The organism is Bacillus sp. JJ634 (genome assembly GCF_036962285.1).
GTDB classification, from domain to species: Bacteria; Bacillota; Bacilli; order Bacillales; family DSM-1321; genus Peribacillus; species Peribacillus asahii_A.
This window is the reverse complement of the sequence record NZ_JBALMU010000035.1, coordinates 65,510-106,940: the sequence shown is the minus strand read 5'-3', so window position 1 is coordinate 106,940 and position 41,431 is coordinate 65,510. Positions and strand designations below refer to the sequence as shown.

Below are 41,431 nucleotides of genomic sequence, written 5' to 3'. Positions count from 1 at the left end.
TTTTGCATGAAAAAGAAAAAGCTAGCGGGAATATTTATGTCCCTATCACTAGCGGCAGGGGTACTAGCTGGTTGTTCCGGCTCGGATGAAAAGGCAAGTAATTCTTCTACAGGTAAAGAAGAAACGATTAAAGTTGGAGCTAATCTTGAGCTATCTGGCGGTGTTGCTTCATATGGGCAATCGATTTTAGAAGGGCTTGAGCTGGCACTGGAGGAAATTAATAAGGAAGGCATTGATGGCAAGAAAATTGAGCTTACGACCGTTGATAATAAATCGGAAGCTGCTGAATCAACAAGCGCAGCATTAAAGCTTACCTCACAAGATAAGGTAGCGGTCATTATTGGAGCGGCGACAAGTGGGAATACGATTGCACAGGTGCAAATTGCACAAGATAGTCAAACACCGGTTATCTCACCAAGCGGGACAAGCCCAGATATTACATTTAAAGATGGAAAATTAAATGATTTCATTTTTAGAACAAGCTTTATTGATCCGTTCCAAGGAACAGTAGCCGCAAACTTTGCAACGAAAGAAGTAAAGGCGAAGAATGCAGCAGTTTACATTGATAGTGCAAGCGATTACTCGAAAGGCTTAGCAAAAGCGTTTATTGAGCAATTTAAAGCAAACGGTGGCAAAATTGTAGCTGAAGAAGCGTATGTTGCAAAAGATACAGATTTCCGTGCAACATTAACGCGAATTAAATCAGCGAAACCAGACTTTGTTTTCCTTCCTGGTTATTATGAAGAGGCTGGGCTAATTGTAAAACAAGCCCGTGAAGCGGGATTAGACGTACCGTTTATGGGTGGAGACGGCTGGGATTCTCCAAAGCTTGTTGAAATTGCCGGTGCAGACGCTTTAAATAACACCTTTATTACAAATCATTATTCTTCAGGTGATCCTGATGAGAAAATTCAGAATTTTGTAAAATCATTTAAAGCAAAGTATAAAGATAAATCACCGGATGCGTTCAACGCTCTAGGCTATGACACGGGTTATTTCTTAGCGGATGCGATTAAGCGCGCTGGCTCAGCGGATTCTGTAAAAATTAAAGAAGCACTTGAAGCTACAAAAGATCTTGAACTAGTATCAGGTACATTTACATTAGACGATAAACATAATCCAATTAAATCCGCTTCTATTCTTGAATTTGTAAACGGAGAACAACAATTCAAGACAAAAATCGATCCTGAATAAGAGATTGACGGAATAGGGGGGCGAAATGGCCTCCTATTTCGGGTTTAAAAAAAACATCATCATAATAAAGGAGGTTCAAAATCATGGAACTGATTCAACAGCTTGTAAACGGACTTTCACTGGGCAGCATATACGCCCTCATTGCCCTCGGCTATACGATGGTATATGGGATTGTTAAGTTGATTAACTTTGCCCATGGGGATGTATTTATGGTTGGGGCATTTGTCGGTTTTTATTCTATTACTATTTTAGAGTTACCTTTTTTACCAGCTTTATTGATCTCTATGATTGTCTGTGCCATCTTTGGAGTACTCATTGAGAGAATTGCGTACAAACCTTTGCGGAATGCGACGAGAATTGCTGCATTGATTACAGCAATTGGCGTGTCCTTGCTTATCGAATACGGGATGATTTATATTCGCGGTGCGCAACCAGAAGCCTATCCAAAAGACGTTATGCCAACGAGCAAGATTGATATTTTAGGCGTTTCGATTAGCAGCCAGTCTTTATTAATTTTCTTTGTTGCGATTGTATTAATGATTATTTTGCAATTCGTTGTACATAAAACAAAAATTGGAAAAGCGATGCGTGCTGTTTCTTTTGATGCCGATGCGGCAAGGTTGATGGGCATTAATGTCAACAACACGATTTCGGCGACATTTGCGATTGGCTCTGCCTTAGCGGGTGCAGCCGGTGTTATCTTTGGTATTTATTATATTAAAATAGAGCCTTTAATGGGAATCATTCCTGGACTAAAAGCGTTTGTTGCGGCTGTCCTTGGTGGGATCGGGATTATACCTGGCGCCATGGTCGGGGGATTACTTTTAGGGGTGATTGAAGCGTTAGTAAGTGCAGCTGGATTTTCCTTATGGCGTGATGGTGTAGCATTTGTTGTCCTTATCTTAATCCTCATCTTTAGACCACAAGGCTTATTCGGAAAAAATAAAAAAGAAAAAGTATAGGAGGGACAAGGCGATGACGATTTTGAAGCGAGCAAAAGGCTTTTGGCTCTCTATTTTGCTATCATGTATCTTCTTTACCATTATTCAAACGATGATTAGCGGTGGACTATTAAATCCCTTTTATCAAAATACAATTATGTTAATTGGTATTAATATTATCTTAGCGGCAAGTCTTCATTTAATTATTGGGATTACAGGTCAATTTTCAATTGGTCATGCTGGATTTTTGGCGGTAGGTGCTTATGCATCCGCTATTATGACTATGAAGCTTGAAATGCCGTTTTTTGTATCCTTACTAGTTGGAGGGCTAATGGCCGCTCTTGCGGGATTAATTATCGGAATCCCGAGTTTACGCCTAAAAGGAGATTATTTAGCGATTGCAACACTTGGATTCGGAGAGATTGTTCGAATTGTTCTGCTGAATATTGATTATGTTGGTGGAGCGAGCGGCATGCAAGTTTCCCATTTGACGACGTGGCCATGGGTATTTGCCTCCGTTCTTTTGACCATTTTAATTATTCGTAACTTTACGAGCTCTACGCATGGCCGCGCCTGTATTTCGATTCGTGAAGATGAAACAGCAGCGGATTCTATGGGGATTAATACAACGTACTATAAAGTAGTTGCTTTTGCGATTGGTGCTTTTTTAGCCGGGGTTGCTGGAGGCTTGTATGCGCATAATTTTTATATTATTTTGCCTTCGAACTTTGGTTTCTTGAAATCGTTTGATATTTTAATTTTTGTTGTACTAGGTGGTCTAGGCAGCTTATCTGGTGCTGTATTAGCGGCTATTTTGTTAACGGTTGTGACGACTTTCCTACAAGATTACCCGGAAACACGAATGATTATTTATAGTCTTGTCTTAATTATTATGATGATTTATCGTCCACAGGGATTATTAGGTACGAAAGAGTTTACAAGCTTCTTTAAGCGTAAAGGAGGTCACAAGCATGACAATGAACAAACCATTGCTTAAAGTTGATGCTGTCGGGATTCAGTTTGGCGGGTTAAAGGCTGTGTCCAATGTGAATGTTGAACTCTACCCAGGCGAATTAATTGGATTAATTGGACCCAATGGAGCGGGAAAAACGACGTTTTTCAACTTATTGACAGGAGTGTATGTACCAACAGAAGGAAGTATTTCATTAGAGGGACAGAACTTAAGAAAACTGCCGCCATATAAAATTAACCAAAAAGGAATCAGTCGTACGTTCCAAAATATTCGTTTATTCGGCGACTTGTCTGTTATCGATAATGTAAAAGTAGCCTATCATTCGCTAGCGAAACACAGTATGATAAGCTCTATTTTGCGCCTTCCAACTCATTTTAAAGGTGAGCAAGAAATGGATGAAAGAGCGCTTGAATTTTTAAAAATCTTTAATTTAGATCATTATCAACATGAATTAGCCAAAAACTTGCCTTATGGTCAACAACGGCGCTTAGAGATTGCCCGTGCGTTAGCAGCTAATCCTAAATTGCTTCTTCTTGATGAACCGGCGGCTGGAATGAACCCGCAGGAAACACATGAATTGATGAACTTAATTGCCTTTATCCGAGAAAAATTTAATTTGACCGTCCTTTTAATCGAACATGATATGTCACTTGTGATGGGGGTATGTGAACGAATTTATGTATTGGATCACGGCCAGCTTATTGCTGAAGGAAAGCCCGAAGAGATTCGTAACAACCCAAAAGTGATTGAAGCGTATTTGGGTGAGGAGGTTGTGTCATAATGTTGAAAATTGAAGATATCAATGTGTATTATGGGAACATTCAAGCACTACGCGGAGTTTCAATGGATATTAACAAAGGAGAAATTGTTACCTTAATTGGTGCTAATGGAGCAGGGAAAAGTACGTTATTAAAGACGATTTCGGGCTTATTGAAGCCGAAACAAGGGAAGATTTTATTTGAGGGAGAATCGATTGGTGGAAAAGCGGCGCAATCGATTGTAAAATTAGGCATCTCGCATGTTCCGGAAGGTCGAAGAGTATTTGCGAATATGACTGTAGAAGAAAATCTGGAATTAGGTGCTTTTTTACGAAAAGATAAAGCGGGGATTAAGCAAGATTTAGAGAAAGTGTATATGCTTTTTCCAAGATTGTTAGAGCGAGTTAAACAGCAGTCGGGAACATTATCGGGCGGCGAACAGCAAATGCTTGCGATGGGGCGGGCATTAATGGCTAGGCCCAGACTATTACTTCTTGATGAGCCTTCAATGGGTTTAGCTCCCCTATTAGTAAAACAAATTTTTAATATTGTAGAAGAAATTAATAAGGGAGGAACAACGATTTTACTCGTTGAACAAAATGCTAATCTAGCTTTATCAATTGCAGACCGAGCATACGTTGTAGAAACAGGAAGCATTGTGTTATCGGGAGAAGCGGAAGAGTTAACAGCTAGTGAGGAAATTAAAAAAGCTTATCTCGGTGGGCACTAATGAGAAACCGCTATTGCGGTTTTTTTTGTTGAATGTGAAAGAATAGGTTGTTTCGTCCTTTTTAACTAAAGCCAAGATGAGGAAATAGAGCGTATAATAGATTCATATATTTCTAGGAGTGAGCATAATGTACAAATTTGTGAATCGTCTATTATTCTTCATCTTAGTTGTCAGTTTTCTATCCATTCTTCAGAGTGGGTCCAAGGTGTATGCTGAAGAAACGGACATTGACCAAGTTATTGTAAAACATAAATCTGACGAAGAAATGGTCACGCTAGATGTTCCAGTTAAAAAGTCAACCGCGAACTTTATAGCTGAATTAGAAGAACAACCGAATGTGGAGGCAGTAGAACCGGACTATGTAATCACCCGTTCTGCTACGGCTAGTGATCCGTATTATACAAGGCAGTGGTACCATCAAGTGATTGGAATAGAAGATGCTTGGGACGTTACGACAGGATCTAGTGAGGTTGTCGTTGCTATTATTGATGATGGTCTCGATATCAATCATCAAGAATTTAAGAATCGAATTATCGATCCTTATGACGTTGTATTAGATAGCAAATTAGAAATTACAGCAGGGGCGCACGGCACTCATATTGCAGGAATTATTGCGAGTTCTATAAACAATGACTATGGTGGGGCAGGGATTGCGCCTAATGTCAAAATTATGCCAATTAATGTTTTTGATGGAGAAAATGCGAGGCATTCCGATGTAATAACAGCGATTGATTACGCAATTAAGCAAGGAGCAGATATTATTAATTTAAGCTTGGGCGGGACAGACTCTTCTGCTTTATTTAATGAGGCTATTCAAAGGGCTCATAAGGCGGGTTTACTTATTATTGCTGCATCAGGAAATGATGGAAAAAACATATATGATTACCCAGCTTCTTATGACCATGTGATTGGGGTAAGTGCAACAGATAGGAGCGATAAAATTGCACGTTATTCCAATTATGGGTCTACGATTGATCTTGCTGCTCCAGGTACTAGTATTTATTCCACGTTACCTTATAATACATATGGTTATATGACAGGTACTTCTATGGCAACACCTATCGTTGCCGGTGTTGCAGCTCTTGTCTGGTCGATTAATCCGAGCTTAACGAATGAACAAATTGAACAACAATTATATAGAACGTCTTTCGATTTAGGGGGGGAAGGAAAAGATCGATATTACGGATATGGGCGCATTGATGCGAAGAAAGCGGTAGCAGTTATTCCAGCTGTAGAGCAGAAACAAGTGATTTTAACGGTTGATGAAATTGTCGATTCCGCTGCCATTGTAAAAGGAAGAGTATCGACGAGTATTGTAGATGGAAAGGTGACGATTTATACGGATCAAGAGGTTCTAGCGACTGCTAATCTAGTCAATCAGAATACTTTTGCTGTTAAGATTCCAAAGCAACGAGCTGGCACCGTTCTCCATATTGAAATAGATAAACCGAATGTAGAACCGGTTACTTTAACAGTCATTGATCAAACATCACCGGCTCGTCCTGCAGTAAAGAGTGTAGGGGATCATACAACCAAGCTCACAGGTACAGCAGAAGCAGGATCGACCGTTCGTGTTAAATCTGGTATAAAACAACTCGGTGCAGCAAAGGCAAATAGTACAGGGAAGTTTACCATCACTATGAAGACAAAACAAAAAGCAGGAACGTTACTCAAAATAACAGCTACAGATAAAGCGGGAAATGTGAGCGCTGCTACAACAATTAAAGTTATCGATCAAACACCGCCAGCTAAGCCAACTGTCTCGATTAAAGCAACAAGCAAAACAATAACGGTGACCGGAAAATCTGAAGCGTATTCAACGGTCTACTTTCGAGGAAAGGGAAAAATAATCGGTACGCAACAAACCAATGCTAAAGGAAACTACACGATTAAAATTAGCAGACAAAAAATTGCTAAAATCTTACGTATTTATGCTCAGGATCGAGCTACTAACCAAAGTGAGCGTGTCACAGTGACTTTTTAAATTGTGGATAATTTGTGGATAAATTCCTTTGATTTCCAAATAAAAAAGGGAAGCGAATGTATGGAGAATTCGCTTCCCTTTTTGTTATGTTTGCTTATTTCGTATCAATAGCCAAATGTAGATGACAATAGAGAGGAGTACGGATAAAGCAGCTGTTATGTAGATGCTTCGATAGTCCAAAAAGTATCCAATTTGTCCAAATAGAATAGCGCCGAATCCAATCCCAAGATCGAAAAAGGAAAAGTACGTTGCATTGGCCATTCCTTTGCGATTGGCGGCCGCTTTTTCGACAGACCAAGCTTGGAGTGCAGGCTGCAAGGCACCGAATCCTAGTCCATAACAGATCGCAGCGATATACAATACGGTGTTGTTTGGCATCCAAGCTAAAAGCAGCATAGCGATGCTAATGAGAATCGTAGATGGAATATAAATTGCTTTATGTCCGTGTTTATCATAAAGTTGTCCGGCAAAAATTCTTGTCGTCATGAGAGCTGCGGCAAAGATAAAGAAATACCATTGAATCCCTGTCACACCGCGCTGGTCTGCGTAAAGGGGTAAAAATGTTGAGATTCCTCCAAACGTGACAGAGATGAAAAAGATGAGAATAGACGGTTGAAGGGCGCTTTTTTCGTATAAGTTCCATTTCGTTGTTTTCGCTGCTATAGCAATAGGCTCGGCTTTTTTATAGCGAATGGTCGAAGCGGAAATCCAGGCGATGGCACCTAAAAGCCCACAAATTAAAAAAAGTTCTTTAAACGAGATCATATTGACCAAAATTAATCCAAGCGATGGACCGATAGCAAGTGCGACATTTCCTGATAATCCGTAATACCCCATTCCTTCGCCGCGTCTTTTGGCTGGAATAAGGTCTGTTGCGATGGTGCCAGATGCTGTTGTCGAATATCCCCAGCCTATACCTTGAATGACACGTATAGCAAAAAGCAGAATCAAACTTGTGGTAAAGCCAAAAACACCAATAGTGAGGATGAAAATCGTTAATCCAGCTAGAAAAACAAAGCGTCGACCCTTTGTTTCCAATAATTGTCCAGCAAACGGTCGAATCAGCAGGGCGGAAAAAGTGAAAATGCCGACAACTACGCCAATGAGGCGATCATTTCCACCAAGACTTTCAACGAAAAGCGGAATAGTCGGTAAGGTCATTTGAAAGCCGAGAAATACAAAAAAGTTAGCTAAGCAAATTAAAATAAAATCTCGTGTCCAGATTTTTTCCTTGCTACTTACGTGTTCTTTCACCAAAGATTCAGCCATGCACATTCACCTTCAATCTATAGATGCCGTTATTTTACTAAAAATGCATGAAATTTACCAATGATTGAGAATTGAAGTGTTGAGTTTTTTATTCGAATCGATGCACCTCCATGATTGATTTTTTAGTGGGCTAACAAACGAATTCCGCTAAAATGGGTTAATAGCAGATAGCGGAATTGATTCAAGGCGCATATACATGCATTATAAATATCCCTAAAGTATAAATAACTATTTGGAGGCAAGGTAAATATGGCAGATAAAGTAGGTTTATCATACCTTGAGAAGTTAGTCGGTAAAACTGTGACCGTTTTTAAAGGAGGACCACATTCAAGAACAGGTGAGCTTTTGGCGGTGCAAAGTGATTATTTGGTGTTGAAAACGGAAGATCAACAAGTTGTGTATTATCCATTAACACAATTAAAAAGCGTGATTGATAATACGAAGAATAGCACAGTATCAATCGAGAATCTGTACACAAGACTAGCAGCACAGGAAACAATTATTTATCCTGATACGTTTCAAGAATTAGTGCAGTCTCTGCAATTGGGCTATGTTCAAGTAAATGGAGGAGGACCATCTTCTAGTAAAGGCTACTTACTTGATGCTAAGTCGGAATACGTTGCTTTGACAACAGAAGAAAAGGGACTTGTTTTCTATCGACTTGATCAAATCAAGAGTCTTTCTACAACCGAATCTGATTTTTCAGAGGTATTACCAACAATTGCATTTGGCGGTAGTGGCTTATTTACAGATTTGCTAAGGTCTCTTCTGTTACAATGGACGACTGTTAATCATGGACCAGATAAAGTAGAAGGTATATTGATTGAAGTAAATGATGAATATTCTGTACTTGTGAAACATAAAGAAGTTATCTATGTACCAAATGATTCAATCAACTTTGTTGCTCAAAAAGTAGAAGTTGAAGAGGAAGAAAACAATGAAAATGAAAATATGGATAGTACTACTCAAAACATCGTAGAGCCTACAATGACTCAAAGCAATACACAGCCTGTAAATACAACCTCTGCAAGAAACTCTACAATTAGACGTATGTTAATTGAGAATATTATGAGAAATTCAACGGTTGGACAGTGATAAATAAGTAATAAAAGTACAACAACATGCTCGTTGTTGTACTTTCTTTTTGGCCTTGTTAAGCAATATTGTTGATCATACGGTTTTAGAATCATTTGTGTCAGACCAAAGTCTTGCATAAATGATTCCAAAATGAATAGTACTCTGTACCAGAGCTTTCTTTTTAAATTAAGTCCTATGAGGCGATCGAAATCAGTCAAACCTCAATAGTGACATAACTTTTAGCTTGGACATTATGGCAAATGAAGCGTTTTGAGGTGCTGGCAATTCCAATAGACGATTTCCTCTTCCGCAGTTACGAGTGTCAATTGTTGATCTTGTACTTTTTGAAGTAGACCAATTTTTTCAGGATGATCACCGCCATCTAAGATGACAATATTATTTTTAAGTTTTTTACACTGTTCACTAAAAGATCTAGCTAATGTAATTGAAGTAGGGTTAACAGGGAGAAATTCATTATTTAATGAATAAGGGGCAGAATTTTTGCTATATGGAATTAACCACTTTAAGTGATTCATGGAGATAAACATGACTTTATAGGCAGGAGAGTAGAAGACGAAGTAATCATTCATAATGCTTGTTAAATAACCATGAATCGTTTTATTTCCTTCAATATAGATTTGGACAAAAGTTCCTTTCGCATTAGTGAGAATCTTTCGAAAGGAGATGGATTCCGAGTTTGTTGTAATGGGCTGTTCTGGCTGAAAGTCAGTTGCTAATTCTAATATATTTTGAGTGTCTAGCTTGACTCGTTGAACATGAACAATGGGGATATAGAAATATTGTCCATTATAAAGAACGAGAATATCTAATCCAGCATCGACAAGTTGCCCAAATATCTCTATTTTCCCTGATATCTCTACATTTATCGTTTTACCGATTAGGTGATGAAAATGATTCATAATTCATTGTAGCTCCTATTCTTTTATAAAATGTTGTTGTTAAAATAGCCAAGATACCCAGTAGTATAAGAGAACTAAAGTTAAAAGTGTGGCAGGGGGAATGACGATAAAGGTTACCTTCATATACTGTCTCCACGTAATCTTGATTCCGTTGCTTTTGACAATGTGCATCCACATAATGGTCGCTAATGTTCCCATAGGGAGAAGCAGTGATCCCATATCGCTACCGATTACGTTTGCCAGATAAGAGACTTTTAATGTGAGTGGATCGAGGTTCATATTCATTAATGTTAACGTACCGACCATCAATGCCGGATGATTATTAAAAATATTTGAGAGAACGGATAATAATCCACCCATCATGACACTTGCATGCAGTAAGCTTCCAGAAACGATTGGGTCCATGATTTTAATCAACAACGTTGTTAAGCCAATATTATGCAGCCCGTAGATTACGACATACATACTAAAGGCAAAGACAAGAATATACCAAGGTGTTCTTTTTAGCACATCAATTGGCGATACTTTTAAATAAAACCAACGCCATCCGAGTAGGACAACAGAGCCGAGTACCGCCATAACGGAGACAGGAATGCCGTAGTAAGAGGCTAGAAATAAGCTGATACGAACGATTAATACAAATAGAAGAATTTTAAGCATAAAACGAGTATTTTGCTTCGTTAATAAGGAGGTTGAATTTTTAAGAGGATGATATGGACCAGTTACCATGCCTGTCACTTTCGTAGGAATCACTTTTGGTAGTTTATTGTGAAAAATTAGAAATAGAAGCAGAACCAGGAATAATAAACCGACTGTCGCAGGTACAAACATCATGGCGGTCTGCATGTACAAATCCATGTCAACAATCTTGAGCGCGATTAAATTGACGATATTACTGACACCAATTGGGGCACTTGAGGCAGTTGCAATCAGGGCACCAGATAACAAGTACGGAATTTTCTGATGATGCTTCACACCTAAATTATTGAGTAGGAGAATGAGAATCGGGGTTGTAATGAGAATACTACCATCATTATTCACGAATAGCGTCATGAGAAAGCATAAGAGGTTTACATACCAGAATAAGCGAATCCCAGAACCTTTTGCTTGATGGGCTAATAATTCAGCTGTCCATTTAAAAAAACCAAAACTCTCTAAAACTAGCGCCATTACAATTGTTGCTATAATAGTGATGGCTGCACCGCCAATGGTTTCAGTAATTTGCCATAGGTCTGAAATAGAAACACTGCCTGTCATCAAAATGAAAACAGCGCCAATCGTCGCTGGAATAGCTTCATTTACCCCTTTTGGCCGCCACATTACAAACACGATTGTAAATAAAAAGGCTAAAACGGTTAATAAGCTTGTAAAGTCAAGCACGTTTTCCTCTCCCTTAGTGGTTGTTCATAGAACCTAGTTATAAATAATTCGGCGAATGTCACTATCTTACAAACCTCCTTTATATCCATTTTCCCTATAATATATGCATTGTTGATAAGACAAGCTTCCGTCATTATCCTAATCTTTTAAAATTCCGCTCATAAATCTATTAAACATTTGCATGCAAGGGACGATATTTTAGAAGAAAGGCAAACTTGCTGAAAAGTAATGACGCAAAACTAGAGGGACTTCTACCTATGGTGAAGTCAGCCAGTTATCATCAAACGTAAGGAGAGTTATTATTGATGTCAAAACAACGTTGGATTACAGCTGAAGAAGCTTACGAAAGAAAATTGCGAAATAAAAAAATTTTTATTGCCTCTTATCTATTGTTTACAGTAATCCTGATTTCATCATTAACTATTTTATTGGGGTCATTGTAATTAGATTGATAGTTGTTGCTATTATGCTTTATTGTGCAATATAGCTTATTAGAAAAAGGGGAAAAAAGAGGCTGCTTTATTTTTTAGCAGCCTCTTTTATTTAAAAGGTAAGTATAAAAACTTCGATACGTTTTGATGTCTAGCTTCAAGCGCCTTACACTTTTCTTATCTTTTTGAACTTTTTTCAATTTTTTCGTAAACAGAGGCGAGAGCTTGTTCGAATTTACCGCTTTTTTTAGGCGTATAGTACTTTTTATCGAGTAATTTATTCGGTAAATATTGCTGTTTGACCCATCCGCTTTCGTAATTATGCGGATATAAATAATCAATGCCTCGTCCAAGCTCTGTGGCACCTAGATAATGCGCATCTTTTAAGTGATTTGGTACATCACCGCTATGTCCTGAACGGATATCTGTAAGAGCATGGTCAATAGCTAAAATAGCTGAATTCGATTTTGGTGATAAGCATAGTTCAATAACAGAATTAGCAAGTGGAATACGAGCTTCAGGAAATCCGAGTCTTTCGGCTGCTTCTACTGCAGCCAATGCGCGTGGACCAGCTTGAGGATTAGCAAGACCGATATCTTCATACGCGATGACAATTAAGCGACGGGCAATGCTTGTCAGATCACCTGCTTCTACTAAACGACCAAGATAATGGAGCGCGGCATGAACATCACTGCCGCGAATCGATTTCTGGAATGCAGAAATGACATCATAATGAGCATCGCCATCTTTGTCATGAGAGAAGCTTTTTTTCTGCATGCATTCCTCAGCAATCTCTACATCGATTGTTACAATATTAGCCGTGTCTGGTTCAGTTGAGATTACAGCGAGCTCTAAGGCATTTAAAGCGCTGCGAACATCGCCGTTTGAAGCGGTGGCAAAATGAGCAAGTGCCTCGGTTGTGACGTTTGTTTGATAGGTTCCCAGACCGCGTTGGTCATCTGCCAAGGCGCGCTGCAGGGCTTGAACAATTTCTGCTACTTCGAGTGCATGTAATTCGAATATTTGGCAACGACTGCGAATGGCGGGATTAATCGCATGATATGGATTACTTGTTGTTGCTCCGATTAATGTAATCATGCCATTTTCAAGATAAGGAAGCAAAAAATCTTGTTTCGCTTTATCAAGACGATGTACCTCATCAAGAAGTAAAATGACTTTGCCCGACATTTTCGCTTCAGCGACTACAATTTCTATGTCTTTCTTATTATTTGTGACGGCATTTAATGTACGGAAAGCAAATTTTGTACTTCCTGCAATGGCACTTGCGATGGATGTTTTACCAATCCCTGGCGGACCGTATAAAATCATCGAAGACAGCTGCCTCGCTTTAACCATACGTTGAATGATTTTTCCTTCTCCCACAAGATGCTGTTGGCCGATAATTTCATCGATTGTGCGCGGACGCATACGAAAGGCTAGTGGTTGAATCGGCATCTGCTTCACTCCTTCCTATATACAGTAACACAACTTGAGAATCATGCGTAATGATTGAAGGGATTCTGTTGATTTTCCAACTTATTTGATGTGAATAATTGACAACATGAGGAGTCAAAGTATGCATTTCCAATGCGAATATGCTATAATTTCATCAGCTTAAAGTTACGGAAAAAATTTGAGGTGTATGAAAATGAAAATTTCAACTAAAGGCCGTTACGGTTTAACCATTATGATTGAATTAGCGAAACATTACGGTGAAGGTCCAAAATCTTTAAAATCGATTGCGCAGTCACATGATTTATCGGAGCATTATTTGGAGCAGTTAATTGCGCCGCTTCGTAATGCGGGACTAGTGAAGAGTATTCGTGGTGCATATGGAGGATACATTTTATCACGAGAACCACAGGAAATTACTTCTGGAGACATTATTCGTGTTTTAGAAGGTCCGATTTCTCCGGTGGAAGGAATTGAAGATGAAGAGCCGGTAAAACGCCAACTTTGGATTCGCATTCGCGATGCCGTGAAAGATGTGTTAGACAATACGACATTATTGGACTTGGCGAACTATAAAGATACAGGTGAGCAAGGCTCTTATATGTACTATATTTAAAATGAAAACAAGAGGTAGTTTTTAAAGCACTGTTGTGATAACGGTGCTTTATATCATTGTTGAGACGAATTAAAATATGCCACCGTTAATGGTGCGTTTAGATTTTTTGGAGGCGACAAAGTGAACAGAATATATTTAGATCATGCTGCGACTTCGCCCATGCATCCAAATGTAATAGATAAGATGATGACGGTGATGAAAAGTGAGTTTGGTAACCCGTCGAGTATTCATGCGTTTGGGCGTCAAGCACGCCATGTTTTAGATGAAGCAAGAATGAGTATTGCTGCAAGCATTGGAGCTGAACGGAACGAGATTATTTTTACAAGCGGCGGGACGGAAGCGGACAATACAGCGCTTATTGGTATTGCTGAGGCAAACAAGGCGAGAGGCAAGCATATTATTACGACTGAAATTGAACACCATGCAATCTTGCATACGAGTCAGTATTTAGAGAAAGAAGGCTTTGAGGTTACTTATTTGCCTGTTAACAGTGAAGGACTTATTTCGATGGCTGATTTAAAAGCAGCTCTTCGAGAGGATACAATCTTAGTTTCTATCATGTATGGGAATAATGAAGTCGGTACGATTCAGCCGATTGCTGACATTGGTGCTTTTTTAAAAGAACATCAAGCTTATTTTCATACCGATGCTGTACAAGCGTATGGTTTAGTTCCCATTGATGTAAATGCGCTTCATATTGATTTATTAAGTGTATCAGCTCATAAAATTAACGGACCAAAAGGAATTGGGTTTTTATATGTTCGTGAAGGTGTGAAGCTACAACCGCATGCTCATGGCGGGGAACAGGAGCGGAAGCGCCGTGCTGGAACGGAAAGTGTTCCAGCAATTGCTGGATTTGCCGAAGCAGTGAAGATTACGCAACAGACGATGGTAGAAAAAGTGGAGAAGTATCGTACATTTAAAGAAATCTTGCTTGCTCGTTTTGAAGAAGCTGGTATACAATATCAACTTAACGGCTCATTAGAAGCATCGCTGCCACATGTATTGAATGTTAGTTTTCCTGGGACGAATGTGGAATCAATGCTCGTAAATTTAGATTTAGCGGGAATTGCTGTCTCCAGCGGTTCGGCATGTACGGCAGGTTCTATTGATCCGTCGCATGTGCTTGTTGCGATGTTTGGTAAAAATTCAGAGCGGACGAAAAATTCCATTCGCTTTAGCTTTGGTTTAAACAATACGAACGAAGAAATAAAACAAGCTGCAGATGAAACGGTGAAAATCGTGAGCAGATTGGTTGATAAATAAAGAGGTGACAAGAATGAAGAAAGCACCAAAAGATACGCGTGTCGTTGTCGGTATGTCAGGTGGTGTGGATTCTTCTGTTGCAGCCCTGCTTCTGAAACAACAAGGCTATGATGTGGTCGGGATTTTCATGAAAAACTGGGATGATACAGACGAAAATGGAGTTTGTACGGCAACGGAAGATTACAACGATGTTATTGCGGTATGCAATCAAATTGGCATACCTTACTATGCGGTCAATTTTGAAAAGCAATACTGGGAGAAAGTATTTACGTATTTTTTAGAAGAATATAAAGCAGGACGAACACCAAATCCGGATGTAATGTGTAATAAAGAAATTAAGTTTAAAGCATTTTTAGAGCATGCAGTTAGTCTTGGCGCGGATTACTTAGCAACAGGTCATTATGCTCAAGTAGCCTTTAGAGATGGCGATTACAAAATGCTTCGCGGTATCGATGATAATAAAGACCAGACGTACTTCTTAAATCAATTAACTCAAGAACAATTGGAAAAAGTAATGTTCCCATTAGGGCATATTGAGAAAAAAGAAGTGCGTGAAATTGCGAAACAAGCTGGACTTGCTACAGCAGCGAAAAAAGACTCCACTGGTATTTGTTTTATTGGAGAGCGCAATTTTAAAGAGTTTTTGAGTCAGTACTTGCCGGCGCAGCCTGGTGAAATGATGACGATGGATGGAAGAGTGATGGGCAAACATGATGGGCTGATGTATTATACAATCGGCCAACGTCATGGTCTTGGAATCGGCGGAAGCGGCGAACCTTGGTTTGCTGCTGGAAAAGACTTGAAACGCAATATTCTATATGTGTGCCAAGGTTTTGATAATGATTTGTTGTACTCGACTTCTTTGAAGGCAGTGAAAATGAGCTGGGTTGCCAATCAAGCACCAGCGAAAGAATTCACATGTACGGCTAAATTCCGTTATCGTCAAACAGACAGCCCTGTGTCTGTAAAAGTGCTGGAAACGGGCGATGTTGAAGTTGTTTTCGCTGAACCTGTTCGTGCGATTACCCCTGGACAAGCGGTCGTGTTTTATGACGGGGATGTTTGCCTCGGCGGCGGCACGATTGATGAAGTGTTTAAACATGGTGAAAAATTAACATATGTAGGGTAATATAAAGAAGGTCCCCAACTGTTTACGGTTGGGGACTTTATTTGGTAAAGCCTTATGGTATACTTTCTATAGAAAATTAGGAGCGTGAAATAAATGGATAAAAATCAACAAGGAATTCAATATATGCAAGAAGGAAAATATGAGGAAGCAGCGAAGATTTTTAATGAAGCGATTGAGGAAAATCCGAAAGATCCAGTTGCGTATATTAACTTTGGAAATGTGTTGACGGCAGTTGGTGATTATGAAAAGGCAATTCGTTTTTATAAAAGAGCACTTGAAATAGATGAACAGGCAGCAGCGGCCTATTATTCGCTTGGAAATTTATATTATGAAAGTGATAAATTAATAGAAGCGAAAGATATGTTTGAAAAAGCACTTCGTCATGGTTTGGAAAATGCGGATGCGTATTTCATGCTCGGCTTGACTTTAATGGCGCTTGATCAAGCAAAACTGGCGATGCCTTATTTACAACGTACAGTCGAGTTAAATGAGGATGACGTAGATGCGCGTTTTCAGTATGCTCTTTGCCTCGCTAATGCGGAGTTGTATGAGGAATTGATTCATCAATTGAATATCGTGATTGAACAAGATCCGAATCACGCCGATGCTTACTATAATTTAGGTGTTGCTTTTGCGGGGTACCGTGATGATGTAGATGCGGCCATTGCTTATTTTGATAAAGCGCTTGAGGTGCAGGCTGATCATATGCTTGCCGCTCATGGGAAAAAACTAATGGAACAAATGAAAGCAGAAAACTAAACACAGTTATTTTAAGTCATGAAAGGTGGGAGAGGCTTTGAGTCAACAAGGGGCTTTAGATTTGTTTTCGGAAGAGAAGCAGTTTATGAAGGGGCGGCACTTAGTGACGATTTTTCATAATGAGGAAAATATGTATTCTGTTGTTCGGATTCGCTTGGATGAAACAAATTTGAATTATGATGAGCAGGAAGCTGTCGTGACTGGTTATTTCCCACGTATTCATGAGCATGAAACTTATATCTTTTACGGAGTATTGAAGGAGCATCCTCGCTTTGGTCTACAGTTTCAAGTTAATCATTTTCGCAAAGATTTGCCACAGTCGAAGGAAGGTATTGTGGCTTATTTATCCGGCGATATGTTTAAGGGAATTGGGAAGAAGACGGCAGAAAGCATTGTGGAAACACTTGGTGAAAATGCAATTTCAAAAATTTTAGCGCAGCCTTCCGTACTGGATAATATTCCGCGTTTGTCCGGTGAGAAAGCAAAAGCTTTATATGATACATTGCTTGAAAATGAAGGTCTTGAGCAAGTGATGATTGCGCTGAATCAATATGGTTTTGGACCGCAGCTCTCGATGAAAATTTATCAAATGTATAAACAGGATACGGTTTCTATTATTCAAAGTAACCCATATAAGCTTGTAGAGGATATTGAGGGAATTGGTTTTGGACGGGCGGATGAACTTGGATTTCAGCTAGGCATTTCCGGAGGGCATACAGACCGTATTAAAGCAGCTTGCCTATATTGCCTTGACACGCAATGCATGCAGGATGGACATGTCTATATGGAAGCGGAGGAATTATTAGAGTCCGTTAAACGTTTATTGGAAGAAAATAAGCGTGATGTCATTGAATTTACGAATATTTCCTCAGAAATAATCAAACTAGAAGCGGAAAGAAAGATTGTTGTCGAGGAAACACGTATTTACTTGCCTGCTTTGTACTTCTCGGAAAAAGGAATTGTTACGAATATTCAACGGCTCCTCCAACAAACAGAGTATGAAGACCAGTTTCCAGAATCGGAGTTTTTATTAGCGCTTGGTGAATTGGAGGAGCGTCTTGGTGTGACGTATGCTCCCGCACAAAAAGAAGCGATTCAGACAGCTTTGCAATCGCCTATGCTTATTTTAACAGGCGGCCCGGGAACAGGGAAAACGACGGTCATTAAGGGCATTGTGGAGCTATATAGTGAGCTTCATGGCGTGTCGATGAACATAAAAGATTATAAAAAGGATGGGGAGCCGTTTCCCTTTGTGCTTGCTGCGCCGACTGGCCGTGCAGCTAAGCGAATGGCAGAATCTACCGGTCTGCCGGCTGTGACGATTCATCGGCTGCTCGGTTGGAATGGCAGTGAAGGGTTTGCTCATGATGCAGACAATCCTATTGAGGGGCGAATTGTGATTATTGATGAGATGTCGATGGTCGACACATGGCTGGCTCATCAATTGTTGAAAGCATTGCCAGAGCATAGTCAGCTCATTCTCGTTGGGGATGAAGACCAGTTGCCGTCTGTTGGTCCTGGTCAAGTGCTGAAGGATTTACTAGCTTCAAAAGCTATTCCAACGATTGCTCTCCAACATATTTATCGTCAAGCAGACGGTTCTTCGATTATTGAACTTGCTCATGAAATGAAAAAAGGCCATGTGCCGCATGATGTGGCAAAGCAACAAGTTGATCGTTCTTTTATTCGATGTCAACAGAGCCAAATGTCTGATGTCATTAAGCAGGTCGTTCAAAATGCACGTAAAAAAGGGTATAGTTCACGTGACATTCAAGTACTTGCCCCGATGTATAAGGGTCCAGCTGGGATTGATGTACTGAACAAGATGCTCCAAGAAGTATTAAATGGAGATAGCGAGAAAAAACGTCGTGAGTTGCAATTTGGTGATGTCGTCTATCGAACAGGTGATAAAGTGTTACAGCTTGTGAATCAGCCTGAAGAAGGTGTTTTCAATGGAGACATGGGCGAAATTGTAACCATTATATTTGCTAAAGAAAATACCGATCATGTAGATAAAGTTGTCATTTCCTTTGAAGGCATTGAAGTGACGTATACGAAGCAGGATTTAAACCAAATCACACATGCGTATTGCTGTTCCATACATAAATCACAAGGAAGCGAGTTTCCAATTGTTATTTTACCTGTTGTGCGAAGCTACTATAGAATGTTACGCCGAAATTTATTATATACGGCGATTACACGCAGCAAGGATTTTCTGATTATATGTGGAGAAGAAGAAGCATTTCGACTTGGAGTGGAACGTAATGATGAAACACAGCGCCGGACAACATTACGGGAAAAATTACAGGAAATACATGCAGGAAGCGATACTAAAGTTATTGAAGAAGGTGAATCATACCACGATCGCTTAATGAATGAGGACCCGATGATTGGCATGAGTGATGTAACTCCGTATCATTTTATGTAAAGGTTTTGTTATGGGCCGCTGTTGTACTCGTTTTATCAACCATATTGTTTAACATATAGCCTATGTAAAAGTAAGCGAGAGACCCTTTATGGTTTCTAGCTTATTTTTGTTTTAATGTAAGATGGAAAACGTTTCAGCTTATCATTCTCAACAAGAAGATGAATACTATACTTGTTCGAGAAGGTGGGATGACTTTGCGGACGTTTTCCTTATTAAAAGGTTTGCCGGTTGTTGATAAAAATGGAGAAAAAATCGGTATGGTTAACGATTTATGTATATCTGAAGCGGGGATTATTACAGGACTTGTTGTGCAGAAGCAAAGATTGTTCAAAAAAAATGTCTATGTAGCGTTAGATAACGTATCTTCTTTTGGTCCTGATGGAGTCATTGTAAGCGGTGAGTTTGAAGAACAAATTCCAGAAGTGGACATGCTGCTGAATAAGGATGCAATGTTAGGAAGAATGATGCTTTCAGAAATGGGCGAGGAATTAGGATTGCTGCAAGATGTATGTTTTCTGGAAAAAATGGGCACGATTGTAGCATATGAAACAACGGATGGTTTTTTTTCAAAAAACAAGCTAATCCACTCAGAAGAGCCGCCTATATGTGGAAAAGATGCCATCATTGTTTCAGTATCAAAACAGTGAGGTGTCCATTTTGGAAATTATATGTCCGAATTGCCGCAGTAAAGATGTCGGGAAAATCGGTGTGAACCAGTACTATTGCTGGGGTTGCTTTATTGAAATGTCGCTCTCTGATGGACTTATTTCAACGCATCAGGTCGAAGAGGATGGGAGTCTTAGCTCTCTAGATGATTTATTTGAGGAACAGGATCGCCGCTTCACCATGTAGAGAAAAGAGGTGCGAGACATGGCTAAACGAAATGTCACTAAAACAATTAATAGAAGCATTAAAAAAATGAGAAAAAAATTAAAAGCAATGTTGTAATAGAAAGCAGCCTCCGCAAATATGGAGGCTGTATTTTGTATGAATACTTGCTAATCATGAAGATTATCTTACCAAATTCAACACAAAACCTGCTAATTTCCATCATAAACGCATGAAACGTCAGCTTGATTCAAAAACTAAGCTGGGAGGCATCATTTGTGGATATTCGCTTAAAATGGTTTTATCGACTGGGATTTATGCTGCTTTTATTTATTGTTTTTTATATTTTTATGAAATTGAAGCCGATGTGGGGCCCCGTTTTGTCCGTTATGCTGGTTGTATTACTCCCCTTCATAATCGGTGCATTTATTAGCTATCTATTACACCCTGTTGTTGAAGCGCTTCATCAAAAAGGCGTAAGGCGAGGGCTGTCTGTTATTATTATTTATTTACTTTTCTTTGGAGGTTTAGGGTTTGGGATTTATAAAGGCATTCCAACCATGATGAATCAAGTAGAAGAGCTTTCTGACAATGTTCCTGTTGTAATGGAACAATATAAAATGTGGATGAAGAATCTGGAATATCAAACGTCTAATTGGCCCATTGATGTACATGAACGAATTGAAAGAGGAATGGATGTACTTGCAATACGTATGAATACCTTTTTAAATCATTTAATGAATTATGCAATGAAAGCATTTGATTTTTTGGTGCTTATTGCCCTAATTCCTTTCATTGCTTTTTATATGTTAAAAGATTTTGAGTCATTAAAGAAAATGATTTGGTATATTACGCCGAAAAAATGGCGTCAGCAAGGTCGTGCATTTTTACGCGATGTCGATACATCGCTTGGTGGCTATATTCGTGGACAACTATTTGTGTGCGTGGCGATTGGAGTTGCTGCCGCGTTATTGTTTTGGTTATTTGATATGAAGTATCCGTTGCTGCTGGGTGCCATTATCGGGATTACGAATGTGATTCCATACTTTGGGCCAATCTTTGGAGCGGTTCCGGCCATCATTATTGCAGCGACATTATCAATCAAAATGGTGATTACGGTTGCGATTATTGTGCTCGTTTTGCAATTTTTAGAAGGGAATGTACTATCTCCGTTAATTGTGGGGAAAAGCCTGCATATGCACCCGTTATTCATTATGCTTGCCTTGCTAGCAGGCGGTGAAATAGGGGGAATTATCGGTATGATTGTATCGATTCCAATCCTTGCTATTTTAAAAGTTTTTGTTCTTCATGCACGTGTTCACTTCGGAAAGAAGGAGCCGCTTGTTGACAAATAAAATAGTAGTGAATAAAATACAATACATAAGATAATTCGTTGAAGGATCAAGTATGCTGAACACTGTCTATTAGAGAGAAATCCCCTGGGCTGAAAGGATTTTAGATAAAGAGCAGCAGAAAGCTAGTCCAGAGAGCAGCTAATACCTGCCGTTACGCCGCGTTAAGGCTAGATGAAGGTGATGGACAGGCAAGATGTCCATAATCAGGGTGGTACCGCGAGCTAACTCTCGTCCCTGTTTTTTAGGGATGGGAGTTTTTTGTATGCCCAAAATTAAAAGGAGGAAAAAATAGATGAAATATTTAACTGGTGCACAGATACGCCAAATGTATCTTGATTTTTTCAAAGAAAAAGGACATAACATTGAACCGAGTGCGTCACTTGTTCCGCATGAAGATCCATCTTTATTATGGATTAACTCTGGGGTAGCGACGTTGAAAAAATATTTTGATGGACGAGTGATTCCAGAAAATCCAAGAATCACAAATGCGCAAAAAGCAATTCGTACAAATGATATTGAAAATGTAGGGAAAACAGCGCGCCATCATACATTCTTCGAAATGTTAGGAAACTTCTCAATCGGCGATTATTTTAAAGAAGAAGCAATTACATGGGCTTGGGAATTCCTTACAGATGAAAAGTGGATTGGTTTTGATAAAGATAAACTAGCTGTAACCATTCACCCTGAAGACGATGAAGCATTTGAGTTATGGAATAAGAAAATTGGGGTTCCGGCTGAGAAAATTATTCGTTTAAAAGAAAACTTCTGGGATATTGGAGAAGGCCCAAGTGGTCCAAATACAGAAATTTTCTATGATCGCGGACCAGAATATGGTGACGATCCGAACGATCCAGAATTATATCCAGGTGGAGAAAATGAACGTCATTTAGAAGTATGGAACTTAGTTTTCTCTCAATTTAATCATAATCCAGATGGTACATATACACCGCTTCCAAAGAAAAATATTGATACAGGTATGGGCCTTGAGCGTATGGCTTCTGTCGTTCAAAACGTACCAACGAATTTTGATACAGATTTATTTATCCCAATTATTCGTGCCGTTGAACAATTTACAGATGTGAAATATGGAGCAAATAAAGAAACAGACGTAGCGTTTAAAGTCATTGCCGACCACATTCGTACGGTAACATTTGCAGTAGGCGATGGTGCGCTCCCATCTAATGAAGGCCGCGGCTATGTATTACGTCGTTTACTTCGTCGTGCCGTTCGTTATGCAAAACAAATCAACATTAACGAACCATTTATGTTAGAATTAGTGCCCGTTGTTGGGGAAATCATGAAAGACTTCTATCCAGAAGTGCTAGAGAAAAAAGACTTTATTGCTAAAGTTGTGAAAAACGAAGAAGAGCGATTCCATGAAACACTGCATGATGGATTAAGCATTTTATCTGAAGTGATTAAGAAACAAAAAGAGCAAGGGCAAAGTATCATTCCAGGTGCGGATGCGTTCCGTTTATATGACACATATGGTTTCCCAATTGAATTAACAGAAGAGTATGCAGAAGAAGAAAACATGACCGTTGACCATGACGGCTTTGAGAAAGAAATGGAAGCACAACGTGAACGTGCACGTGCTGCGCGTCAAGATGTAGATTCTATGCAAATTCAAGGCGGCGTTTTAGGTGATGTGAAGGTTGCAAGTGAGTTTGTTGGGTATGAGAAACTTCAAGTAGAAGCACAAGTTGTGGCAATCGTTAAAGACGGTGAGCTTATTACAGAAGCACACGAAGGCGAAGAAGTTCAAATTATTTTAGATCAAACACCGTTTTATGCAGAAAGCGGCGGTCAAATTGCTGATACAGGAATGATTACTAGTGAAGCTGTACAATTAACTGTACATGATGTTCAAAAAGCACCGAATGGACAAAATCTTCACCGCGTAACAGTCGTTGCTGGAACATTATCGGCTGAAGCACAAGTTGTGGCAACTGTTGATTATGCAAACCGCAGCGAAATTGTGAAGAATCATACAGCGACACATCTTTTACATCAAGCGTTAAAAGATACACTTGGCACACATGTTAACCAAGCTGGTTCCCTTGTTCAAGCAGAACGCTTACGTTTTGACTTCTCGCACTTTGGTCAAATTACGCCAGAGGAATTAGAGAAAATTGAGGCGATTGTAAACGAGAAAATTTGGCAAAGCTTAGAAGTAACAATTGATTTGAAAGATATTGACGAAGCAAAAGCAATGGGAGCAATGGCTCTATTCGGTGAAAAATACGGTAAAATTGTCCGTGTTGTTCAAATTGGAGACTATAGCTTAGAGCTTTGCGGTGGTTGTCATGTACCAAATACAGCGGTAATCGGTCTATTCAAAATTGTTTCGGAAAGCGGAATTGGTGCTGGAACTCGTCGTATTGAGGCCGTAACAGGAGCTGGAGCTTACAAATTAATGGCGGACCAAATTACGCTTTTAAAAGAAGCGGCTTCTAAACTAAAAACGAATTTGAAAGACGTACCAGCACGTATTGATGCCGTGTTAGCTGAAACGAAAGAATTGCAGCGCGAAAATGAAAGTTTATCTGCGAAGTTAAGTAACATTGAAGCTGGAAACCTTGTTTCAAATGTAAAAGAAGTGAATGGCGTTAACGTATTAGTTGCGAAAGTGCAAGATACAGACATGAATAATTTACGCGTAATGGCAGATGATTTAAAACAGAAACTGGATTCTGTCGTTCTTGTACTTGGTTCTGCACAAGGTGACAAAGTAAATTTAATTGCTGGTGTAACGAAAGATCTTATTGATCGAGGCTACCATGCAGGAAAATTAATTAAAGAGGTAGCTACTCGCTGCGGCGGTGGCGGTGGTGGTCGTCCAGATATGGCACAAGCTGGCGGGAAAGACCCAGCAAAATTGGATGCAGCACTTGATTTTGTCGAAGAATGGGTACGTTCACTTTCATAATCGGTAAGAAGTGTTGTACAATGTATATTATGGAAGTCTCTACGTAGAGGAGAGGTGCATGACCATATGAGTTCCTTTGATAACACGATGAAATTTAGTTTTCCTGAAGAACCATTTGAAAGAGATGTACAGGAAGTATTATTTCAAGTGTATTCTGCTCTTCAAGAAAAAGGGTATAACCCAATCAATCAGATTGTTGGCTATCTATTGTCAGGTGACCCCGCTTACATTCCACGTCATCAGGATGCGAGAAATCTAATTCGTAAGCTTGAACGGGATGAAATTATTGAAGAGCTGGTCAAATCGTATTTAAAGAATCAGCGAGAGGAATACTAATGCGTACAATGGGACTTGATTTAGGTTCAAAAACGCTTGGCGTTGCAATTAGCGACGCCATGGGTTGGACCGCACAAGGATTGGAAACAATTAAAATTAATGAAGCAGTAAAAGACTTTGGCATAAAACGGCTTGGAGAAATTATTCAAGAGCATGAAGTGTCAAAAATCGTACTCGGTCTTCCAAAAAATATGAACGGGACGATTGGACCGCGCGGAGAAGCAAGTCAAAATTTCGCAGCGTATTTAGAAAAGAAATTCAGACTGCCTGTCGTGTTATGGGATGAACGATTAACTACAATGGCTGCTGAACGGGTGCTGCTTGAAGCCGATGTGAGTCGGAGTAAACGCAAGAAGGTCATTGATAAAATGGCGGCTGTCATGATTCTGCAAGGTTTCTTAGACAATCAAACAAATTCTCTTTGAGGTGAAAAAGAATGGAACATGGTGAAAATAATATTACAGTAGTAGACGAAAACGGAAATGAGCAACTTTGTGAAATTTTGTTCACATTCGATTCCGATAAATTTAACAAATCATATGTGCTATACTACCCAATTTCTGATAACGAAGATGAAGAAATCGAAATTCATGCTTCTTCTTTCACACCAAGTGAAAATAACGAAGATGGTGAACTTGCTCCAATCGAAACAGATGAAGAGTGGGATATGATTGAAGAAATGCTGAACACGTTTTTAGATGAAGAAGGCGAAGAGTAAGATGCGGGCTGATCCTCCTAATGGGGATCAGCTTTTTTCGTATGAAACTATTTAATTATATTATTGATAAAGTGAAACTTCTGTCAGTGGGGGGGCTTCATCCCAGTTAAGTGTGAGATAAAATGATTTTTTCCCTCTTTTCCCCTTAAGATAGGGGCTTATTGCCTGTTAATCTGCGATAAATATGTAGGAGAAATTGTATAATTTCGTAAAAGTTATGTATTTGTTGTTTTGTTTTAGTATAATATTCGAAGTGATTATTTCTATAAATAAATAATCAATTTGTGTTGTGGTTGTGCAAGGGGGAATGAAGATGGACTCAAAGCAATCTAAAAAGGAAAATGTTAGAGAGAAATTATTAGAGCAGCAAGAGGATGCTCAATTAGTTCGAAAGATTGTTGTTCGAATTATGATAGCGATGATTGTGATAATAGGAATAACAGGAATAGGCGGTTATTTATATGTCAATTCAGCGCTAAAGCCGCTGGACCCGGATGATAAGAAAAAGAGAACGGTAGAAATTCCAATTGGTTCTTCTGTTAGTTCTATCTCTAACTTACTAGAAGAAGAAGGAATTATTAAGAATGCACGAGTGTTTAAATATTATATTAAATTTCGCAATGAATCTGGTTTTCAGGCGGGGAAGTATTCATTATCTCCATCGATGACGCATCAAGAAATTATTAACAGCATTAAGACTGGAAAGATGATGAAAGAGGTAGCTCTGAAGATTACGATTCCTGAAGGGAAGCAGCTTGTCCAAATCGCAGAGATTGTAGCCGAAAAAACAGATCAAAATCCGAAAGAAGTATTTAAGAAACTAAATGATAAAAAATTTATTCAAAGTATGCAAGATAGGTTCCCTGCTTTATTGACGGACGATATTTATGACAAAGACATTAAATATCCACTTGAAGGATATTTATTTCCTGCAACGTATGATTTTGAGGAAGAGTCTCCATCGTTAGAAACCGTTATTTCAAAGATGCTTAAACAAACAGAAGACATGTTAACTAAATATGAAGAACAAATGATAGAGCAAGATTACTCTGTCCATACGCTGTTGACAATGGCTTCTCTTGTGGAAGAAGAAGCAACAGAAAAAGTTGATCGTGCTAAAATTGCTTCTGTTTTTTATAATCGTCTAGATAAAGGGATGCCGTTACAAACAGATCCAACGGTGCTATATGCAAAAGGAGAACATAAGGACCGCGTTTTTTATAAAGATCTAGAGATTGATTCTCCTTATAACACCTATAAAGTGAAAGGCTTACCGCCTGGACCGATTGCTAATGCTGGTGAGATGTCCATTAAAGCAGTGTTAGAGCCTGAAAAGACTAAATACTTGTATTTCTTAGCCACTCCTGAAGGGGAAGTGCTGTATTCGAAAACATTGGATGAGCATAATGTGAAGAAAGCAGAACATATTACGAATCAATAATAAGGGATTAGGTATTTTCACTAAATATTTCATCAGAATAAATCGTCGGTTTGAAAAGCAAGATTTATTTTTATATGATAGAATAAGACAAGTGAAAAAAGGACATAATGACCTTTTGGCTCGGCAGTTGCCGAGTTTTTTCTAGTGTAGGCCGATTAGAGGACTCCAAAAGTCTAGTCGTCGCAAATATTAAGAATGTACGACCATGCTTAAGGGACCGTACGTATTTGGAGGAACAGATTTTGAACGGAAAAATAGATGAATATCTTCAATCCTTAATTCCAGAGCGGACTGGATTACTGAAAGAGATTGAAGAATTTGCAGAAGCAGAGCATGTCCCGATTATGGAGCCGGAAGGGATTGCGACTTTATTACAGTTTTTACGACTTCAGCAGCCGCAAAAGATTTTAGAACTAGGGACGGCGATCGGATATTCAGCCATTCGAATGGCGATGACTTTGCCAAGTGCTCGTATTGTCACGATTGAGCGGATTGAAAAGCGAATCGAAGTGGCGAAGCAAAACTTTGAGAAGTCTGGTTTGAGCGACCGTATTATCCTTGTTGAATCTGACGCATTGGAAGCCTTTGAGGCTGTGAAGGACCATGGACCATTCGATTTAATCTTTGTAGATGCAGCGAAAGGACAGTATCGTCGTTTTTTTGAATTGTATGAGCCTCTGCTAAGTGAGAGAGGAATTATCATTACAGATAATGTTTTATTTAAAGGTCTAGTTGCGGAGGAGTTAGAAACTATTACACCAAGACGTAAACGCGGTTTGATTAAACGAATTCAAAATTTTAATACATGGCTGCTCAGTCATCCACATTACGATACGGTCATTATACCGATTGGAGATGGCATAGCCATTAGTAAACATAGAGGTGAACAAAATGAAAAAGCCTGAATTGCTCGTAACTCCAACAAGTGTAGCGGATATAGAACCGCTTATTAAGGCAGGAGCCGATGCGTTCATTATCGGTGAGCAGCGTTATGCGCTTCGCTTACCCGGAGAATTTACACGTGAAGATGTGAAGGAAGTCATTCAAATTGCTCATGCTGCAAACAAAAGAGTATATGTATCGATGAATGCACTTTTTCATAATGAAAAAGTAGATGAATTAGAAGAGTACATTGCTTTTCTAAAGGAAGCAGGAGCTGACCGCATCGTTTGGGGAGACCCGGCTGTGTTAATGGCAGTTCGAACTGCAGCGCCAGATATGCCGTTGCACTGGAATACAGAAATGACGGTAACGAATTGGTATACAGCGAACTATTGGGGACGTCGCGGCTCAGTTCGTGCTGTCGCAGCTCGTGAAATTAATATGGATGCTGTCATTGAAATGAAGGAACATGCTGAAGTAGAAATTGAAGTACAAGTGCATGGAATGACGTGCATGTTTCAATCTAAACGAACATTGCTTGGAAACTATTTTGAATACCAAGGGAAATCACTAGAAGTAGAAAATCGTGCACAACAACGAAATATGTTTTTACATGACAAAGAGCGTGAAAACAAATATCCGATTTATGAGGATGAAAACGGGACACATATTATGAGCCCGAACGATATCTGTATGATTGACGAGCTCCAAGAATTAGTCGAAGCAGGGATTGATTCGTTTAAGATTGATGGGATTTTAAAAACACCAGAATATATTATTGAAATAACGAAATTATATCGTCAAGCTATTGACTTATGTGTAGAAGACGTGGATCGTTATGATGAAATTAAGAGTGAGCTTTTTGAAAAAATTGAAGCGATTCAACCGAAGAATCGGGCGTTAGATACAGGATTTTTCTTTAAAGAAACAGTTTATTAATACAGGAATGAGGAGGAATAGCCTTGAACGCTATTGCTGATAAAATTTCCAAAATTATTGATGGAAAAAGAGTCATTGTGAAAAAACCGGAGCTGCTAGCACCTGCCGGAAATTTAGAAAAATTAAAAGTTGCTGTGCACTACGGTGCAGATGCTGTTTTTATTGGTGGACAAGAGTATGGTTTACGTTCAAATGCCGGAAACTTTACATTTGAAGAAATGAAAGAAGGCGTTGAATTTGCGAAAAAGTATGGAGCAAAAGTATATGTAACAACGAATATTTTTGCTCATAATGAAAATATTGATGGGTTAGAAGAATACTTAGCTGGTTTAGAAGAAGCTGGTGTACATGGTATTATCGTAGCGGACCCATTAATTATTGAAACATGTAAGAGAGTAGCACCGAGTGTGGAAATTCATTTAAGCACTCAGCAATCATTATCGAACTGGAAAGCCGTTCAATATTGGAAGGAAGAAGGGCTGGAGCGCGTTGTACTTGCTCGTGAAACAGGCGCTGAAGAAATTCAATTAATGAAGGAAAAAGTCGATATTGAAATTGAAGCCTTCGTGCATGGTGCGATGTGTATTGCTTATTCTGGCCGCTGTACGTTATCTAATCATATGACGGCTCGTGATTCTAACCGTGGTGGCTGCTGTCAATCTTGCCGTTGGGATTATGATTTATACGAGCTGGATAGTGATGGTGAAAAAGCGTTATTTGATGAAAAAGATGCTCCATTTGCTATGAGTCCAAAAGACTTAAAACTATTGGAGTCACTGCCAAGAATGATTGAGATTGGCGTGGATAGTTTAAAAGTAGAAGGACGAATGAAATCGATTCACTATATCGCAACTGTTATTAGTGTATATCGTAAAGTGATTGATACGTATTGCGCGGATCCAGACAACTTCTCAATTAAGCAGGAATGGTTAGATGAATTGGACAAATGTGCGAATCGTCCGACGGCTCCAGCGTTTATGGAAGGAGATATTCCAGGGTATAAGCAGCAGATGTTTGGGAATCATAGCACAAAGACTCGTTTTGACTTTGCGGGGCTTGTGTTAGATTATAATTCAGATACTCAAATTGCTACATTACAACAGCGAAATTTCTTTAAGCCAGGGGATGAAGTAGAATTTTTTGGTCCAGAAATCGAAAACTTTACGCAAAAAGTAGGCGTCATTTTAGACGAGAAGGGCAATGAACTAGACGCTGCTCGTCATCCGTTGCAAATTGTTCGTATTAAAGTAGATCACCCTGTATTTGTTAACAACATGATGCGTAAAGAAAATGAATAGGACGTATACATGGACAAAGTGTTAAACAAAATCTTGAATAAAAGTCTATTTTGTAATAACATAGCATAAATAAAGATAGGTGAAATTTTCCTGAACCCTGCTGTTTTTCTAAAGTCTATGTTAATGAATATTGTTGATTTATACGATTTTTCGTTCATTCGTATGAAACCGCGGTTTTACACGCCTTTCAGCTCTGCTGAAAGTTAAATGAGCCAACAATCAACAGTGTTATTTAACAAAACCTTTGTAAAAAGACTAGACAAATGAAGGGAAAGGTCATACTCTATCTTAAAGACAGTGAAATAATCGACTGCTTCTTTAAAGGCAGTCGATTTATATGCTAGGATTTCTCTAGTAGATAGCGCGTCCTTTTATGAGGTCGCGCGCTTATATATATTCGACTTGTTTGAATTAAAAAGTACATATACATCACGGAATCTTGTATCTGTGAGAACTTGAAGGAGTGAAGAGTTTTGGCTATAGAAAAAGTATTTCCGATGACAAAAGAAGGTAAAGAGAAATTAGAGCAAGAGCTTGAACAGTTAAAAACAGTAAAACGTAAAGAAGTAGTGGAAAGAATTAAAATTGCACGCAGCTTCGGAGATTTATCAGAGAACTCTGAGTATGATTCTGCAAAAGATGAGCAAGCATTTGTAGAAGGCAGAATTACAACCCTTGAAAATATGATTCGCAATGCGAAGATTATTGAAGAAAGTGATTTAGATTCAGATACGGTTTCTCTTGGGAAATCTGTTACATTTATTGAGCTTCCAGATGGAGACGAGGAAACGTATACAATCGTTGGTAGTGCAGAAGCAGATCCGTTTGAAGGAAAAATTTCAAACGATTCACCAATTGCTCAAAGTCTAATTGGTAAAAAAGTGGGCGACCAAGTAACCGTACAAACACCAGGCGGCGAAATGCAAGTAAAGATTACTTCTATTCAGTGATTTTTCTGCAGATAAATGAGTAGTAAAACGCTGTCTTGGAACATCATGAAATCTTTGCCGCTTCCAGGTAAAGATTTAGGCTAAAAAGCAGATTTGTTTGATGAATCTGCTTTTTTGTCATTTGGAGACTTATAAAGTGAAGCTTCCATTAGTAGGGGCTTTCTATTCTTTAGGTATGGGATAAAATTTAAAAATGGTAGACAATCTTTTGATATCCAGTGCAAGCGAACTCAGGTTACTTGGTGAGTTTTCTAATGGGGAAAGAATTAAATTGTTTAATCGCGTCAACAATGGTAACGAGGTGTTGTTGGATGCATAAACGACGAATGATTATTGTTGCCACGATATTAATGGTATTAATTATTACCTTAGTTGGCCGGCTTGTACAAATACAGCTAGTTGCGACAGAATCGTTTTCTAAACATCATGTAAATTTAATTGAAGCGAGTGTGAAGCAGCGTTCGCAAGTATTAAAGATTGATGATGGAAGAGGGAAGTTTTATGATCGAAATGGAAAGCCGCTAGCTCATGAAGAAATTCCAACGCTTGTACTCTTTCCGTTCTTAAGTAAAATGACATGGCCCGCTGATGAAGTAGCGCGTATTATTGGAACTTCAGAACAAGCACTGATTACCGCAGTCGCAAATGCAAAAGAGCCTTTTGCATTTGGCGGGGATACGCCGATTCAGTTATCATTAAGTCAATCAAAAGCTATTAATGAATTAAAAATCCCAGGTGTGTTTGCGGTCAATCAGAAAGTTTATGGAGAGGATAGGCTTGCTGCTCAATTAATTGGTACGACGGTTAAATCGGATGCGCTAAAACTCGAGCGCTATCCAGATTTAAACTTATCCCCTGAAACGAGAATTGGAGATAAGGGTTTACAGCGAACATTTGATGAGTTTTTACTATCGGAAGGCGAATCTAAGCTTGTGTTTCATGTTGATGCAAGCGGCGGCCCTTTATTTGGGGTCGATGTGAAGTATGTGGAGCCTGCGAACCCCCTATATCCTGTTAAAGTCATCACAACTATTGATAAGGAGATTCAAGAAAAGGCAGAAGCACTTGTTGACCAATATAAGATTACCAATGGCGGACTTGTTTTATTAGATATTGAAAAAAGTGAAATTGTTGCGATGGTATCACGTCCAGCACTTAAAAAAGATGATCCAAATGGAATAGGCTCAGTCAATATGATGACGACACAAAAAGCCCCAGGTTCGGTTTTTAAAACGATTACGGCAGCAGCGGCAATTGATTATGGTGTCATTCCATCTAGTCGAATGTTCAATTGTGACTTAACAATTGAAGGAAAGGTTGATCAACAACGTCCGTTAGGCATGCTAAACTTTAAAAATAGTTTTGCTCAAAGCTGCAATCGAACATTTGCTGAGCTTGCTACAGAAATAGCGGAAGAGAATCCTAACTTTTTCGAGGAATATGCTAAAAAGCTAGGAATCATCGGTCAAGTAGGCTGGAGCGGCGATGTATATCACACCCAGGTTACCCAGCTTTATCGCGAGCAATCAGGAAAGGTTTGGCATGACCAAGCATTAAAAAAAGATAAGAAAATGATTGCTAAAACAGCAATTGGACAGCAGGATGTTCAGGCGACACCACTTGCTATGGCAAATATGATGGCCACCATTGCGCGCGGCGGTAAAAAAGAGCAAGTAAAAGCGGTATCAAAAGTTGAGTTTAATAATGGGACGACAGTGGTCGATTTTCCAAATCAAAAGATAGAAGGAGAGACTATCTCACCTTATACAACGATTAAACTGCAGCAGTTGTTAAGAGGGGTCGTTACGGAAGAGAAAGGAACAGGTGCCTTGCTGCAGAACCTTCCTTATGAGGTTGCCGGTAAGTCAGGGACGGCTCAGACAAATCTAGAAACAGGCAAGTTAAATAAATGGTTTGCTGGTTATTTTCCATATAAAGAGCCAAAATATGCACTTGTAACAGTTAGCTTAGATACAACGGAACAGTCAAGCAGTATGACTCCACTATTCGCAGACGTTGTGAAAGTGGTTCATCAACTTGAGTCCCAATGACGAAAGAAGTAGGATGCGATTTTAGGATAGGTCATGTTAGAATAGAAAGAAAAGATAAGGGAGGTTATATTTTGTCTTCTCGTCTTGATCGACATGATAAAAAGCGAAAAATAAATAAATTTTACAACATTGCGATTACGATTGTATCTTTACTTATTGTGATTGTTGCTATTACTATTTTCACGAATAATGATGTAGAACCAGTATCTAAAGAACAGGAAAAAACAACTCCAAAAGAAGAAGTAAAGGAATCAACACCAGAACCGGAACCGGAGGATAAAGGGAAAGATGAAACTGAGGAAGCGGTTACTGAAGAAGTAGAAGAAGAATCAGAGTCAGAAGAGGAACAGGCTGACGGTGTTAAACTTGAACAAATAGAGGGTAGTGGAGACGCCAATGTATTAAATACGTACACAAGTGAAGATTGGCAGCCGATTGGAACGGAGCAAACTGGTTCACATACGACAAGCTTTGAAAAAGGCTCTAAAGATTGGAATGAAATGACGAAGGCTATTGCTTACGGAGCTGGGTTAGATGAAGGAAGTATGCGCCTTTGGTGGTTGAAAAATGGAGGTTCCCCGAATACAGCCATTGGTACTGTATCAGAAGGGGATAATCCGCAAGCTTATCGCGTGTATATTGAATGGGTTGATGGAGCTGGCTGGAAGCCTGTGAAAGTGGAAGAATTAAAGGAAAATGATAGAGGCAGATAACAGTCTTTAAACAAAGAGCCCTCAGGCTATGTGAGGGTTCTTTGTCATTTCATTATTTCTTCGCTTTAAAATGGACAACAGCGCTATAAAAACGTCGCCCTTCTTCACTTACATACATCTCATGTGAAACAGAGTGAACATGGAGCATGAGCGCTTTATTATTGTCAATTTGTGTTTGAATTTTTTCCTCTAATATCTTAATGCTTTCAGCTTCAAAAAATTCAATTTTATCATCTATTAAGTCTAAGTTTAGTTGAAAAGTCATTGTTCTACCCTCCAATGTTTTATTCACTTTATTGTAGCATGCATGGCGGTTCATTTATATTGAAACCGTTTGAAGATAAGGGCGTTTTACCATAAATATCGAACCATTTTCGAATAAAATCATACTATATCCATATGTTTTATATATAATATTTTTAAAACTGAAGACCATGTTATAGAACGTTGTTGATTTTTGGTTTAATAACATGTATTAACATAGTTAAATTTAAAAAGGTGATGATAATGGGGCGGGAATTTGTTGAGTTATTTGAAGAATGGTCCGAATACTATGATGATACAGTCAGTGGTTACGATAAAGAATATCGTGACGTATTTCATGGATATGAGCAAATATTAGACGAAGTAGCTAATCGTGCACAAGGTCATGTGTTAGAGTTTGGCGTAGGGACAGGAAACTTAACGAAACGCCTTCTGCAAGCGGGGCTTTCGGTCACAGGCGTAGAGCCGTCTCCATCTATGAGAAGGAAAGCAGTCGAAAAATTACATGGTCAAATACCCATTGCGAATGGCGATTTTCTTGAATTCCCAACACATAAGCAAGTAGATACATTTGTTAGCACATATGCCTTTCATCATTTAACAGATGAAGAGAAAGAAAAAGCGATTGTGAACTATAGCAAGTTACTCCATCCTGGTGGTAAAATAGTATTTGCAGATACGATGTATGAGTCTAAAGAAGCGCATCGAGCGGCTATTCAACAGGCAAAAGATGCTGGATTCCTGAATCTAGCAACGGATTTGTCAACGGAATACTATACAACAATTCCTTTTTTACAGAAGGTGTTGAAAGAGAACGGATTTGATGTTTCGTTCACTCGTTGCAATCAATTTGTTTGGATTGTTGAAGCTCAAAAATTATAGGAAGAGGTTTAGTGAATGAAAGTAGCAATTATCGGAGCAATGGAAGAAGAAGTAACGATTTTACGAGATAAATTAGAGAATTTAGAACAAGTTAAAATTGCTGGGTCGGAGTTCAATATCGGCACACTGAATGGTATGGAGGTTATTGTCCTAAAGTCAGGCATCGGGAAAGTCAATGCGGCGATGTCGACGACCATTTTATTAGAGAAATTCAAACCAGATGCCGTAATCAATACAGGTTCAGCTGGTGGATATCATGAGGAATTAAATGTTGGAGATGTCGTTATTTCAACGGAAGTTCGCCATCATGATGTAGACGTAACGATTTTTGGCTATGAATATGGTCAAGTACCGCAATTGCCGGCAGCCTTCTTGCCAGATCCAAAGCTGTTTGCCATTGCAGAAGAAGCAGCGAAGGAAATGACTCATTCACAAGTAGCAAAAGGGTTGATTGTAACAGGAGATTCTTTTATGAACGATCCTGTTCGTGTGGAGTTTGTACGCAGTAAGTTTAAAGACTTATATGCAGTGGAAATGGAAGCAGCAGCAATTGCTCAAGTGGCCCACCAATTTGGAACGCCTTTTGTAGTGATTCGTTCTCTTTCTGATATTGCAGGAAAAGAATCGAATGTATCATTTGATCAGTTCCTAGAAACGGCAGCCCTGCATTCTGCTGAACTTGTTTTAAAAATGATTGAAAAAATTAAGTAGTCATCTGATAATTGACGAAATCATTCTTCGTCAATTATCATTTTACACATTACCCGGGTAAAGAGGTATGTTAACTTATATTTGGTGAAAAGGTGGGAGAATATGAAAGTTGTTCGGAATATACATGAATTAATTGGGTCTACCCCTATGTTAGAAATTACTCGATTTTCTCTTCCGAAAGATGTGCGAATTTTCGCTAAATTGGAGTTCTTTAACCCAGGTGGCAGTATAAAAGATCGTTTAGGAGTAGAGCTGTTAGAAGCGGCTTTTGCGAGCGGTGCATTAAAGCAAGGTGGAACGGTGATTGAACCGACGGCTGGAAATACGGGGATTGGTCTAGCGCTGGCAGCTCTTCATTATGGAGTCCATGTTATAGTCTGTATACCAGAGAAGTTTAGTATAGAGAAGCAAGAGTTAATGCAGGCTCTCGGTGCCGAGATTGTGCGTACACCTTCGGAAGCAGGGATGCGAGGAGCCATTGCAAAAGCTCAAGAGCTTTTAAAAGAAATTCCTCATTCCTATTGTCCGCAGCAATTTGCCAATCCAGCCAATCCAGCAACATATTATAAAACACTAGGACCTGAAATTTGGGAGCAGCTTGATGGAAAAGTAGATGTATATGTTGCCGGAGCTGGAACGGGAGGTACGTTTATGGGAACCTCCCGCTATTTAAAGGAAAAAAATCCTTCTGTAAAAACAGTTATTGTTGAACCGGAGGGATCAATTTTAAATGGCGGCAAACCCGGTCCACATAAGACAGAAGGAATAGGCATGGAGTTTTTACCAACCTATATGGACGAATCTTATTTTGATGATACTCATACGATTGTAGATAAAGAGGCGTTTCGCTATGTAAAAGAGTTAGCCGCCAAAGAAGGACTGCTCGTTGGAAGCTCTTCAGGCGCAGCTTTTGCTGCTGCAGTGAAGGAAGCGCAAGTTGCTTCGAGAGGTACAAACATTGTCGTAATCTTCCCAGATGCGAGCGATCGCTACTTAAGTAAAAAAATCTACCAAGGAGGTATTTGAATATGAGGAGGAAAACACAATTAATTCATGGCGGTATCTTTGGTGATGAACAAACAGGAGCGGTTTCTGTCCCGATTTATCAAGTGAGTACGTATAAACAATATGGACCAGGCAATCATACTGGTTATGAATATTCACGTACAGGTAATCCGACACGTCATGCGCTAGAAACATTCATTGCGGAGCTAGAAGAAGGAAAACGCGGTTTTGCTTTCGGTTCAGGGATGGCAGCGATGACAGCGGTGCTGATGCTGTTTAATCAAGGAGATCACATTTTAGTGACAGATGACGTATACGGCGGTTCTTTTCGTGTAATTACAAAAGTGTTACATCGATTTGGATTAAGTGCCACATTTATTAACACGAGCAATTTAAGTGAAATTGAAAAAAATATTCAAGAAAATACGAAAGCGTTGTTTATCGAATCCCCAACAAATCCTCTTCTGAAAATTACCAACATTAAAACCGCAGCCAAAATTGCAAAAGCAAACGGCTTATTAACCATTGTAGATAATACATTCTCAACACCATATTGGCAAAATCCAATTTCGCTTGGTGCAGATATCGTTCTTCATAGTGCAACGAAATATCTTGGCGGTCATAGTGATGTTGTCGCAGGTCTTGCTGTTGTGAAGGATGAGAAGTTAGGTGAAGACCTTCATTTTGTTCAAAATTCAACAGGAGGTGTGTTAGGTCCTCAAGATTCTTGGTTATTAATACGAGGTATGAAGACGCTCGGTCTTCGTATGGAAGAGCATGAGAAAAATGCTAACAAAATTGCAAGGTACTTAGTTGAGCATGATGCCGTTTCAAAAGTGTATTACCCAGGACTAGAAAGTCATCCCAATCATGATATTGTGAAGCAACAATCTCGCGGCTTTGGCGGCATGATTTCCTTTGATGTCGGCAGTGCCGAAAAAGCAGCGCAAGTGTTAAATAAAGTGAAGTATTTTACACTTGCAGAAAGTCTTGGGGCAGTGGAGAGTTTAATTTCTATTCCCGCTCTTATGACACACGCATCGATTCCAGCAGAGCGCCGTGCTGAATTAGGCATTACGGACGGTCTGATTCGAATTTCTATTGGTCTTGAGGATGTTGAAGATTTACTTGAAGATCTAGAACAAGCCTTACAAAACTAATACCGGTCTTCACCTTCTCTATTCCTAAATATTAACAAATAGTAAATGGATGTATATATGATAGAATAAGTTATCCGTGTTTTACTAGTTATGAGAGAAGGTGAGCATTCTTGAATAAAAAACTGAAAAACCTTTCTGCAAAAATGATAGATTACAAACGCTTTGCGATTACTTTATTATGTGTTGGTTCTTTTTTCTATTTAGGAACGATTCTTCCGACAGAAGGAAAGACAGCGTTTGATGTGAACGGTTATATGCTTGCTTCGGTTTTGTTTTTGGCAGCATCGATTGGATGTTTCTTACAATCTTCTAGATATAAAAAGAATCTTGCTGAATTAAATGAGCTAGATTCACAGTAATCGATTTTTTTAAATAACCTCAATTCTATTTTTAATAGGATTGAGGTTATTTTTTATACGCCTATGATTATCAACAAAAGCTATATAAAAAATGTCCAGTATCCACTATTGTATTACACAAATTATGGCCTACAGAATATCTTATGAATAGAACTTGAAATCCAATAAATGTATGAATAAGAACAGGAGGTAAATGAAGTGAAGGATTTTTCACAACAAGGAAATAATCATTCATCTTTTCGAAAAGCCGTATATTTGTATAAGCATTTTAAGGAGGGGGTAAACAAGCAGGAACAAGAGGATAGAGAGATAGAAGATGAATTTATTGAAGATACCGATTTGGATGTATTAACCGAAGTTACGCCTGAGGATCAGACATTTGAGACAGTAACGGCAACTCAAGAAGAAAATCTAGCAGACGAGAGTTCCGAAGAGGAAAGCTCGAGTTCCTCGAGTTCCTCGAGTTCCTCAAGTTCCGAGGAGGAAAGCTCGAGTTCCTCAAGTTCCGAAGAGGAAAGCTCAAGTTCTGGAGAGGAGGAAGAGGAAGATGAATCATAAAATAATATAGGTTGTATAGTATGGTCTTAATACTTAGACCGAATATACAATTTTATTCAGCAGGTTTTGCCTTAAAGGGGACCTGCTTTTCACATACATACGGACTTTTGTTGTGGCACTGTAAGTTAAATGATGAACGTACATATTGGAATCTTGTTATGGACATTATCCTTCAATTGTTGAATTCTTTAAGCGGTTGTCCTATACAAATATTTTTTTTGAGCATAGTTTAGTAAAAAGTAGTGAATGAATCCTGCAGGTACAAAATCCTAGACATAATGCATCTGTTAGGAAGAATGAATGCTCTATGCTTTAATTTTGCAAACTTGATTATTTTGATTTTATAGGAGGGATAAGGTGGGGAGCATACTGATTGAACCATGGGAACTGGACGAATTGATGTCGGAACTTTTTGTACCTGAATATATTGAAAAAATAGCAGGTGAAGTTCTATTACATTATGATTTTTCAGTTCAAAGTATACAAGTCATGGCAACTAAGCCGGCAAGAGGTGGCGCTATTTGGAAAGTTGAGACATCTGCAGGGCCAAAAAGTTTGAAGTTATTGCATCGTAGGCCGACTAGAAGCTTATTCAGTTTAGGAGCTCAAGAATATTTAGTGGAAATTCAAAAAGCAAGAGTTCCGGCGATTGTGAAAACAAAGGATGGAAGCAATTATGTTGAAGCAAGCGGGAAATTATGGTTTGTTGCGGAGTGGATTGAACCTTTAGCACCTGCTTCAAAAGACTTAGAAGGTACGAAACATTTATGTAGAGCTATTGGTGAGTTTCATCGTTTAAGTAAAGGATATGAACCTCCAAAGCATGCTGAAATGGCGACAAGGTTGCATAAATGGCCAAGGAATTTTGAAAAGATTATTACTAAAATGGATTGGTTACGAAATATTGCGTATGCTTATCCAGAAATGCCGGCTAGCTCTCATTTATTACAAGCAGTAGATGTCTTTGAACAGCAAGCCATACAGGGTTTAGAAAGACTGAATCAATCAAGCTATCCCGATTTAGTAGCCAAAGGGAATGCGTATTGGGGATTAGTGCACCAGGATTATGGCTGGTCCAATGGTCAAATGGGTTCAGATGGGATGTGGATTATTGACCTCGATGGTGTTGCCTTCGACCTTCCGATTCGGGATTTACGAAAATTAATTACGAATAAAATGATAGATAATTCTCAATGGGATGCGACTTGGGTACGAGAAATGATTAAAGCTTACCATGAAGTGAATCCAATAAGTGCTGAAGTATATGACATCTTAATGATTGAATTGTCATTTCCTAATGAATTCTATAAGCACTTGAAAGGAGCCATATTTGAGCCGGAGTTATTTTTAAATGAAGAAGCGGTTCAATTAATTCAAACGATCATCAATCTCGATCAAACGAAATGGCCTGTGTTAGAAGAAATTAAAGACGATTGGATTGGGGTTGAAGCACGATGAAAGTTTTAATGATCTGTACTGAAAAACTTCCTATGCCTCCGATACGAGGGGGAGCTATTCAAACATATATAGCAGGTATTCTCCCTTATTTAAAACAATCACATGATATTACAGTACTTGGAACTAGCGATCCTGAGTTACCAGATGAGGAAACAATCGATGGTGTTTCTTATGTGCGGGTGCCAGGAAAAATATTGGAATTGTACAAAGAAGGAGTCGTTCGCTATCTTGAATCTAATCAATTTGATTTAATCCATATTTTTAATCGTCCGCGACTTGTTCTCCCTGTTCGCAATGTAGCTCCGAAAGCTAAAATTACATTAAGTATGCATAATGACATGTTTAATGAAGAAAAAATTGATCCTATTGAGGCCAATGAGGTATTGAATGAAGTATCAAGTATTGTAACGGTCAGTGATTACGTTGGAAACGTTATACAGAGCCTATATCCACAGGCTGCTGGAAAGGTTCATACAGTTTATTCTGGGGTAGATACCGAGCGATTTTTACCAGGTAGTCACCCAAATATGAAAAAGATTCGCCAAGATATTCGTCAGGCACATGGGTTAGAAAACAAAACAGTCATTTTATATGCGGGAAGGCTCTCACGAAATAAAGGGGTCGATCGATTAATCAGGGCGTTGCCGGAGCTATCTCAGAAGTATAAGGACTTAGCCTTGGTCATCGTCGGAAGTAAGTGGTTTAGTCAGGATGCCGTAACAGATTATATTGCCTATGTAAGAGCACTGGCGAAAAAGTTGCCGATCCCTGTTGTGACAACAGGTTTTGTAGCACCAAGTGAAATTCAAAACTGGTTTGCGGCCGCTGATTTATTTGTGTGTACATCTATATGGCCAGAACCTTTAGCAAGGGTTCATTATGAAGCGATGGCAGCAGGCCTTCCTATCGTAACAACGGCAAGAGGAGGGAATGCAGAAGTTATCCAATTAAGAGAAAATGGTCTTGTAGTAGAAAATCCCGAGGACCCCGTTCAGTTTGTAGAAAAGATTACAGAAGTATTGTCCAACAAAGCAATGATGAAAAGGATGGGAGAAAGAGGAAGAGAGCTTGCCCTATCGCACTACAAATGGGATCGCGTAGCTTCTGAGGTTCTTACAGTATGGGAACAAGCTAAACAAACAGCGGTTTCAGTGGGTACGGCAGAGACTCCTATGGAACTGACAGCGAGCCAGCCTAAAACTGCAGAAACTATTTCATTTATTACAGATAGAATAGATAAACCAACAGAGAAACCAGCCACAATGAAAAATCAAAAAGTAACAGAGA

At 39.1% G+C, this 41,431-nt stretch carries 40 protein-coding genes, 1 riboswitch and 1 other annotated feature; of the genes, 35 read left to right on the top strand and 5 right to left on the bottom strand.

The features are described from left to right. Positions 1-6 precede the first annotated feature (6 nt). From V7068_RS06770 to V7068_RS06745, 6 genes are all read left to right on the top strand, one after another. The gene (locus tag V7068_RS06770) at positions 7-1,194 is read left to right on the top strand and encodes an ABC transporter substrate-binding protein (RefSeq protein WP_499711725.1); all 1,188 of its coding nucleotides are present in this window, start codon (positions 7-9) and stop codon (positions 1,192-1,194) included. An 83-nt stretch (positions 1,195-1,277) separates the two neighbouring features. After that, positions 1,278-2,156 carry a branched-chain amino acid ABC transporter permease gene (locus V7068_RS06765; protein WP_252282593.1) on the top strand — a complete coding sequence of 293 codons (879 nt, stop codon included), beginning with the start codon at positions 1,278-1,280 and terminating at the stop codon, positions 2,154-2,156. A gap of 13 nt (positions 2,157-2,169) precedes the next feature. After that, complete coding sequence (locus V7068_RS06760; protein ID WP_127761479.1) at positions 2,170-3,132, top strand: branched-chain amino acid ABC transporter permease; 963 nt, start codon at positions 2,170-2,172, stop codon at positions 3,130-3,132. Further along, on the top strand, positions 3,107-3,889 hold the full coding sequence (locus V7068_RS06755; protein ID WP_499711715.1) for an ABC transporter ATP-binding protein: 783 nt from the start codon (positions 3,107-3,109) through the stop codon (positions 3,887-3,889). Before V7068_RS06760 ends, V7068_RS06755 begins: the two co-directional genes overlap by 26 nt. Next, a complete protein-coding gene (locus V7068_RS06750; RefSeq protein WP_499711713.1) occupies positions 3,889-4,596 on the top strand; it encodes an ABC transporter ATP-binding protein in 708 nt (235 codons plus the stop codon). Before V7068_RS06755 ends, V7068_RS06750 begins: the two co-directional genes overlap by 1 nt. A gap of 127 nt (positions 4,597-4,723) precedes the next feature. Then, complete coding sequence (locus tag V7068_RS06745; protein WP_499711711.1) at positions 4,724-6,580, top strand: S8 family serine peptidase; 1,857 nt, start codon at positions 4,724-4,726, stop codon at positions 6,578-6,580. 84 nt (positions 6,581-6,664) lie between these two features. On the opposite strand, the gene V7068_RS06740 is transcribed toward V7068_RS06745, so the two are convergent. Further along, on the bottom strand, positions 6,665-7,849 hold the full coding sequence (locus V7068_RS06740; protein ID WP_499711709.1) for an MFS transporter: 1,185 nt from the start codon (positions 7,847-7,849) through the stop codon (positions 6,665-6,667). 249 nt (positions 7,850-8,098) lie between these two features. Here V7068_RS06740 and V7068_RS06735 point away from each other — a divergent pair, with 249 nt between their 5' ends. Then, the gene (locus V7068_RS06735; RefSeq protein ID WP_499711707.1) at positions 8,099-8,944 is read left to right on the top strand and encodes a hypothetical protein; all 846 of its coding nucleotides are present in this window, start codon (positions 8,099-8,101) and stop codon (positions 8,942-8,944) included. Between the two features lie 233 nt (positions 8,945-9,177). Here the strand turns inward: V7068_RS06735 and V7068_RS06730 are convergent, their stop codons facing one another. Continuing rightward, positions 9,178-9,846: a YwrJ family protein gene (locus tag V7068_RS06730; RefSeq protein ID WP_499711706.1), complete on the bottom strand. Its 669-nt coding sequence runs from the start codon at positions 9,844-9,846 to the stop codon at positions 9,178-9,180. 39 nt (positions 9,847-9,885) lie between these two features. Beyond that, complete coding sequence (locus V7068_RS06725; RefSeq protein WP_499711704.1) at positions 9,886-11,226, bottom strand: arsenic transporter; 1,341 nt, start codon at positions 11,224-11,226, stop codon at positions 9,886-9,888. Positions 11,227-11,424: 198 nt separating this feature from the next. Next, positions 11,425-11,508, top strand: a riboswitch (cyclic di-GMP riboswitch). 23 nt (positions 11,509-11,531) lie between these two features. Between V7068_RS06725 and V7068_RS06720 the strand changes: the two genes are divergently transcribed. Further along, entirely contained in the window at positions 11,532-11,669 is a 138-nt protein-coding gene (locus tag V7068_RS06720) for a hypothetical protein (RefSeq protein ID WP_182480591.1), read from the top strand. Between the two features lie 165 nt (positions 11,670-11,834). Here the strand turns inward: V7068_RS06720 and V7068_RS06715 are convergent, their stop codons facing one another. Next, positions 11,835-13,112 (bottom strand): replication-associated recombination protein A, encoded by a 1,278-nt coding sequence (locus V7068_RS06715; protein WP_499711701.1) that lies wholly within the window; start codon positions 13,110-13,112, stop codon positions 11,835-11,837. 193 nt (positions 13,113-13,305) lie between these two features. Between V7068_RS06715 and cymR the strand changes: the two genes are divergently transcribed. The 19 genes from cymR (at position 13,306) to V7068_RS06620 (ending at position 33,747) form a co-directional block, all read left to right on the top strand. Beyond that, the gene (gene cymR, locus V7068_RS06710) at positions 13,306-13,725 is read left to right on the top strand and encodes a cysteine metabolism transcriptional regulator CymR (protein WP_127761470.1); all 420 of its coding nucleotides are present in this window, start codon (positions 13,306-13,308) and stop codon (positions 13,723-13,725) included. 120 nt (positions 13,726-13,845) lie between these two features. Next, the gene (locus V7068_RS06705; protein WP_499711699.1) at positions 13,846-14,991 is read left to right on the top strand and encodes a cysteine desulfurase family protein; all 1,146 of its coding nucleotides are present in this window, start codon (positions 13,846-13,848) and stop codon (positions 14,989-14,991) included. Positions 14,992-15,004: 13 nt separating this feature from the next. Beyond that, a complete protein-coding gene (gene mnmA / locus V7068_RS06700; RefSeq protein ID WP_499711697.1) occupies positions 15,005-16,120 on the top strand; it encodes a tRNA 2-thiouridine(34) synthase MnmA in 1,116 nt (371 codons plus the stop codon). A gap of 93 nt (positions 16,121-16,213) precedes the next feature. Then, the gene (locus V7068_RS06695) at positions 16,214-16,879 is read left to right on the top strand and encodes a tetratricopeptide repeat protein (protein ID WP_252286813.1); all 666 of its coding nucleotides are present in this window, start codon (positions 16,214-16,216) and stop codon (positions 16,877-16,879) included. Positions 16,880-16,964: 85 nt separating this feature from the next. Continuing rightward, positions 16,965-19,307, top strand: a complete 2,343-nt coding sequence (gene recD2, locus V7068_RS06690) for an SF1B family DNA helicase RecD2 (protein WP_499711723.1) — start codon at positions 16,965-16,967, stop codon at positions 19,305-19,307. A gap of 188 nt (positions 19,308-19,495) precedes the next feature. Beyond that, on the top strand, positions 19,496-19,954 hold the full coding sequence (locus V7068_RS06685; protein ID WP_488987882.1) for a PRC-barrel domain-containing protein: 459 nt from the start codon (positions 19,496-19,498) through the stop codon (positions 19,952-19,954). Next, a complete protein-coding gene (locus V7068_RS06680) occupies positions 19,923-20,159 on the top strand; it encodes a YrzR-like zinc ribbon domain (RefSeq protein WP_499711721.1) in 237 nt (78 codons plus the stop codon). The genes V7068_RS06685 and V7068_RS06680 overlap by 32 nt, the downstream gene beginning before the upstream one ends. 254 nt (positions 20,160-20,413) lie before the next feature. Next, positions 20,414-21,490 (top strand): AI-2E family transporter, encoded by a 1,077-nt coding sequence (locus tag V7068_RS06675; RefSeq protein ID WP_499711695.1) that lies wholly within the window; start codon positions 20,414-20,416, stop codon positions 21,488-21,490. 29 nt (positions 21,491-21,519) lie between these two features. Further along, positions 21,520-21,729, top strand: a binding site (T-box leader). 53 nt (positions 21,730-21,782) lie between these two features. After that, a complete protein-coding gene (gene alaS / locus V7068_RS06670; protein ID WP_499711693.1) occupies positions 21,783-24,419 on the top strand; it encodes an alanine--tRNA ligase in 2,637 nt (878 codons plus the stop codon). A gap of 66 nt (positions 24,420-24,485) precedes the next feature. Beyond that, on the top strand, positions 24,486-24,755 hold the full coding sequence (locus V7068_RS06665; protein ID WP_127761461.1) for an IreB family regulatory phosphoprotein: 270 nt from the start codon (positions 24,486-24,488) through the stop codon (positions 24,753-24,755). Then, positions 24,755-25,180, top strand: coding sequence for a Holliday junction resolvase RuvX (gene ruvX / locus V7068_RS06660; RefSeq protein WP_499711691.1), 426 nt, complete (start codon positions 24,755-24,757; stop codon positions 25,178-25,180). Before V7068_RS06665 ends, ruvX begins: the two co-directional genes overlap by 1 nt. Before the next feature lie 11 nt (positions 25,181-25,191). Further along, on the top strand, positions 25,192-25,473 hold the full coding sequence (locus V7068_RS06655; protein ID WP_119117440.1) for a DUF1292 domain-containing protein: 282 nt from the start codon (positions 25,192-25,194) through the stop codon (positions 25,471-25,473). Between the two features lie 307 nt (positions 25,474-25,780). Next, the gene (gene mltG / locus V7068_RS06650; protein WP_499711689.1) at positions 25,781-26,914 is read left to right on the top strand and encodes an endolytic transglycosylase MltG; all 1,134 of its coding nucleotides are present in this window, start codon (positions 25,781-25,783) and stop codon (positions 26,912-26,914) included. 242 nt (positions 26,915-27,156) lie between these two features. Beyond that, positions 27,157-27,819, top strand: a complete 663-nt coding sequence (locus tag V7068_RS06645; protein WP_499711687.1) for an O-methyltransferase — start codon at positions 27,157-27,159, stop codon at positions 27,817-27,819. Beyond that, entirely contained in the window at positions 27,806-28,735 is a 930-nt protein-coding gene (locus V7068_RS06640) for a peptidase U32 family protein (protein WP_499711685.1), read from the top strand. Before V7068_RS06645 ends, V7068_RS06640 begins: the two co-directional genes overlap by 14 nt. 23 nt (positions 28,736-28,758) lie before the next feature. Beyond that, the gene (locus V7068_RS06635; protein WP_499711683.1) at positions 28,759-30,033 is read left to right on the top strand and encodes a peptidase U32 family protein; all 1,275 of its coding nucleotides are present in this window, start codon (positions 28,759-28,761) and stop codon (positions 30,031-30,033) included. A gap of 473 nt (positions 30,034-30,506) precedes the next feature. Then, positions 30,507-30,983: a transcription elongation factor GreA gene (gene greA / locus V7068_RS06630; protein ID WP_127761456.1), complete on the top strand. Its 477-nt coding sequence runs from the start codon at positions 30,507-30,509 to the stop codon at positions 30,981-30,983. A gap of 311 nt (positions 30,984-31,294) precedes the next feature. Then, positions 31,295-33,034, top strand: a complete 1,740-nt coding sequence (locus tag V7068_RS06625; RefSeq protein WP_499711681.1) for a peptidoglycan D,D-transpeptidase FtsI family protein — start codon at positions 31,295-31,297, stop codon at positions 33,032-33,034. Between the two features lie 71 nt (positions 33,035-33,105). Continuing rightward, positions 33,106-33,747 carry a YrrS family protein gene (locus V7068_RS06620; RefSeq protein WP_499711679.1) on the top strand — a complete coding sequence of 214 codons (642 nt, stop codon included), beginning with the start codon at positions 33,106-33,108 and terminating at the stop codon, positions 33,745-33,747. Between the two features lie 52 nt (positions 33,748-33,799). Here the strand turns inward: V7068_RS06620 and V7068_RS06615 are convergent, their stop codons facing one another. Beyond that, positions 33,800-34,012, bottom strand: a complete 213-nt coding sequence (locus V7068_RS06615) for a DUF2536 family protein (protein WP_127761453.1) — start codon at positions 34,010-34,012, stop codon at positions 33,800-33,802. A 242-nt stretch (positions 34,013-34,254) separates the two neighbouring features. On the opposite strand from V7068_RS06615, the gene V7068_RS06610 reads away from it, so the two are divergent. The 8 genes from V7068_RS06610 to V7068_RS06575 all read left to right on the top strand — a co-directional run. After that, positions 34,255-34,893: a class I SAM-dependent methyltransferase gene (locus V7068_RS06610; RefSeq protein WP_499711677.1), complete on the top strand. Its 639-nt coding sequence runs from the start codon at positions 34,255-34,257 to the stop codon at positions 34,891-34,893. 15 nt (positions 34,894-34,908) lie between these two features. After that, positions 34,909-35,604 carry a 5'-methylthioadenosine/S-adenosylhomocysteine nucleosidase gene (mtnN, locus tag V7068_RS06605; protein WP_499711675.1) on the top strand — a complete coding sequence of 232 codons (696 nt, stop codon included), beginning with the start codon at positions 34,909-34,911 and terminating at the stop codon, positions 35,602-35,604. 102 nt (positions 35,605-35,706) lie between these two features. Next, positions 35,707-36,630, top strand: coding sequence for a PLP-dependent cysteine synthase family protein (locus tag V7068_RS06600; protein ID WP_499711673.1), 924 nt, complete (start codon positions 35,707-35,709; stop codon positions 36,628-36,630). Between the two features lie 2 nt (positions 36,631-36,632). Then, entirely contained in the window at positions 36,633-37,769 is a 1,137-nt protein-coding gene (locus tag V7068_RS06595) for a bifunctional cystathionine gamma-lyase/homocysteine desulfhydrase (RefSeq protein ID WP_499711671.1), read from the top strand. A gap of 110 nt (positions 37,770-37,879) precedes the next feature. Next, positions 37,880-38,128 carry a YrhC family protein gene (locus V7068_RS06590; protein WP_252282586.1) on the top strand — a complete coding sequence of 83 codons (249 nt, stop codon included), beginning with the start codon at positions 37,880-37,882 and terminating at the stop codon, positions 38,126-38,128. Positions 38,129-38,326: 198 nt separating this feature from the next. Then, positions 38,327-38,686 (top strand): hypothetical protein, encoded by a 360-nt coding sequence (locus tag V7068_RS06585; RefSeq protein ID WP_499711669.1) that lies wholly within the window; start codon positions 38,327-38,329, stop codon positions 38,684-38,686. Positions 38,687-39,043: 357 nt separating this feature from the next. Beyond that, positions 39,044-40,144, top strand: coding sequence for a CotS family spore coat protein (locus tag V7068_RS06580; RefSeq protein WP_499711668.1), 1,101 nt, complete (start codon positions 39,044-39,046; stop codon positions 40,142-40,144). Beyond that, a partial coding sequence (locus V7068_RS06575; protein ID WP_499711666.1) for a glycosyltransferase family 4 protein occupies positions 40,141-41,431 on the top strand: 1,291 nt, incomplete at its 3' end. The genes V7068_RS06580 and V7068_RS06575, both read left to right, overlap by 4 nt.

Excerpts from the sequence above, each read along its gene's own strand:
- V7068_RS06770 (WP_499711725.1), top strand. The coding sequence starts at position 7 with ATGAAAAAGAAAAAGCTAGCGGGAATATTTATGTCCCTATCACTAGCG.
- V7068_RS06765 (WP_252282593.1), top strand. The coding sequence starts at position 1,278 with ATGGAACTGATTCAACAGCTTGTAAACGGACTTTCACTGGGCAGCATA.
- V7068_RS06760 (WP_127761479.1), top strand. The coding sequence starts at position 2,170 with ATGACGATTTTGAAGCGAGCAAAAGGCTTTTGGCTCTCTATTTTGCTA.
- V7068_RS06755 (WP_499711715.1), top strand. The coding sequence starts at position 3,107 with ATGACAATGAACAAACCATTGCTTAAAGTTGATGCTGTCGGGATTCAG.
- V7068_RS06750 (WP_499711713.1), top strand. The coding sequence starts at position 3,889 with ATGTTGAAAATTGAAGATATCAATGTGTATTATGGGAACATTCAAGCA.
- V7068_RS06745 (WP_499711711.1), top strand. The coding sequence starts at position 4,724 with ATGTACAAATTTGTGAATCGTCTATTATTCTTCATCTTAGTTGTCAGT.
- V7068_RS06740 (WP_499711709.1), bottom strand. The coding sequence starts at position 7,849 with ATGGCTGAATCTTTGGTGAAAGAACACGTAAGTAGCAAGGAAAAAATC.
- V7068_RS06735 (WP_499711707.1), top strand. The coding sequence starts at position 8,099 with ATGGCAGATAAAGTAGGTTTATCATACCTTGAGAAGTTAGTCGGTAAA.
- V7068_RS06730 (WP_499711706.1), bottom strand. The coding sequence starts at position 9,846 with ATGAATCATTTTCATCACCTAATCGGTAAAACGATAAATGTAGAGATA.
- V7068_RS06720 (WP_182480591.1), top strand. The coding sequence starts at position 11,532 with ATGTCAAAACAACGTTGGATTACAGCTGAAGAAGCTTACGAAAGAAAA.
- V7068_RS06715 (WP_499711701.1), bottom strand. The coding sequence starts at position 13,112 with ATGCCGATTCAACCACTAGCCTTTCGTATGCGTCCGCGCACAATCGAT.
- cymR (WP_127761470.1), top strand. The coding sequence starts at position 13,306 with ATGAAAATTTCAACTAAAGGCCGTTACGGTTTAACCATTATGATTGAA.
- mnmA (WP_499711697.1), top strand. The coding sequence starts at position 15,005 with ATGAAGAAAGCACCAAAAGATACGCGTGTCGTTGTCGGTATGTCAGGT.
- V7068_RS06695 (WP_252286813.1), top strand. The coding sequence starts at position 16,214 with ATGGATAAAAATCAACAAGGAATTCAATATATGCAAGAAGGAAAATAT.
- recD2 (WP_499711723.1), top strand. The coding sequence starts at position 16,965 with ATGAAGGGGCGGCACTTAGTGACGATTTTTCATAATGAGGAAAATATG.
- V7068_RS06685 (WP_488987882.1), top strand. The coding sequence starts at position 19,496 with ATGACTTTGCGGACGTTTTCCTTATTAAAAGGTTTGCCGGTTGTTGAT.
- V7068_RS06680 (WP_499711721.1), top strand. The coding sequence starts at position 19,923 with ATGCCATCATTGTTTCAGTATCAAAACAGTGAGGTGTCCATTTTGGAA.
- alaS (WP_499711693.1), top strand. The coding sequence starts at position 21,783 with ATGAAATATTTAACTGGTGCACAGATACGCCAAATGTATCTTGATTTT.
- V7068_RS06665 (WP_127761461.1), top strand. The coding sequence starts at position 24,486 with ATGAGTTCCTTTGATAACACGATGAAATTTAGTTTTCCTGAAGAACCA.
- ruvX (WP_499711691.1), top strand. The coding sequence starts at position 24,755 with ATGCGTACAATGGGACTTGATTTAGGTTCAAAAACGCTTGGCGTTGCA.
- V7068_RS06655 (WP_119117440.1), top strand. The coding sequence starts at position 25,192 with ATGGAACATGGTGAAAATAATATTACAGTAGTAGACGAAAACGGAAAT.
- mltG (WP_499711689.1), top strand. The coding sequence starts at position 25,781 with ATGAAGATGGACTCAAAGCAATCTAAAAAGGAAAATGTTAGAGAGAAA.
- V7068_RS06640 (WP_499711685.1), top strand. The coding sequence starts at position 27,806 with ATGAAAAAGCCTGAATTGCTCGTAACTCCAACAAGTGTAGCGGATATA.
- V7068_RS06625 (WP_499711681.1), top strand. The coding sequence starts at position 31,295 with ATGCATAAACGACGAATGATTATTGTTGCCACGATATTAATGGTATTA.
- V7068_RS06615 (WP_127761453.1), bottom strand. The coding sequence starts at position 34,012 with ATGACTTTTCAACTAAACTTAGACTTAATAGATGATAAAATTGAATTT.
- V7068_RS06610 (WP_499711677.1), top strand. The coding sequence starts at position 34,255 with ATGGGGCGGGAATTTGTTGAGTTATTTGAAGAATGGTCCGAATACTAT.
- mtnN (WP_499711675.1), top strand. The coding sequence starts at position 34,909 with ATGAAAGTAGCAATTATCGGAGCAATGGAAGAAGAAGTAACGATTTTA.
- V7068_RS06600 (WP_499711673.1), top strand. The coding sequence starts at position 35,707 with ATGAAAGTTGTTCGGAATATACATGAATTAATTGGGTCTACCCCTATG.
- V7068_RS06595 (WP_499711671.1), top strand. The coding sequence starts at position 36,633 with ATGAGGAGGAAAACACAATTAATTCATGGCGGTATCTTTGGTGATGAA.